The sequence below is a fragment of the Symplocastrum torsivum genome (assembly GCF_059505465.1).
In genome coordinates this window covers 115,344-173,014 of the sequence record NZ_JCACKQ010000115.1, presented here as the reverse complement: position 1 = coordinate 173,014, position 57,671 = coordinate 115,344, and the positions used below count along the sequence as shown (strand labels likewise).

53 protein-coding genes, 1 pseudogene and 1 riboswitch (2 of these 55 cut by a window edge) are annotated in these 57,671 nt (G+C 46.3%); of the genes and pseudogenes, 32 read left to right on the top strand and 22 right to left on the bottom strand.

Annotated elements, in window-relative coordinates; all coding sequences use genetic code 11:
• A protein-coding gene (locus tag AC5JL3_RS28345; protein WP_496077634.1) for a YdcF family protein crosses the window boundary here: on the top strand, positions 1 to 645 show its 3' portion. It extends 147 nt beyond the left edge of the window; the window shows 645 of its 792 coding nt (coding positions 148-792); its start codon lies beyond the left edge, outside the window; it ends in the stop codon at positions 643 to 645.
• A 166-nt stretch (positions 646 to 811) separates the two neighbouring features.
• Here the strand turns inward: AC5JL3_RS28345 and AC5JL3_RS28340 are convergent, their stop codons facing one another.
• The 3 genes from AC5JL3_RS28340 to AC5JL3_RS28330 all read right to left on the bottom strand — a co-directional run bounded on the left by AC5JL3_RS28340 (position 812) and on the right by AC5JL3_RS28330 (position 5,719).
• On the bottom strand, positions 812 to 2,821 hold the full coding sequence (locus tag AC5JL3_RS28340; RefSeq protein WP_496077633.1) for a hybrid sensor histidine kinase/response regulator: 2,010 nt from the start codon (positions 2,819 to 2,821) through the stop codon (positions 812 to 814).
• A 31-nt stretch (positions 2,822 to 2,852) separates the two neighbouring features.
• On the bottom strand, positions 2,853 to 3,179 hold the full coding sequence (locus AC5JL3_RS28335) for a DUF1206 domain-containing protein (protein ID WP_496077632.1): 327 nt from the start codon (positions 3,177 to 3,179) through the stop codon (positions 2,853 to 2,855).
• A 113-nt stretch (positions 3,180 to 3,292) separates the two neighbouring features.
• A complete protein-coding gene (locus AC5JL3_RS28330) occupies positions 3,293 to 5,719 on the bottom strand; it encodes a single-stranded-DNA-specific exonuclease RecJ (RefSeq protein ID WP_496077631.1) in 2,427 nt (808 codons plus the stop codon).
• 179 nt (positions 5,720 to 5,898) lie between these two features.
• Here AC5JL3_RS28330 and AC5JL3_RS28325 point away from each other — a divergent pair, with 179 nt between their 5' ends.
• Complete coding sequence (locus AC5JL3_RS28325; RefSeq protein WP_496077630.1) at positions 5,899 to 6,648, top strand: Uma2 family endonuclease; 750 nt, start codon at positions 5,899 to 5,901, stop codon at positions 6,646 to 6,648.
• Positions 6,649 to 7,046: 398 nt separating this feature from the next.
• Here the strand turns inward: AC5JL3_RS28325 and AC5JL3_RS28320 are convergent, their stop codons facing one another.
• Positions 7,047 to 7,436 (bottom strand): hypothetical protein, encoded by a 390-nt coding sequence (locus tag AC5JL3_RS28320; RefSeq protein ID WP_496077629.1) that lies wholly within the window; start codon positions 7,434 to 7,436, stop codon positions 7,047 to 7,049.
• Positions 7,437 to 7,809: 373 nt separating this feature from the next.
• Positions 7,810 to 10,764, bottom strand: a complete 2,955-nt coding sequence (locus AC5JL3_RS28315; RefSeq protein WP_496077628.1) for a PAS domain S-box protein — start codon at positions 10,762 to 10,764, stop codon at positions 7,810 to 7,812.
• A 969-nt stretch (positions 10,765 to 11,733) separates the two neighbouring features.
• On the opposite strand from AC5JL3_RS28315, the gene AC5JL3_RS28310 reads away from it, so the two are divergent.
• Positions 11,734 to 12,144, top strand: a complete 411-nt coding sequence (locus AC5JL3_RS28310) for a response regulator transcription factor (RefSeq protein WP_496077627.1) — start codon at positions 11,734 to 11,736, stop codon at positions 12,142 to 12,144.
• Between the two features lie 408 nt (positions 12,145 to 12,552).
• Positions 12,553 to 13,731 carry an AbrB family transcriptional regulator gene (locus AC5JL3_RS28305; protein ID WP_496077626.1) on the top strand — a complete coding sequence of 393 codons (1,179 nt, stop codon included), beginning with the start codon at positions 12,553 to 12,555 and terminating at the stop codon, positions 13,729 to 13,731.
• 52 nt (positions 13,732 to 13,783) lie between these two features.
• On the opposite strand, the gene AC5JL3_RS28300 is transcribed toward AC5JL3_RS28305, so the two are convergent.
• The 3 genes from AC5JL3_RS28300 to AC5JL3_RS28290 all read right to left on the bottom strand — a co-directional run bounded on the left by AC5JL3_RS28300 (position 13,784) and on the right by AC5JL3_RS28290 (position 16,903).
• The gene (locus AC5JL3_RS28300) at positions 13,784 to 14,470 is read right to left on the bottom strand and encodes a retron system putative HNH endonuclease (RefSeq protein WP_496077625.1); all 687 of its coding nucleotides are present in this window, start codon (positions 14,468 to 14,470) and stop codon (positions 13,784 to 13,786) included.
• Positions 14,467 to 15,786, bottom strand: a complete 1,320-nt coding sequence (locus AC5JL3_RS28295) for an AAA family ATPase (protein ID WP_496077624.1) — start codon at positions 15,784 to 15,786, stop codon at positions 14,467 to 14,469. The genes AC5JL3_RS28300 and AC5JL3_RS28295 overlap by 4 nt, the downstream gene beginning before the upstream one ends.
• A 160-nt stretch (positions 15,787 to 15,946) precedes the next feature.
• Positions 15,947 to 16,903 carry a metallophosphoesterase gene (locus AC5JL3_RS28290; protein ID WP_496077623.1) on the bottom strand — a complete coding sequence of 319 codons (957 nt, stop codon included), beginning with the start codon at positions 16,901 to 16,903 and terminating at the stop codon, positions 15,947 to 15,949.
• Positions 16,904 to 17,048: 145 nt separating this feature from the next.
• Here AC5JL3_RS28290 and AC5JL3_RS28285 point away from each other — a divergent pair, with 145 nt between their 5' ends.
• The 3 genes and pseudogenes from AC5JL3_RS28285 to AC5JL3_RS28275 all read left to right on the top strand — a co-directional run bounded on the left by AC5JL3_RS28285 (position 17,049) and on the right by AC5JL3_RS28275 (position 21,182).
• Positions 17,049 to 18,131, top strand: a complete 1,083-nt coding sequence (locus AC5JL3_RS28285) for a hypothetical protein (RefSeq protein ID WP_496077622.1) — start codon at positions 17,049 to 17,051, stop codon at positions 18,129 to 18,131.
• 948 nt (positions 18,132 to 19,079) lie between these two features.
• Positions 19,080 to 19,715, top strand: a pseudogene (locus AC5JL3_RS28280) (adenylate/guanylate cyclase domain-containing protein); the annotation flags it as partial.
• Between the two features lie 66 nt (positions 19,716 to 19,781).
• Positions 19,782 to 21,182 (top strand): MATE family efflux transporter, encoded by a 1,401-nt coding sequence (locus AC5JL3_RS28275; RefSeq protein ID WP_496077621.1) that lies wholly within the window; start codon positions 19,782 to 19,784, stop codon positions 21,180 to 21,182.
• A gap of 36 nt (positions 21,183 to 21,218) precedes the next feature.
• Here AC5JL3_RS28275 and AC5JL3_RS28270 read toward each other — a convergent pair whose 3' ends face one another.
• Together AC5JL3_RS28270 and AC5JL3_RS28265 are read right to left on the bottom strand one after the other, a co-directional pair.
• On the bottom strand, positions 21,219 to 21,536 hold the full coding sequence (locus AC5JL3_RS28270) for a type II toxin-antitoxin system RelE/ParE family toxin (protein WP_496077620.1): 318 nt from the start codon (positions 21,534 to 21,536) through the stop codon (positions 21,219 to 21,221).
• 23 nt (positions 21,537 to 21,559) lie between these two features.
• A complete protein-coding gene (locus AC5JL3_RS28265) occupies positions 21,560 to 21,814 on the bottom strand; it encodes a hypothetical protein (RefSeq protein WP_496077619.1) in 255 nt (84 codons plus the stop codon).
• Positions 21,815 to 21,841: 27 nt separating this feature from the next.
• Here AC5JL3_RS28265 and AC5JL3_RS28260 point away from each other — a divergent pair, with 27 nt between their 5' ends.
• A complete protein-coding gene (locus AC5JL3_RS28260) occupies positions 21,842 to 22,045 on the top strand; it encodes a hypothetical protein (RefSeq protein ID WP_496077618.1) in 204 nt (67 codons plus the stop codon).
• On the opposite strand, the gene lspA is transcribed toward AC5JL3_RS28260, so the two are convergent.
• From lspA to bioB, 3 genes are all read right to left on the bottom strand, one after another.
• Entirely contained in the window at positions 22,032 to 22,511 is a 480-nt protein-coding gene (lspA, locus tag AC5JL3_RS28255; RefSeq protein WP_496077617.1) for a signal peptidase II, read from the bottom strand. The genes AC5JL3_RS28260 and lspA overlap by 14 nt on opposite strands.
• Before the next feature lie 81 nt (positions 22,512 to 22,592).
• Positions 22,593 to 23,174, bottom strand: a complete 582-nt coding sequence (locus AC5JL3_RS28250; protein WP_496077616.1) for a biotin transporter BioY — start codon at positions 23,172 to 23,174, stop codon at positions 22,593 to 22,595.
• Positions 23,175 to 23,372: 198 nt separating this feature from the next.
• Entirely contained in the window at positions 23,373 to 24,461 is a 1,089-nt protein-coding gene (gene bioB / locus AC5JL3_RS28245; protein ID WP_496077682.1) for a biotin synthase BioB, read from the bottom strand.
• Between the two features lie 209 nt (positions 24,462 to 24,670).
• Here bioB and AC5JL3_RS28240 point away from each other — a divergent pair, with 209 nt between their 5' ends.
• The 4 genes from AC5JL3_RS28240 (at position 24,671) to pstB (ending at position 28,906) form a co-directional block, all read left to right on the top strand.
• Entirely contained in the window at positions 24,671 to 25,738 is a 1,068-nt protein-coding gene (locus AC5JL3_RS28240; RefSeq protein ID WP_496077615.1) for a PstS family phosphate ABC transporter substrate-binding protein, read from the top strand.
• A 397-nt stretch (positions 25,739 to 26,135) separates the two neighbouring features.
• The gene (gene pstC / locus AC5JL3_RS28235; RefSeq protein WP_496077614.1) at positions 26,136 to 27,077 is read left to right on the top strand and encodes a phosphate ABC transporter permease subunit PstC; all 942 of its coding nucleotides are present in this window, start codon (positions 26,136 to 26,138) and stop codon (positions 27,075 to 27,077) included.
• Positions 27,077 to 27,994 (top strand): phosphate ABC transporter permease PstA, encoded by a 918-nt coding sequence (gene pstA, locus AC5JL3_RS28230; protein WP_496077613.1) that lies wholly within the window; start codon positions 27,077 to 27,079, stop codon positions 27,992 to 27,994. Before pstC ends, pstA begins: the two co-directional genes overlap by 1 nt.
• Positions 27,995 to 28,075: 81 nt before the next feature.
• Positions 28,076 to 28,906, top strand: coding sequence for a phosphate ABC transporter ATP-binding protein PstB (gene pstB / locus AC5JL3_RS28225; protein WP_496077612.1), 831 nt, complete (start codon positions 28,076 to 28,078; stop codon positions 28,904 to 28,906).
• Positions 28,907 to 29,015: 109 nt separating this feature from the next.
• Here pstB and AC5JL3_RS28220 read toward each other — a convergent pair whose 3' ends face one another.
• On the bottom strand, positions 29,016 to 30,293 hold the full coding sequence (locus tag AC5JL3_RS28220) for a glycosyltransferase (protein ID WP_496077611.1): 1,278 nt from the start codon (positions 30,291 to 30,293) through the stop codon (positions 29,016 to 29,018).
• Between the two features lie 158 nt (positions 30,294 to 30,451).
• Positions 30,452 to 30,602: riboswitch (cyclic di-AMP (ydaO/yuaA leader) on the bottom strand.
• A gap of 575 nt (positions 30,603 to 31,177) precedes the next feature.
• Here AC5JL3_RS28220 and psb27 point away from each other — a divergent pair.
• Both psb27 and AC5JL3_RS28210 read left to right on the top strand, forming a co-directional pair.
• Positions 31,178 to 31,582 (top strand): photosystem II protein Psb27, encoded by a 405-nt coding sequence (psb27, locus tag AC5JL3_RS28215; RefSeq protein ID WP_192221381.1) that lies wholly within the window; start codon positions 31,178 to 31,180, stop codon positions 31,580 to 31,582.
• Positions 31,583 to 31,811: 229 nt separating this feature from the next.
• Positions 31,812 to 33,305 (top strand): family 10 glycosylhydrolase, encoded by a 1,494-nt coding sequence (locus AC5JL3_RS28210; protein ID WP_496077610.1) that lies wholly within the window; start codon positions 31,812 to 31,814, stop codon positions 33,303 to 33,305.
• 232 nt (positions 33,306 to 33,537) lie between these two features.
• On the opposite strand, the gene leuS is transcribed toward AC5JL3_RS28210, so the two are convergent.
• Positions 33,538 to 36,099 carry a leucine--tRNA ligase gene (leuS, locus tag AC5JL3_RS28205; RefSeq protein WP_496077609.1) on the bottom strand — a complete coding sequence of 854 codons (2,562 nt, stop codon included), beginning with the start codon at positions 36,097 to 36,099 and terminating at the stop codon, positions 33,538 to 33,540.
• 212 nt (positions 36,100 to 36,311) lie between these two features.
• On the opposite strand from leuS, the gene AC5JL3_RS28200 reads away from it, so the two are divergent.
• Complete coding sequence (locus tag AC5JL3_RS28200; RefSeq protein WP_496077608.1) at positions 36,312 to 36,746, top strand: gamma-glutamylcyclotransferase family protein; 435 nt, start codon at positions 36,312 to 36,314, stop codon at positions 36,744 to 36,746.
• Between the two features lie 255 nt (positions 36,747 to 37,001).
• On the opposite strand, the gene AC5JL3_RS28195 is transcribed toward AC5JL3_RS28200, so the two are convergent.
• Positions 37,002 to 37,226, bottom strand: a complete 225-nt coding sequence (locus AC5JL3_RS28195) for a Uma2 family endonuclease (RefSeq protein ID WP_496077607.1) — start codon at positions 37,224 to 37,226, stop codon at positions 37,002 to 37,004.
• A 64-nt stretch (positions 37,227 to 37,290) separates the two neighbouring features.
• Between AC5JL3_RS28195 and AC5JL3_RS28190 the strand changes: the two genes are divergently transcribed.
• The 11 genes from AC5JL3_RS28190 (at position 37,291) to AC5JL3_RS28140 (ending at position 46,357) form a co-directional block, all read left to right on the top strand.
• Positions 37,291 to 38,100 (top strand): class I SAM-dependent methyltransferase, encoded by an 810-nt coding sequence (locus AC5JL3_RS28190; protein ID WP_496077606.1) that lies wholly within the window; start codon positions 37,291 to 37,293, stop codon positions 38,098 to 38,100.
• Between the two features lie 108 nt (positions 38,101 to 38,208).
• Positions 38,209 to 38,463: a hypothetical protein gene (locus AC5JL3_RS28185; RefSeq protein ID WP_496077605.1), complete on the top strand. Its 255-nt coding sequence runs from the start codon at positions 38,209 to 38,211 to the stop codon at positions 38,461 to 38,463.
• Positions 38,464 to 38,506: 43 nt separating this feature from the next.
• On the top strand, positions 38,507 to 38,704 hold the full coding sequence (rpmI, locus tag AC5JL3_RS28180) for a 50S ribosomal protein L35 (RefSeq protein ID WP_192221388.1): 198 nt from the start codon (positions 38,507 to 38,509) through the stop codon (positions 38,702 to 38,704).
• Between the two features lie 116 nt (positions 38,705 to 38,820).
• A complete protein-coding gene (gene rplT / locus AC5JL3_RS28175) occupies positions 38,821 to 39,177 on the top strand; it encodes a 50S ribosomal protein L20 (RefSeq protein ID WP_192221389.1) in 357 nt (118 codons plus the stop codon).
• 167 nt (positions 39,178 to 39,344) lie between these two features.
• Complete coding sequence (locus AC5JL3_RS28170; protein WP_496077604.1) at positions 39,345 to 40,076, top strand: transporter substrate-binding domain-containing protein; 732 nt, start codon at positions 39,345 to 39,347, stop codon at positions 40,074 to 40,076.
• A 33-nt stretch (positions 40,077 to 40,109) separates the two neighbouring features.
• Complete coding sequence (locus AC5JL3_RS28165) at positions 40,110 to 40,637, top strand: tetratricopeptide repeat protein (protein WP_496077603.1); 528 nt, start codon at positions 40,110 to 40,112, stop codon at positions 40,635 to 40,637.
• 371 nt (positions 40,638 to 41,008) lie between these two features.
• Positions 41,009 to 41,863 carry a tetratricopeptide repeat protein gene (locus AC5JL3_RS28160; protein ID WP_496077602.1) on the top strand — a complete coding sequence of 285 codons (855 nt, stop codon included), beginning with the start codon at positions 41,009 to 41,011 and terminating at the stop codon, positions 41,861 to 41,863.
• Positions 41,864 to 42,111: 248 nt separating this feature from the next.
• Positions 42,112 to 42,489: a response regulator transcription factor gene (locus AC5JL3_RS28155; protein ID WP_192221393.1), complete on the top strand. Its 378-nt coding sequence runs from the start codon at positions 42,112 to 42,114 to the stop codon at positions 42,487 to 42,489.
• A 75-nt stretch (positions 42,490 to 42,564) separates the two neighbouring features.
• The gene (locus AC5JL3_RS28150; RefSeq protein ID WP_496077601.1) at positions 42,565 to 43,992 is read left to right on the top strand and encodes a sensor histidine kinase; all 1,428 of its coding nucleotides are present in this window, start codon (positions 42,565 to 42,567) and stop codon (positions 43,990 to 43,992) included.
• Positions 43,993 to 44,175: 183 nt separating this feature from the next.
• The gene (locus AC5JL3_RS28145) at positions 44,176 to 44,487 is read left to right on the top strand and encodes a hypothetical protein (RefSeq protein ID WP_496077600.1); all 312 of its coding nucleotides are present in this window, start codon (positions 44,176 to 44,178) and stop codon (positions 44,485 to 44,487) included.
• A 142-nt stretch (positions 44,488 to 44,629) separates the two neighbouring features.
• Positions 44,630 to 46,357, top strand: coding sequence for a succinate dehydrogenase/fumarate reductase flavoprotein subunit (locus AC5JL3_RS28140; RefSeq protein ID WP_496077599.1), 1,728 nt, complete (start codon positions 44,630 to 44,632; stop codon positions 46,355 to 46,357).
• Between the two features lie 167 nt (positions 46,358 to 46,524).
• On the opposite strand, the gene AC5JL3_RS28135 is transcribed toward AC5JL3_RS28140, so the two are convergent.
• Positions 46,525 to 47,469: a tetratricopeptide repeat protein gene (locus tag AC5JL3_RS28135; RefSeq protein WP_496077598.1), complete on the bottom strand. Its 945-nt coding sequence runs from the start codon at positions 47,467 to 47,469 to the stop codon at positions 46,525 to 46,527.
• Between the two features lie 357 nt (positions 47,470 to 47,826).
• Here AC5JL3_RS28135 and patR point away from each other — a divergent pair, with 357 nt between their 5' ends.
• Positions 47,827 to 48,825 (top strand): heterocyst master regulator PatR, encoded by a 999-nt coding sequence (gene patR / locus AC5JL3_RS28130; RefSeq protein ID WP_496077597.1) that lies wholly within the window; start codon positions 47,827 to 47,829, stop codon positions 48,823 to 48,825.
• Between the two features lie 189 nt (positions 48,826 to 49,014).
• On the opposite strand, the gene AC5JL3_RS28125 is transcribed toward patR, so the two are convergent.
• The 4 genes from AC5JL3_RS28125 to AC5JL3_RS28110 all read right to left on the bottom strand — a co-directional run bounded on the left by AC5JL3_RS28125 (position 49,015) and on the right by AC5JL3_RS28110 (position 54,970).
• Positions 49,015 to 50,214 (bottom strand): homocysteine biosynthesis protein, encoded by a 1,200-nt coding sequence (locus tag AC5JL3_RS28125; RefSeq protein ID WP_496077596.1) that lies wholly within the window; start codon positions 50,212 to 50,214, stop codon positions 49,015 to 49,017.
• Between the two features lie 291 nt (positions 50,215 to 50,505).
• Entirely contained in the window at positions 50,506 to 50,796 is a 291-nt protein-coding gene (locus tag AC5JL3_RS28120) for a hypothetical protein (protein ID WP_496077595.1), read from the bottom strand.
• Positions 50,797 to 51,084: 288 nt separating this feature from the next.
• A complete protein-coding gene (locus tag AC5JL3_RS28115; protein WP_496077594.1) occupies positions 51,085 to 52,233 on the bottom strand; it encodes an AI-2E family transporter in 1,149 nt (382 codons plus the stop codon).
• Positions 52,234 to 52,618: 385 nt separating this feature from the next.
• Positions 52,619 to 54,970, bottom strand: coding sequence for a glycoside hydrolase family 31 protein (locus tag AC5JL3_RS28110; protein WP_496077593.1), 2,352 nt, complete (start codon positions 54,968 to 54,970; stop codon positions 52,619 to 52,621).
• A gap of 9 nt (positions 54,971 to 54,979) precedes the next feature.
• Between AC5JL3_RS28110 and AC5JL3_RS28105 the strand changes: the two genes are divergently transcribed.
• Both AC5JL3_RS28105 and psbA read left to right on the top strand, forming a co-directional pair.
• Complete coding sequence (locus tag AC5JL3_RS28105) at positions 54,980 to 55,141, top strand: hypothetical protein (protein ID WP_496077592.1); 162 nt, start codon at positions 54,980 to 54,982, stop codon at positions 55,139 to 55,141.
• Between the two features lie 158 nt (positions 55,142 to 55,299).
• Positions 55,300 to 56,382 (top strand): photosystem II q(b) protein, encoded by a 1,083-nt coding sequence (gene psbA / locus AC5JL3_RS28100; protein WP_192221405.1) that lies wholly within the window; start codon positions 55,300 to 55,302, stop codon positions 56,380 to 56,382.
• 164 nt (positions 56,383 to 56,546) lie between these two features.
• Here psbA and AC5JL3_RS28095 read toward each other — a convergent pair whose 3' ends face one another.
• Positions 56,547 to 56,732, bottom strand: coding sequence for a hypothetical protein (locus AC5JL3_RS28095; RefSeq protein ID WP_496077591.1), 186 nt, complete (start codon positions 56,730 to 56,732; stop codon positions 56,547 to 56,549).
• Positions 56,733 to 56,753: 21 nt separating this feature from the next.
• Between AC5JL3_RS28095 and AC5JL3_RS28090 the strand changes: the two genes are divergently transcribed.
• The 3 genes from AC5JL3_RS28090 to AC5JL3_RS28080 all read left to right on the top strand — a co-directional run.
• Positions 56,754 to 56,936 (top strand): hypothetical protein, encoded by a 183-nt coding sequence (locus AC5JL3_RS28090; protein WP_496077590.1) that lies wholly within the window; start codon positions 56,754 to 56,756, stop codon positions 56,934 to 56,936.
• A gap of 24 nt (positions 56,937 to 56,960) precedes the next feature.
• Complete coding sequence (locus AC5JL3_RS28085) at positions 56,961 to 57,176, top strand: hypothetical protein (protein ID WP_496077589.1); 216 nt, start codon at positions 56,961 to 56,963, stop codon at positions 57,174 to 57,176.
• Positions 57,177 to 57,313: 137 nt separating this feature from the next.
• Positions 57,314 to 57,671 carry the 5' end (the start) of a DUF3474 domain-containing protein gene (locus AC5JL3_RS28080; RefSeq protein ID WP_496077588.1) on the top strand. It continues 743 nt past the right edge of the window, so the window shows 358 of its 1,101 coding nt (coding positions 1-358); its start codon is at positions 57,314 to 57,316; its stop codon lies beyond the right edge, outside the window.

Genomic DNA, 57,671 nt, shown 5'->3' with positions numbered 1-57,671 from the left:
AAATTGCAATGGCGACTGATTAGCTTAGGGCTATTAGGCTTCGGTGTCCTCCTTTGTGGTTGGCTACTCATTAACACACTAAGATTGCAAGCAGCGGCGACGGGTTCAGTAGACACATTTTTTGTCCTAGGGGGTAGTATTCGTCGGGAGATCTATGCAGCCGAGTTGACTAAACAGCACCCGGAAACCAGAGTTTTAGTGTCTCAAGGCTCGCTAGACCCCTGCATTTTGCTAATTTTTCAACGGGAACAAGCCCCCATCCGCCATGTATGGCTAGAAAAGTGTGCTAATTCTACCTTTGATAACTTCTACTTTAATATCCCTCTTCTAGATCAGTGGGGAGTTCGTAAACTTAAATTAATTACCTCCCCCTCTCACCTACCACGAGCGCAGTGGATGGCACAAATACTCTTGGGCGCTCAGGGGATTTGGGTAGAGCTAGATGTGGTTGAGGAGCAGGGCATTCCTGGAAATCGAGAGCATTGGCTCAAAACAGGGTTGGACGTGACTCGCAGCGTGATTTGGGCTGTGTTGAGTCAGTTTATCCAACCAAAATGCTCGAAGTTAATCCCATTGACAACGGTTGAACTTCAAATTTGGGGCAATACAGGTTTTAAGTGTGAGTATCAAGGTAATCTTGATTGAAAGGAGTTCAGTAGTTCAGGAGTTTTTTCAGATAGAGATTGTGTCCCTCACCTGAAAGGATGCAACTGAAATTCTTTCACTGGGGATTGTGCCTTTGCTCCCCCTTGGTCGCCAAAACTTGGGTTTGTCCAAAATTCTGAACTCCTGAACTTCTGTATTCAATTGCTTATCCGGTTCTTCCGCTAAGGTGGGCGACGACGGCAATCAACTCAGCTGGCTCAACTGGTTTAGGTAGGTGTGTTTGGAAGCCCGCCAGTAGAGCCTGCCTGCGATCTTCTGATCTAGCATACGCTGTCAGCGCTGCTGCTGGAATCCTTCCTCCTGTTTGCGATTCCCTTGCTCTCACCTGGCGGATCAGAGCGTAGCCATCCTCACCAGGCATCCCGATATCACTGACTAGGACATCTGGCGTTGACTGTTCAATGAGCTTGAGCGCCTCTTCTACTGAGGCGGCGGCTGTCACGAATGCTCCGCACTGCTCAAGTAGTGTAGTGATCAACTCGCGTGCATCAACCTCATCATCGACAACGAGTACCTGTAAGCCATTAAGCTGAAGAGCGTCGTTAAGTGGCTCACCAGTTTCATCGGTTGGAGAAATCTGTGACCGATGCCTTGTCTGCTGACGAAGGGCTGTGAGCGGAAGTTTCACTTTGAATATGGCACCTTGCCCTTCTCCGAGACTATCGGCGTGAATTGTTCCCCCGTGTAATTCTACCAAGTGACGGACAATTGCTAAACCTAACCCAAGTCCACCATGCGATCGCGTTGTTGCACTGTCGGCTTGACGGAAGCGCTCGAAGATATAGGGTAAGAATTCTGGGCTAATCCCTTGACCTGTATCACTAACTGTAATCTCGGCATTGGAATTGATGCGTTTGAGTTGGATCGTGACCTGCCCACCTTTGGGAGTAAACTTGATCGCATTCGACAGGAGATTCCAAACAACCTGCTGCAAGCGGTCTGAATCACCCACAACTAGTCCAGTTGAGGTATCAAGCTCACAGGTGAGTTGAATCGCTTTAGCCTCTGCTGCTAAGCGTACTGAATCCATAGCTGCATTGATAACTGAGGTGAGTTCAACAGGTCGAATCTGAAGACGCAGCTTGCCGGAAATGATGCGCGAGATATCTAGCAAATCTTCAATTAATTGGTTTTGCGATCGCGCATTACGCTCAATAATCTCAAGAGCGCGTGCAAAGGTCGCTTCATTCAACTTTCCAGAGCGTAGCATTTGAACCCATCCCAGCATCGCGTTGAGGGGAGTCCGCAGTTCGTGCGAGACAGTTGACAGAAACTCATCCTTAACCCGGTTTGCCTCTTGTGCCTCAGCACGAGCCGCTTGCTCTCGGAGTAATAGCTGCTCACGTTCTTCCTCAGCCTGCTTACGCTGTGTGATGTCTTGAAAAACAACTACTGCACCTGTAATCAGACCATCTACAACTATGGGCGAACCCGTATAGGATACAGGGAAGACAAGACCATCTTTACAGGTAAATACATCTAGCTCATTCCGAATCGTCTTACCTTGTTGCAAAACAGCCAACACTTGACAATCTTCTGCATTGATGTAGGAACCGTCAGCCCGCTGAAAGTGAATGGATTCATGCATGTTTTTACCAAGCATTTCCTCTTGAGTCCAACCCAATATTTGCTGGGCAGCAGGATTTAAGAAGGTAACGCAGCCATCGCTGTCAAGTGCATAGACCCCTTCACCGAGGCTACTTGTAATCGCATTGGTAAATTCCAGTTGGCGGCGAAGCTGTTCTTGGGCTGACTCAGCAGCCCGATAAAGTTGTGAGTTCTGTAGCGCCACAGAAGCCATCTGCCCCAGTTGTAGGATAATCGCCTCATCGCTTTCAGTAAAGTCACCGTCCTTTCTAATGTCTTCAGGCGTAAATATGCACGAGCAAGACTGACCAATCATCTCTGCTTCCTGATAACCTAAAATGCTTTCTACTCCTGCATTCCAAGTGATGATGCGCCCGGAAGTATCCAGAATGAAAATCGCATAGTCCCACACATCCTCCACCAACAAGCGGCAGCGTTCTTCACTTTCTTTGAGTGCAGCTTCTGCCTGCTTATCCTGGAATTGTGAGGCTTCAAGGAAAGCGACTTGTTGACGCAAATTTGCTAACTCAGCTAGCAATTGGTCTTTTGTCTTATCTTCATCCTTCATCTTGTGTGCTTTTCAAGCATAGGTAGTAATTTTACCCAGCTAGGAAATAAACAATTTGACTATGGCATTCGTCCAACCTTAGAAATAATATCCAAATCTCTTTTTTAGCTTCTACTACCCAAAAGCGTATTTTCGATAACATCTTATTAGGCTTTAGAGCGCCCTCTGAGTCAGTCACTTGACCACCAAGTCCTAGTGCTACTTCTGTCGCCAGTAGCCCGACAATGATGTGAACCACTCCTTTGGCGGCATAACCAAATCGTGCGAATCGATCAATCCAAGGATTAGCAACCGCATTGGTGACTGTCTGCTTTGCCTGCTCTTTAACGGCTTGGACAGAGGAATGGGTCTTTGGCATCACAAAAAATTAAGCTAATGTGTACTTTAATTACACTAAGACTTACACAGTAGCTTTACTAGTAGGGTGCGTCGTGACGCACCCTACGCTGATAGCTGACCGCTAACTGCTAATCATTCACGATAATTAGCTCTTGCTTGGGCTTGGATAGTGGATAGGGGAACTTGGTAGAAATATTCACGCAGAAATTGTTCTTCTTCAATGGCGGCTAAGAAGCTTTGAGTAGCTTGTTGAGTAGAAGAGTCAGTAGTTGATGAGTCTATGGGAGTCCAGCTAATGGTAATAGACCAATCAGAATGTTTAACCTGAAAGCCGAGTTCAGAAAGGGCATTGAGTCCCAGATGAAGTGTGCGATCGCTTAAATCAAGCTTGTCTTGCAATTGCGCTAAAGTCGCAGATTGACCTGTGCGACTGAGAAATTTTGCAATTCCCACCAACTGCTGCCAGATTTCGCGAGGTGGCTGTTGACTCGGTGGTGGATAAGCGATCGCTAGTGGTCGATCTGATGCGATCGCTCGTCGGAACCATACTTGCAACTCATCCCAGCTAGTTGGACACTCGCTTATCGTGAGGGGTTGAGAAGGTGTTAGCGAAGCGGGACGAACGTTCTCCCCAGCTTCCTCCATCTCCCCAATGTCCCCTCGCCAATCTAAAATCCAATCGAGTTGAGTAGGGATGTTAAAGTAGGACGATTCAACGTTGGGTTGCAGGGCAATGATACGCACTTCCGGGCGTCTTTTGTAATTGTTATAGTCAAGTTCAACAAGAGCATTGCACTTGCCCTTCGGTACTTCGTCTTTATAGTGTCCCCACCAGATACCGGGAAAGCCGACACTAGCGGAGTCGTCCAAAAGTTCCAACTCAGTCTTGATATACTGCACCTTTCGCCCCTTCATGTCCTGAGAGTTGCGATTCCAAACCGCTTCAAACCAACAGTTTTGAATCAGCAGTTTTGGAACAGGATTTCCCATTCCACAGGGTTCAAGCAGTTTGAGTTCTTGAAATAGTTCTTTCCCCAAATCTGCAACTTTAACTACGAGGTCAGCTTCAATTACAGGTGTCATTAAAGTACCTGACGTACCCAATTGTTGTCGCAGTTGTTGGTTTATTGCTTGGATAAACAAGGGAATATTTTCAACAGGTAAGCTCAACCCAGCCGCAAAAGGATGACCACCAAAGCGATGTAAGAGGTGTTCTTGGGACTTAACCAATTGATAAAGGTCAATGTTATTCACAGAACGTGCTGAACCTCTGGCAATTAAGGGCTGAGGGTTGGGGATTGGGAATTGGGAAGAGACACCAGAGGTTTCTTGCAAGTTTTCTTCTTGTGCAGGGTTCCCACCATCTGAACTCAACAAAATCGTAGGTCGTCCGTATTCCTGGGCAACTTGACCTGCTACTAAACCTAAAACACCAACGGGCCATTGAGAGTCTTCTAGGACAATTACACTGGTTGTTGAAAGGTCGAGTTGGTCAAGCTTGTGTTTTACTTGCTGCGTAACGTCTTTTTGCAAACCCTTACGGCGGATATTGGCTAGTTCTGTTTCAATGGCTAATTGCTCAGTACGTTTTTCATCATCGCTGGTAAGTAATTCAACGCAAAAAGTAGCATCACCCTGAATCCGGCTTACAGCGTTAATTCTAGGGCCAAGACCGAAGGAAATATCTGTAGGGCGATCGCCATTTCGCTGACACAGTTCCAATAGACGCGCTACACCCGGACGACGGCGAGTTTTTGGGAGTTGTTGTAGTTGTTTGATTCCTACTTGTGCCAGATATCGACAATCTCCACTCAACTGCACCAAATCTGCAATTAAACCAATTGCAACTAAATCTAACAAGTTTTCTAAAGGCTGTTGCGGGACTTCGGGTAAGGTTTCATAGAGCGCTTCTACCAACTTGTAGGCAACAGCAACACCAGAAAGATGAAACAGTGGGTGGTCAGAGGAGAAATAGCGAGGATTGATAATTGCCTTAACTGGTGGACGCTCTAATGGCAAGGTGTGGTGGTCGGTGACAACAACATCAATCTCTAATGCTTGGGCATATTCAATTTCACTTATATTGGTGCTGCCCGTGTCGCAGGTGACAATTAACCGACAACCTTGCTTTTGCAAGGTATCAATTCCCTGACAATTAAGCCCGTGAGATTCAGTGAGGCGGTTAGGAATGTAGTAGATTAGTTGCCATTCTTGAGGCAAAAATTGTCCTAGTCCTTCCCAGAGAACGGATGTTGAGGTGATGCCATCCGCATCAAAATCCCCCCAAATCGCCACCATTTCACCCGTTCTACAAGCTTGCTGCAAGCGCTCTACTGCCCAGTGCATTTCTTGCCCAAATTCAAAGGGACTGGCGGGTTGATAAAATTCTGGGTTCAAGAAACCTGGCAGTTGCTCAAGGTCGCGGATTCCCCTCTGCCACAACAATTGCGCGGCATAATGACCATCAGATGTAGGGCTGTGGCGCTTTACCGCATCAACAAAATCCTGGGGGATTTGAGGGGGCGGCGAGATTTGCCATTGATGTTGTGGCTCAGACATTTTGTTTTTCTAGGCTTGATAAGCTCTCTTCGTACTGCGCGATCGCACACTTTTAAAAACTACTCATACTGTGAGTATTCTAAAGATTTTCCTCGCTGAGCCGCTGAGTTTTCCTGCCAATGCTCTGGATGTCTAGCCTAAAATTAAGTTTAAAGCAAGTTCCTCAAACAAAACTTGATATGACTCGCCTTCCTCCCCAATCTGACCCACCTCTTCCACCTCGGCAAACTTTGCCGACAATGTACGACTTGCCTAGCGACAACCCAGAGGAACCTGGCTTGCCTGACGAATTCCATTTCTTACAACCCCTACTGCTGTTTTTGACCTTTGTCCCTCCAAACTGGAACCCAGACATGGTGTTCAGCGCCTGTGACCTCAATCTCTACTACGATTTCAGACATTCAGGTCGGTATAAGCGCCCCGATTGGTTTGGTGTTGTGGGTGTCTCTCGGCTTTATGAAGAACGCGATATGCGTTTGAGCTATGTCGTCTGGCAGGAACAAGTTAGTCCGTTTGTGGTGGTTGAGTTATTGTCTCCAGGAACAGATGACGAAGATTTGGGACAGACGGTTAGCGAACCAGGAAAGCCCCCGACGAAGTGGGAAGTTTATGAGCAGATTCTGCGCGTTCCTTATTATGTTGTCTTTAGTCGTTATACCGAGCAACTTCAGGTATTCCACCTTGTCGATGGACACTATGAACCCGCAGAACTTACTCAGGGACGCTTGCTGATTCCGGAGCTAGAGCTAAGTTTAGGTTTGTGGCGAGGGAGTTTTCAATCTTTCAATCGGCTGTGGTTGCGGTGGATGACGGCTGAGGGAGAGTTGATTCCTCTCCCTGATGAGAAAGCCGCTGCTGCTGAGCAACGTGTTGAACAACTAGCAGCACGACTGCGTGAGTTAGGCGTTGACCCAGACCAAGTGGTTTAAACTGATCAAGCGGAAGTGGCGCGAATGGGTAGGTGTTTTTCCAAGGTAGCTTGATATTTTTGCTAAAACTCCTACTCTACAAGGCTTTCAGAACCCATTAATCCCTTTCAGGGATTGAAACAAAGGAATCACACCCATAGGGCATTCGTTAGTTTCCAGCCCTAATTTACCAGGTGTGATACTGCATCCGGGTCATCTATCCCCTTTTTCGGCAACCCATAAAACTTTGTAGAGACGTTCCGCCGGAACGTCTCTACGACTAGAACTCATTCTCAATTGGCTGATGAGGTAAGCGATCGCACCAACTCAAAGCTCAAATTTGCCAATGTCAAGTCCTGAACCAATCACTTGCCTCAGCTAAAAACTAGCTGTCTAACCGATTAACAATTAGGAATTCCCTACCACACTTCATCAATTGGTGGTGGTTCAATCCCTTGAAAACCGATGCCCCATTCATATCGGGCAAGATCGGGTGGTGGTGGTGGTGACACCACAGGCACAGACTTGTTATCAGTGTCCTCAGGGGCATTCAAAGCATGAATTGGGCTGGTAGAACGGACACTACTAACCCAGCTATTAGAACTTTTTTGGGGAACCGGGCTTGGAATGGTGCTTTCTTTATCCAGCATTTGACCAAGATGGTGTAGCCCTTCACACAATTTGTGTAAGTGAAAGCAACGGTAATTGGCGGCTTGCCAGTCTCCTGCTTCCAGTGCTTCAACATATCCCTTCTGTAAGGCTCTGATTAGCCGAAGCTGAGTTTCGATAATGGGGTAAGTGATTGCCATTTGTTTACTGTTGTTCAAGTTAAGTTGGGATATACCTTTAGTGCATTTCCGTAGTAAGGGCAATTCACCAGGTTTTGCTACTGAAAGAGTATGTAATAACCAATTAGCTCTCAGCGTTTAGTCCCAGGTAGAAGCGACAACTCCTAACGGGTGGGCTGTTTGAGTGCAATTGGGTATGAGGGAAGACTCGCCTCGTTTCCCTGTATAAGACTTTCAGCGGTAAATCTCTTTAACAGAAACTCTTACAACAAGTTTTATTAAAGATGAACGGAGGAATGTCACAGAACGTTGCTCAGGTATAGCTGTTGCAATAAAAGCTCTGTGCCTTCTGCCTTCTGCCTTCTGCCCTCTGCCCTCTGCCTTCTGCCTTCTGCTATAGCTGTGGTGCGATCGGGATTTCAATCCAAAACTCAGCCCCTTGACCGGGTTCAGAGAGACACTTGAGGATACCGCCATGTTTCTCTACGACAATTTGGTAGCTAATCGACAGCCCTAAACCAGTGCCTTTACCTACGGGTTTAGTAGTGAAGAAGGGGTCAAAAAGACTCCCAATGACGTTTTCTGGGATGCCTAGACCGTTGTCGCGAATTCGGATAAGGACTTGATGGCTATCCAAGAGTTCTGTGTGAATCCAGATCGTCGGTGAGAGAGTGGGTGGGCAAGAAGAATCACTTTCGCTCTCGCCTTGGCACAAATTGTTCTCTGCTTGTCTTAATCTCTGTGTCTCTAGGGCATCGATCGCATTGCTGACGATGTTCATAAAGACTTGATTGAGTTGACCTGCGTAGCACTCGACAAGTGGCAGGTTGCCGTACTCTTTAATGATGGTAATACCAGGATTATTGCCACTAGCTTTCAAGCGGCTTTGGAGAATCAACAGTGTATTGTCTATTCCTTCGTGGATATTAACTGGCTTCATTTCTGCCTCATCCAGTCGTGAGAAGTTCCGCAAGGAAATGACAATCTCATGAATGCGGTCAGCCCCTAGCTGCATTGAAGACAGGATTTTCGGCAAGTCATCAATGAGGAATTCTAAATCAATGTCTTCGATATACTCTTGAAGATCTGGAGTCGGTTTTGGGTAATGCTGCTGATAGCGCTCAACTAGGTCAAGTAGGTCTTGGATATAGTGGGTTGCATGGCTCAGGTTACCTGTGATGAAGTTAACGGGGTTGTTGATTTCATGGGCGATTCCCGCAACCATTTGACCGAGGCTGGACATTTTTTCGGTCTGGATGAGTCGCGATTCGGCTTGCTTGAGTTCTTCTAACGCCATTTCCAAGTGCTGTGCCTGGGTTTGAGCGGCTAGAACAGCGGCGCGAGTTTTTGCGAATAGTTCTGCGTGTTCAATCGCGATCGCTAATTGATCGACCACGGCTTGCAGGAGTTCTACTTCATGATCACTCCACAAGCGGGGGCTATCGTAGTGGCTACAGATAATTGCTCCTAGCTGGCCCGTGTGAGTCTTCAGTGGTAGTAACAATCCAGAGGTGATGCCCCAATCGCTAAGGATTGATCGCATTTCAGGATCTAGATTGGATGCCTCAGCCAGATTTTCAATTTTGAGCGTCTCTAGATTGCGGATTGTCTCCGCTAAAGGTGTTAGATAGGGTGATGGACGCTCACCTAATAAACTAGGTAAACCGGGATCGCAGGCTTCGTGAGTCACACTTAAGCAAGGTCGATTTGGCTCTGACCAGCACCACAAAAAGTGACAGCCGTCAACATTAAGCAAACTCCGAATCTCGGTGACGGCAGTACCCAAAATTGTATCGAGGTCAAGCGAGTTACGGATTTGACTGGCTAATCGAAAGAGTAGCGCTTCCCTACGACTGAGTAGTTCTTCCCGTGCCCAAGCATGGTCAATTGCTAGTGCGATCGCATTCGCAACCCATCCCAGAACACCTTGCACAACCTCGGATAAGGGTTGATGAGTCAACAAGCCAATGATGCCGACTAGCCGTGCTTGAATAATCAGAGGGTAACCTGTAAAGAAGATTTTTTGGGTTGAGACTCCAACAGCAGTTTTGGGAAGTCGGGGAATCAGGAATGGAGAATAGGAAATCACCTTTCCCGTGCTAGTACTGACGTGTTTGCTTGTTGAAGACAATTGAGTGCTGACAGGTTGCCGAGTTTGGAGAATTTCACCAATGAGGCTGTGGTCTGGAGGAAGATGATAGGGAAAGGTGTCAGTGGGGATAAGATGACCTGCTGACGCTTGTAAGTTTAGAGATAAAAGGTCTGTCGTTCCAGGGGCGGTTGATGGGTCAACGGTCCAAATCCCAACCCCAATTGCATCGAGATGCTTCACTATTGCCTCAGTGCAACGCTTGAGGCTTTCGGGTAATGTACCACTTTGGCTCAATGCCGCCCCGACATCAGCTTCTAAGGTTGAGTCACGCGATCGCTCTAGTAGGGTTGCTTTCACCCGTTTACTTTCCGTAATATCACGAGCGATCGCATACATGACACCGTCCTCAATCACCGAAGAGGCACTCCAGGCAAGCCATGTATAAGAACCATCTTGACAACGATAGCGATTCTCAAACTGGATAGTTGATGCTTGAGTGCTAAGCTTCTGCAATTGAGCTAGGGTTAGTGCTTTGTCTTCAGGATGAACAAAATCGAGGAATGATTTAGCAAGGAGTTCTTCTGGAGCATAGGAGAGGATTTTTTCAAAGGCTGGGTTAACAGTCTTAAAATAGCCATCAAACCCAACAATACACAACATTTCCGGCGAGAATCTAAAAAAACGCTGAGCCTCACGGAAAGAGTAGTCGCTACCACTCAGATGCGATCGGGACATGTTCGCTTCGGATTGAAGTAATCCTTTGTTAGTGTTAGACCTACTACGGCTAGTGTGCCTATCTTCTGAAGGAAGATCTAAACGAGTATTGGTGCCAAGACAAATGTGTTCTTCCTCGGCTTGCTTATGTTCAGTGATATCCTTGCAAATTGAGACATATTTATAAGGCTTTTCCTGAGTTTGCAAGATTGGCACGATGGTTGTATCCATCCAGTAAACTTTGCCATCCTTAGCTCGGTTTCTAATTTCGCCCTTCCAAACTTTGCCACGGCGAATTGTTCCCCACATCTGTTTGAAAAATTCTGGTGGATGATAACCAGAATTAATCAGGCGATGATCTACTTTTTGCAGTTCTTCTCTAGAATATTTTGAGATTTCGCAGAACTTATCGTTAACGTACTGGATTTTCCCTGTGAAATCGGTAATTGACACTACCGTCGTTTCATCTATCGCTAACTTGATATCTACGAGTTCTTGATGTGACACTTGCCCTGATTTCTCCACTAGAGGTCGCTTGCTCATCTTTCGGTTTAGATTGTTGAGGTTTTTACGATCGCCAAGCGAGTCAAATCGTCAAAGGCAGCTTCAGGAGCCGAGTTGATATTTTGGTACAGGTACATATCATCAAGGCTCACTAGTCCATTGCCAAATAAAAGCGTCTTCGTTAGTTAGCATCCCTCCCTCCTGAAAGACTGTTGTTTACTATTTTTTGTTTTTAAGGGTTTAAATGGGCTACGCCGTCATCCACCTCCGCTGCGGATATTACTGTTCGTACAAGTAGTAATTAGTGGCTTTGAATAACTATAGTATGTTCTGGTGATTCGAGACGATGCCTAGGGTTTCCCAGCCCTTTTGCCAGTTGATGACTAGCATCGCTTCATTCGATCAGTTCCTGTAAAAGCTCTACCCCATTACCTATTATCTGTTCGATTTTCACAATCGCAACCAAATTTTTGAATTGCTCTGTTTCCTTCACAGAATAAACATAATTTTAAGAAGTATAAACTCATCCTCACAAACTTATATTTCTATTACAACATAGCCTGATTGCCTCTTCGATGGGTGAATAAGGCGGCTGATAAAACACTAGATAAGCAAGTAGGCGCAAATAAATAGAACTAGGAGTTTTGGGTGCTGGGACTGGGAAACTTTCCCTAATCCTAATCGTCTGAAGGCTTGAGAGTTAAAGCTTAGTTAATCATGTTTGTAGATTAAAGCATGATGATATGTAGCAAGTGTCTGGGTAGATCAACCCAAAAAAATCAATTTTTTTAGTTAATCTGGGTAGATCAACCCAAAGGCTTAAATTTCTACTCAGTAGTTAGTAAAGATAGTCAAAGAAAAATATCTAAGTAGTAAGACTTGGCTAGAATAAGTCCAGACTAAATCAACAGGCTTTTCTAGATAATTAAAGCTTGGGTTATTTTTGCTTTAAGTATCTTCACGTTATTGGCTTGTTATCAGCTTCAATTTCTTGGAAGATAGGGACATATGTCACTCCAAAGCAACCAACCCACTATTCTTGCGGTGGACGACAGTACTGCAATGCAAGAAATAATAAAACAGGCGATCGCAAACGAGTACAACGTTCTAGTAGCCGATAGTGCTGTTGATGCCTTGTCCTTGATTTACCATCAACCCATTGCAATGTTTTTGTTAGATGTGTCGCTGCCAGGGGTTGATGGCTTAGATCTTTGCCGCACATTGCGTACTTTGCCCAAATTTTGCAATTTACCAATTATTATGATCACAGCAAGAGATAAGGCTTTTGATAAGGTAAAGGGACGCTTAGCGGGGGCAACAGAATACTTGACGAAACCCTTTGATGCTCAAGAGTTACGAGAGTCTTGTAGAAAGCTCCTTAATTCAAAAAACGCAGTAACTGTGAAAGAGAACGATTAAACGAGTGTTGCTGACGTTCAATGACACATCCCCTTAGAAAGCGGGAACAACGCTCAGGGAGTAGCTTTCTTGGTAAACTTTTGTAAGTTGAATCAGGGATTTGCGATTGGGGTTCTACCGAATTTGGCTGCGTTATTTCGTAGCAATGCCTTTATTTCTCAGTATCTTGCGCCTCTTGCTTCTCGTCCTATTTCATAAAAGCTGCCAGGAGAAGATGCTACACATTCGGGGTGAAACTTTCCCTCAGTTCTGAAGGCAGGGGTGAGTTTTTACGGTTGAATTATTTCTACCGAGCTGGTTTAGTTATAAAAATTCATTAATAGCTTATCCAAAAAAGAAAATTGTTAAGATTCGTTAAAAGAGCTAAAATTAAATTTATATTTTGACTCTTTTAAAGCAGATCTTGATATGGCACTAAAAATTAGCCAGATTCATTTGCGTTCGTTTGTTAGACCCTGGCTGACATTCATTCCTAAGTATTCGCTTGTTGGTCTAGAAATGATTCTAGGTTTTTTACTTAGCTTCGTTTTTATGCAGATTGGTGCTGGAGCAGGTTCTGCAATTTTAAGTGGAATTACTGCTGGCGCATTAGTCGCTTATTTCTATCGTATCGTCTACAAAATTCAGATTAAACCGAACACAAATGTTAGAAAAATCGGGCAGGTTCTTGTGGGTCTTACTATCGGGGTTTCGATCGCTCATAGTAATCTAGCAAATATTTTCTTCAAGCTACCGATTTTGACATTCACAAGCATACTTTTGCTATTAAGTAGTATCCTTATTGGCTACATCTATTCACATATTGCTAAGGTAGATTTGTTAAGCGCTATGCTGGCTGTTGTTCCTGGCAATATAGGAATTATGGCAAGCATAGCAGCAGATTATGGAAAAAATGTATCACTCGTTTCATTGGTTCAATTAATTCGTTTTACAGGAATCATCTTAATAATCCCTCTAATCACCAATGTTTCTACACCTCATGACATCAACCTAATTATCTCCTCCCTAAGCAAAGATTTATCTCAATTTAATCTCCAGTATTTATTACTACTAAGTTTAGTTCTGTCCATAACAGCCATTGCGGCTCGTATTGGAAGTAAATTTAAAGTTCCTGCTCCTTATTTATTTTGCTCTATTTTAGTGGGGGTAGCTTGTAACTATTTATTAATCCAGCTTCCTTTTTCCCCTCCCTTTAACTTTAATGTGCCACCTTTGGTAAATTTAATAGGTCAGACATTACTGGGAATTACGATTGGTGAGTACTGGGGAATCAATCCAAATCTTGAAAGGCGTACAATTGCCTTGACATCAATTCCTGTCGCGCTAACGTTTTTAGCGGGATTCATAGCAGCAGGAATCACAATGTTTTTGACACATTGGGACTGGCTAACTTGTTTGCTGATGGCAGTACCTGGAGGTTCTCCAGAAATGATATTGATTGCTTTAGTCTTAAATCACAATGTTGAGACAATAACAGCAGCTCATCTAGTACGACTAATGGCAATCAATCTATATCTTCCCGTATTAATTTGGGCTTTGGAGAAGTATGGCAGGGAGAGTAAGGAGACTAAAACGATTATGACTTGACAACCCAACTGTTAAAGTCGTTATAGCAGTTAGCCGTGAGTACACTAATCATTTAAGTAACAAAATACTGCTTGAGAATATAGGCGATCGCAAAACAGAAGGGTTGATATTTTCCCTGATCATTTAACTGCTCAAAGTCTTGAGAGAACCGTTGTATCTCTTCGTCTGTAAGTCCCTCAATAGCAAGCAAGGCTCCATCAATCGCCGCACTCCGTATCAGTCTTAGCTTTTCAATGTCGAGTCCAAGTTTTTCAATGGTTGTTTTAGCAGCTTCTTGCTTGTCTGGCTCATCTGTCGGTAGGATTTCACCAGAAGCTGAGTACCGAAAGAAACTAGCACAGTTCACATCTAAAGGCGAAACCATCAGTTGCTCATCGTACCACTTATCTTTTTTGTGTCCACAATGTACAGGTACGCGGTGTTCTTCTTCACTTTCTTCTGAGTCTTCACTTTCTCCTTTGCATGAAACCAGCAGATTCCTATAATCCAGTACTTGGTGGGCATAAGTGATGTTGCTCTTGGGCTTGAAATGCTCAAAATGGCTAGTATCTCTGGTGATTTGCATCCCGCAGTAGCAACATACATAACCTTGCTCCCACAGCAGTGCATCATACACATCGTTTTTCACTGTTACGCGGCGGCGGAAGGCTTTCCAGGTGAGTGGATTTCCCCTATTCTTCTGCCGCTCTTTCCAAGCCGTAAAGCTCTCTGGTTCGTCGCCCTTCCGGATATATCTCACCGATTCAGAATCTCCTTTCGCCGGAGCAGTACATCTGCTTTAACTAACTGCGGCTCATCAGAGCCAATTTTGTCAGCGATTTGTTGACGCAATTGACGAGAACCATCAAGATCTCCCTTGTCAATGAGTCGAAATAGCTCTAAAAGCTCATCCTTAATTTTCTCCTTACGAGCTGCAGTATCCATAAGGACTTCAAGGATATAATTGCTGTCTCTGCCGAAGGAACTGTCTGGACGTTTGGCGACAATACCTTCAGGTGTTGCTTCTAAGATGTAGATGCTATCCGGTTTGACATCGCTAATTACTTGGGGTGAATGGGTTGTAACAATAAATTGGCAGTTCTGGAAGGTTCTTCTCAAAGCTGGAATAACTTCACGTTGCCATTTTGGGTGAAGGTGCAGTTCAATTTCGTCAATCAGGACAACACCGCTACCTTCTCGCGGATTTTCTAAACCTGGGTTGGCAATTGCCAAACGTCTCGCCAAATCACCCACCATTGCCAGCAAGCCTTTCTCACCATCAGACAACTGATTAACGATGAGTTCCTCTCCTTGTTTATTTACAGTCATTCGTAAAGGCGATCGCTTGACTCGCAAGTTCGAGAATCCAGGTAACAGTGAATAGATAGCTTGTCTCACTGCTTCTATCTGTCGGTTTCGGTAATTAGGGTTATCTCGCCGTTCCTCGTTCTCTAAATCTTCTATAGCTCTGAACCATTGGAAGAAGCTACCGAAACCAATTTGTACCCCATTCAGTGCTTGTTCATAGGCATCTACCTGTTTAAATGAATACTCCTTCGGCATCCCCAGAGGAACATCAAGAACTGTACGATTGACCGGGTAGTAAATCACTAGAGGTATATTGGCTTCGGAACTTTCTTCCCACTGATGACGCTTGTTGTTTGTAAATGGCTCTAACTCTTCAATATTGAGACTTGTATTTGCCTTATGTACTGTCTGAAGCCCAGTGATAGACCACTTTACTTCCTGAGAGTCGAATGAAATTGTAATCTCATTGTGCGTTTTCTTCTCTCCATTCTTGATATCCTCTTGCTTAAGGAACTGTCCTTCTGCGAGGTCTCTTTGCCGTATAGTGACAAGCTGTCCATTGTGCCTTCTCATGATTGAGCCTCCAGCGTTCGGATCAAACTGAATCCGAGCTATAAGCCAAGACAGAAGAATGGTCAGACAGTTCAGAATACTGGATTTTCCAACCCCATTGATACCAATGAACACTATTGGCTCAGTCTCGTCGAACTCTAGCGTCAGGTCACTAATTCCCCGAAATGAGATCATGCTAAGGCGCTTGACTTTCATAGTTCAAATTAGCTGGCTGCAATGGGATGATGCCTTGAGCAAAGACTTGATTGTTGGTGTTGATACCGCTGATGATAGTGCGATTTTTGAAACATCCCACAAATAAACGCGATCGCACCTTCTCACTTCAAAGACTCTGGATCTACTCCAAGCGATCGCATTAGGCTGATTCTAATCGGATGATGCCTTGGTCAAAGACTTGGTTATCAGTGCCAATACCGCTGATGATAATGCGATCGCGATACACTTCATACGCGGCAAAACTTAGCTGTTCTGCGGAATGTGCCGTCCATTCTGAATTCCCCACAGGTCGAGTCCCTGCACCCGCTCCACAAATCAAATAGGTAGTACCATTAATCACTTTGCTGCGCTCATAGTGATGGTCATGACCGTTGATATATAGCTGCACCCCGTACTTTTTGAAGAGAGGCGTGAGGGTTTGCACAAACGGTTGATTTAGCCCATAGTGACCTGAAGAGTAAATCTGATGGTGTCCAAATACAATTTTCCAAGGAGCATCACTGCGGCTGAGTTCTTCTTCTAACCAAGGTAACTGCGCGTTCCAATCAGCATTGCCATTCGTATCAAGGGCAAAAAATTGCACATCACCGCGACGAAAAGTGTAGTAACGTCCTGGCATATTGAAGCCAGAGTAACTTACTTGAGGGTCACCATTATCGGTACGGATGTCATGATTACCAAGGCAAGCTTGAAACTTAACGCCCTGTTGTAGCAATGCTTGATAGGGTCGCTCAAATACTGCACCAATCTTTTCAATCTCACCGTTGTTGTAGATATTGTCACCCGCCAAAATTACCAAATCGTAGGGATTTAGCTGCTGATGACGGGACATCGCCGTCGCTACGGCATATTGTCCTGTTGCACCTGTGCCTGTGTCTGCCACAGAAACAAAGCGTAGTAGAGGCTTCTCTCCTGTTGGGTTGCTTGGGGTGTCAGCTAACGTTGATGCTGCGGGTTCCGAGGCGAGATTAGTTGTATCAGTCGATTTGGAATTAGAACTTTGCGCTGTCTGACTACGGAATAGTTTGGCAAAAATTGCTAAACCCAAGCCACTGAGGGTACTTAAAATTAGAAATTGACGACGTTTCATGCTCATAGATGTCGAGTTGATAATCAGTAATCTTCAGCTTTTAGACTGAAGGCAAGCCTGACAGAAGTGATAGATTTGTGCTTGTAGTGGCAGCTTCCAGTAAGAATCTATCGTATTGAAGCAGATTGGTGCTGCCTGGGAGGGAGATTCAATGTCAGAAGACCAACAGAAGCAGCCGGAATCTATGAATTATGAACCTCAAACACCATCGAAACCCGATAAAGCGAACCCAGCAAAATTGGGGAAGCAAAAGCAACCGTTTTTGAAGGCTCAAAGTATCAAAGTTCTGCGAGGAACCATTGACCGACTAGAAGAGATTGTGGAGCAACTGGAGGCAGAACCCGTTAGTCAGCTTCCCCAAACGGCGGCACCGCCGACATCGACACTACCCTCTGCACCCGTCTTAGATACAACGACAGTAACAGCAGAACCAGACTCCATCAGTAGTGTTGTGGAACCTGTTACTCCTGCACAAGTCGCAGACACCCCGACAGAAGTGCTAAACCCAGCAACGGAACCCGTTGTTTCTACACCAGCATTGGATATCCCGACAGCAGTACCAAAACCAGTATCCCAGAAGCCTACTGATAAGCAGATGCCCCAACCCCCTAAGCCGAAACTGACCGATCGCATTCTTCCTAGTTTTGGGCGTGTTCAAGCTGTTTGGGATGGTATATTAGTCAAAGTCCGCTCTCTACTACCAGCCGCTTGGAATGAAAAGCTGTCAGATTGGGGACTAACAGGTGTGATCGCATCTATCGTAGTCGTTCTTCTCATAACAACGGCAGCACTTCTCCCCAAGACACCTGCACAGGTAGCAAAAGCACCTCCTAATAGTATCGACGCACCATCAGAATTGAAAGCACCTGAGCCGCCGCAACCTCTGGAAGTTGAACCCCCACCTCCACCTGAACTCACCCCAGAGCAAAGCTTGATTGCTGGCATTCAAAATCAAGTTGCTGAAGTCACCCAGCAGTACGGCAATGGCTTGATTCAGTCCATCGAAGCGAATTTCCAAGGAAGCTGTCTGGTTGTTAAAGTCAGTGATGGCTGGTACGAACTCAAGGACTCTCAGCAGAATAAGTTAGCAGATGACATCCTCAGCCGCTCTAACGAACTGGATTTTAGCAAACTAGAAATCACTGACCTTAATAGCACACTACTTGCCCGAAGTCCAGTTGTCGGCTCGAATATGGTAATTTTGAAGCGACGGGCATTGGCAGCAAATCTGTAAGCTGATGTGCATAGAAAGCGGCGGGCTTTGCGCCGCTTTGTTGTTGATTGTTTGTTATTTGTTATTTGTATCTTTTACAAACAACCAACAACCAAAAACTAACAACAAAATGAACCAAACAGCTTTTGGATCGTACCCAAAGTGGCTTTCAACATAGATAACGGCAGTTCCTACGTCTAAAGTAGTACTAGATGACGTTAGAACTAGGGATAGTTATTGGCGAAATCACACGCTGTGCAGGGAAAGCCGCTAATGATGCAAGCACGGTTAGGGATGAAAGAACTGGCAGTGCCAGTTAGACAGGGGCTAGCCTTCTTAAAGGTGAGTTTGTCAGCCACTTGGTCAGCAGACTATGAGGTTTGGCGCAATAGTTTCTTGAGGAATCGCTTACGTCTTACCCTGTGGATTGCTCTCGGTGTTGCCTTCACAGTTGTCATCTTTATTCTATGGATGTCTTCCTTAGATAAGGCGATCGCATGGTCAAAGATAATAAGCTATGCCGTTTTAGGCTTATGTCTACTTGGCTGCTTGGCACTGCTTAAAACTCCATTTGCATATCGCTACCCAGGACTGCTCTTTTTGGGATTCTCTTGGTCAGTAATTTTGGTGCCCCAAATTGGAGCGGCAGTTGCAGGAAATGCGGCAGCAAATCCCTATATCTGGACATTCGCATTTCTGGCGCAAGCCACGCTCATCCCGGTACGCTGGCGTCTCCACTTGGTTTCACAGTTGAGTGCGCCCTTGTGCTATCTTGCCGTGAATAGTGCCTTTGGTTTGAGTATAAATCGACAAAGTTACTCTGACTGGCAGTTGAATCTCTACCTGTTCTGGTTCTGCTGTATCTGCAATATTTCTGTATTCTTGTATGAACGGCTACAACGCTCTGAGTTTCACGCCCGTCGAGAAATCGAAATGGCTTACCAGAAACTGGAAGCTGAACGGGCAAGGACGGAGCGACTACTAATCAATATCTTGCCTGAATCGATCGCTCAACGACTTAAGCATGACCAACATACAATTGCTGACCAGTTCCCTGATGCAACAGTCTTGTTTGCTGATGTTGTCGGTTTTACGCAGATATCGTCCAGAATCTCAGCAGCGGAAGTAGTCGTGTTGCTCAATCGGCTTTTTTCAATGTTTGACGAGATTGCTGAAAAGCATGAAGCAGAAAAGATTAAGACGATTGGAGATGCTTACATGGTTGTTGCAGGCTTACCAATACCGAAGAGTGACCATGCACAGGCGATCGCAAATCTTGCTCTTGATATGCAACAGGCAGTTGCTCGTTTCAATGTAGAACAAAACCAATCCTTTAGCATCCGTATTGGCATCAACACAGGTCCTGTTGTCGCTGGAGTCATTGGTCTAAAACGCTTTATCTACGACTTGTGGGGGGATACGGTAAACGTTGCCAGTCGCATGGAATCCCACGGACTCGCTGGCAGTATTCAGGTTTCCGAAGCGACTTATGAGTGCTTAAAGGAGCAGTATCTTTTCGAGAAACGAGGAGTTATTGAGGTTAAAGGCAAAGGAAATATGACAGCGTATCTCCTAACAGGACGACGGAGTTTATCAGTGGTGTAAAGACTCTAGAACCTCCTGGTGACGTAATGAGTACAATCTTGAGAGGGCTATCACCAGGAGATGCCAATGAACTTCCGTGCAGTTCGCGTAACTTACGCACTGTCAAAATCCAGGGTCATCGCTGAAATTAAAGAGTGCTTGCTTCTAGCCGTTCCCCTAGCCGGAGCGCAGCTATCTCAAGCGGCAACTACGTTTGTGGATACAGTGATGATGGGCGCTCTGGGAAGCCAGATTATTGCCGCAGGAGCATTGGGAGCTGCTACATTTTTTTTACTGCTCAATATTGGTTCTGCAATTGTCTCAGCCGTGAGTCCACTTGCCGCAGAAGCTTATGGAGGTGGACGAGTTGAGCAGGTTGGGCGAGTAGTGCGACAAGGCTTGTGGTTATCGGTTATCTTGGCAGTTCCGGTGACGCTGTTAATCTGGCATAGTGGAACTCTACTGGGCTTAATGGGGCAAGAACCTGAAAACATCGCATTAGCAGAGGGCTATCTCAGAGCGATCGCATGGGGCTATTTTCCTGGATTGGGCTTTGCCGTGTTGAGAAGTTTTGTCTCAGCGCTCTCCCGAACCCGCCCTGTCATCGTGACGATGATTTGCGGTACTTTATTCAACGTTGCAGGCAACTATGTACTGGCATTCGGTAAGTTTGGACTTCCTGCATTGGGACTAGCAGGACTCGGTTGGGCAAGTGCGTTGTCTATTTGGGGAATGTTTGTAGCTTTGGCAATCTATATCCTCAGTCAACCTCAGCTTCGGGTCTACGGCGCCTTTGCTAATCTGCATCAGTTTGACGGCAAAATCTTTTGGGAACTGGTACGAGTAGGTGTACCAATTGGTGTACTGGCAGCAGTAGAGGGCGGATTTTTCGCCTTCGTAACGTTGCTGATGGGGCAGTTGGGAACCGTAACATTAGCCGCTCACCAAATTGCATTGCAGTCGGCAGTTGTTACCTTTACAATTTCGCTCGGTATCTCAATGGCAGCCACGGTGCGGGTTGGGCAGCTCATCGGACAAGAAAATCCCAAAGGGGCACGACTGGCGGGATTTGTGAGCATTGGCATGGCTGCTGTGTTTATGGGCATCATGGGCATCGTGTTTTGGATCGTGCCTGGAACGATTGTGTCGCTTTACATTGATACTGCCGATCCAGCAAATGCAGCTGTCGTCAGCTTGGCGAAGACACTCTTGGGAGTGGCGGCAATGTTCCAACTCGTTGATGGCGTTCAGGTAACGGCGGCTGGTGCATTGCGAGGACTGAAGGACACCAAAATTCCTCTACTGATCGGTATTCTGGCGTATTGGGCAGTTGGCTTGACCTGTGGATACACGTTGGGTTTTGTGTTGGGATTGGGTAGTGTTGGCTTGTGGTGGGGATTTGCGATCGGTCTTGCTGTGGCAGCAGGTGTTCTAACGTGGCGATTTAGCAAAGCTCAAGCATGGCATCAGATATCCTCTCAATCTTAGTCAACGCTTGAAGCAGCCATCTAATGAGGTAAAGTATTAGGTTTCCTCTGATTCTTGACTCTCACCAAGAGTTTGTTGTGCAGCGTGTCGGATATGGAGAATGCGAACTGTGGATACATCCTCACCTTCCACAATAGTGAAAAGGATGCGGTATGAATTGCGCCCTCGACCGTAGAGGAGTTGTCGAATTTCTCTACTAAAATACTCGTTCTCTCTTGCTAGAGGACAACGTTTCGGCATTGCCGATAGAGACTCAATTGCTTGCAGCAATCCTTCATACCAACGCCTCGCTTTGTCAAGAGATATAACTTGAGATATTTTTAAGAAGGTACTGTCTGCTTCAGCCTCTGCCACACTGGAAATTTCAATGTGGTATTTTATGAATCGGCTGGCAGATTGTACTTACGACGTTGTTCTTCAGCAAACTCATCAAAAGAACGGAACCGTCTTGCCTCAAAATCATCCAATCCACGCTGAATACCCTCAATAGCTTCTTCAGAGTCTTGCGCCTCCCACTCCAAAAAGCTAGCTAGCAGTTCAGCCGCAACAAGACTAACATCTTGCCCCTGTCGCGCAGCTTTTTCACGGAGTCGCGCCTCTACTTCTGGACTGAGAGAAATAACAATCGTCATAGACTCGGTTTCTCTAGCATCAAGCTTTTGCGTGTCATTCTAGCAGACCCTCAAAAGGCGTATTGGGGAATCGGTTTGCCCTGTGGTTACACGTTGGGTCGGGTGTTGGGATTCGGCAACATTGGGTTGTGGTGGAGATTTGCGATCGCTCTTGCTGTGGCAGCAGGTGTTCTAATGAATGGCTTCCAGTTCAATGTTGGGACGAATTGTGAATTGCTTAAGATCGCCTAGAGTTAGATGCTGAGGGATTTTGCCTAAAAGTTGCAATCAGCAAGCAGATAATACCGATATTGATAAAAACATCTGCAAAATTAAAGACAGGAAAACGAATCAGACGAAAATCTAGAAAATCGACAACATAACCAGCAACAAATCGGTCAATGCCGTTGCCTAATGCACCTCCCAAAATGAAGCCATAGCCTAATTGCTCAACAATATCCAGTGATGGACCAAATAAAGCGAGTGCCATCAAACCCAAGCTTACAATTAAAGACAACCAACGTAACCAACCGCTTCCTTGGCTAAATAGACTAAACGCCGCACCAGTGTTTGTTACATAGGTTAAGTGAAATACACCCGACCACAAGGGTAAAGTCTCAGTAAGCTCAAAATTTTGTACGACCAAGTATTTGGTTAGCTGATCCAAAATCAGACTGGTAACAGCAGCAACCCAGAAGAAGCGGTTTTTTAGGCGCATGGAAATTGGTTAATGGTCAGTGGTTATTCGTTATTTGTTATTCATTAGTGGCAAAGTTAACTGACAACAGACAATGAACTCTTAATAAAACATGAGTTGCCGTAGGGCAAAGGCTAAAACTGTAACAGCACAGACCACCACTAACTGCCCTGGTAGGGGATAAATTGAGTATTTCATGATTGCCTGTAGTAAAGGCATACCTCCAATTGTTGCCCAGTTGATGATGTGGAAAATAATCAAGTAGCCCAAACCATAGAAATGGATAGTTAGGAGACCACAAATGCAGCTAAAGGCTAATGATTCAACACGCGGCGGCATCCGAAAGGCGAAAAAACCACAAACCCAGGCACCTGCAATAAAGCCCAGTAAGTAACCAAAACTTGGCTCTTTGAGATAACTGATACCACCGCCTTGGGTAAAGACTGGAAGGTTTAAACCTATTACAACGTAAGCAATCTGAGACAGGGCACCAGCAGTTCTGCCACCTAAACAAGCCGCGAGTAGCACTGCCCCGATTTGAAAGGTGACACCGAGGGAGGTTGTGTGGATACCTTGCGCTGACCAATTCCACGGTGGATTAGTGACAAATGCTTCCACAAAAGTGCCACCAATGGTTAGCAGTAAGCCAATCAATGCCCATAGAAGTTCATTGGGAGCAGACACAGTCAGCTAGGGCCTAGAAGCCAAAACGGTAAAAAGTAAAAGGCAATCATAGATTAAGAAAGAGAGAAAGAAGAGAAACGGCGGATACAGCACAAAAGACTATTGAACATAAGTCTGGCTTGTATCGGAAAGATCTAATTTTATACTCTCTCTTGCATCTCTCTCCCTCTGCTTGAACGAATGCCAACTTCTTATTACCTAAGAAGACGGGTACTCTCCGGGAATTGGTGCCTCACCACCTGTTAGTCCCAAGGATTCGAGCATGGCATGGTCTTGCTCTGGTGGTTGCCCCATTGTGGTGAGGTAGTGCCCGATCAGCATGGCATTTATCCCGGATTTCAGCCCTAAGGCTTGCAGTTCACCCATAATCGCTTCTCGCCCTCCGGCATAGCGGAGGATTTGCTGTGGTAGGATGAGCCGGAAAATTGCGATCGCCTTTAATGCTTCATAAACATCTAGTTTGGGGCGTTCTCCCAACGGTGTGTCAGAGCGAGGATTTAGCAGGTTGAGTGGCACTGATTCCACTTCTAGTTCTCGTAGCGCCAGGGCTAACTCAACCCGATCTTCCCAAGTTTCCCCCATCCCGATGATGCCACCTGTACAAGCTTGGATACCAGCGGTTTTCAAGTTCTTGATCGTCGCCACGCGATCGCGCCAGCTATGGGTTGAAACGATTTCTGGGAAAAAGTTCTCCGATGCCTCTAAATTATGGTTGTAGCGCGTCACACCAGCTTCTTTAAGCGCTTGCGCCTGTTCTGGTGTTACTTCTCCCAGCGCACAGCAGGGCTTGATGCCAGTTTCGGTAATGATTTTTCGTACTGTATCCAGAATTTGTTCAAACTCTGGAGATTTAGGGCTATTGTACTTCGGTCCACGCCCCTGACTAACCAAACAAAAGCGTTTCGCCCCGGCTGACTCAGCCGCTTTCGCTTGAGCGAGAATTTCTTCCTTGGGCTTCAGACCATAGATGGGGGAATCTTTCCCAGGATGGTGTGCTGATTGGGCGCAGAAGCCACAGTTTTCTGAGCAGTTGCCTGACTTAATGTTGACGATACTGCACAAATCGACTGTATTTCCACAGCAAGCTAAGCGTACTTGGTCAGCGGCTTCGCACAGCCGCAAAATGTTTTCTTGCCCTTCGATCTGAGTTAGAGCGATCGCTTCTTCTCGATTGATGCGATCGCCTTTGATAATTCGCTCGGTTAAATTTTGCAGCCACTTGTTCAGCGATACTTGAGAGTTTTCAAGTTTCTCTTGTGTACTTGACAAATGACTAACGTTAGACAAAGGTGCTTGAACCACACTTGCCCCTTTGATAATGGGATTGAAACGCAGTGATCATACCACTTTTACAGAGCTACTATAGTTTAGTAGGTCACCTAAATCATAGAAATACGCAATACAAGCCCTATTTTAGGCTTATCCTTAACCTTGCCTTTACGCTCACGCGATAAGCTGCGAGGAGTGACCCCTATAATGAAAATTCGGAAAGTTCCATGTTGTCCAAAAAGACTCATTTAGTATCCCTGGCATCCGTAGCCACTTTAATGGTAGGGATCGCTTCTTGCGGTGGTAATCAGTCCTCTGCTCCTTCTGGCGATGCAGGCGGCAGTAGTCCAGCCGCTGGTACTGCCGCTGGCTCTAACTTGTCTGGTCAAGTACAGGCAGATGGCTCTAGCACAGTGCTTCCTATCATGGAAGCCGTGGCGGAAGAGTTCCAAAAAGCTAATTCTGGGGTTCAGGTTACAGTAGGTTCCTCTGGTACTGGCGGTGGTTTCAAGAAATTTTGCGCCGGTGAAATCGATATCTCTAATGCTTCTCGTCCCATTAAGGAAGAAGAGATTGAACTCTGCCAGAAAGCCAATATTGAGTACATTGAAGTACCAGTTGCCTATGATGGTCTCTCGGTTGTCGCTAACCCCCAAAACAACTTTGCTCAGTGCCTTAAAGTTGATGAACTCAAAAAAATGTGGGAACCGGCATCTCAGGGTAAGGTTTCTAACTGGAGCCAGGTTCGCTCAGGTTTTCCCAATCAGCCTCTAGCACTTTACGGCCCAGGTACTGACTCTGGTACCTTCGACTACTTCACTGATGCCGTTAATGGCGAAGAGGGTGCAAGCCGAGGCGACTATACCGCGAGTGAAGATGACAATACTTTAGTTCAGGGTGTTTCTCAAGACCAGGGTGGGCTTGGCTACTTCGGCTACGCCTACTATGAGCAGAACAAAGATAAGATTAAACTAGTGGAGATTGATAGTGGAAACGGCTGCGTTGCGCCCAGCCCACAGACAATCGCTGATGGTACTTATGCACCACTATCACGACCTCTGTTTATCTATGTCAAGAAAGAAGCGGCAGCACGTCCAGAAGTTAAGGCTTTAGTTGATTTTGCGCTTGCAACAGACAATAAAGAGCTAATCTCAGAAGTAGGATACGTTCCTTTACCCGATGATACTGTAGCTTTAGTTAAATCACGTTTCGAGCAAGGTAAAGTAGGTTCAGCGTTTGGGGGTAAGGAAGCAGTAGGCGTTACGATCAAAGAACTGCTAGAGAAAGAGAAATAGAGCCTGCTCTTAAGCTGAGACAAGAAAGTGGGGAAAGAAAAAGAGATAAAACTCATACTCTATCCCGCCGGGGTACTTTACACTTAGAGGCAACCTCCAGAGTAGGAAGTACCCCTAACTCACCGGAAATAGCTTGAGATTCTGGTGTTTAATACCAATTGGTTTTAACAATGACACTATAACCAGGATTCATGGACAATTGAGCACTCAACTATAGGGCTAAGGTGAGAGCAATCTGCGGTTCACTATCGCTTGTGAGGGAAAAGAACGAGCTTTCACCTTTCTTCTAAGCTTAAAGTAATAAGACTAATGAACCTTGAATAAAAAGCTATTGACCCAATTGTGACAAGATTTTGACTAAATGGTATTACCCTTTTTTATGAGGTTCCCTTTATAAATGCCTACGAATTCGCAATCCTTCGAGTCGCCTGATTCTGGGATGTTCCGCCCAAACAGGAAGACGGCTAAGCTCGTTGAGCAAGTTGTAAAGAGTATTTTTGCTATTTTTGCGTTCTTATCTGTTGTAACCACGATCGGTATTATCCTAGAGCTGATTTATGAAACAGTGGAATTCTTCCGGGAAGTGCCGCTGTGGCGTTTTTTGACGGATACGGCGTGGACACCCCGTTTTACAGACAAACAGTATGGAATTCTTGTCCTGATTAGCGGTACGTTTCGCACCTCGCTGATTGCAGCTCTTGTAGCGTTGCCCCTTGGTCTTTTAGCAGCAATTTATCTGAGTGAGTATGCCTCTCCTAAGCTGCGTCGCTGGTTAAAACCGGCTCTCGAAATTCTAGCAGGCGTGCCGACTGTTGTATTTGGCTACTTTGCACTGTTGACTGTGACCCCTTTTTTACGGTTATTCATTCCTGGATTGCAAGGATTTAATGCCTTGAGTGCTGGCTTGGTTGTCGGGATATCAATTCTCCCGGTTGTTGCTTCCCTGAGTGAGGATGCGATTTATGCCGTGCCGCGAAGTCTAAGGGAAGGTAGCTATGCGTTGGGGATGACCAAGCGTGAGACTATTACAGGTGTTGTGTTACCTGCTGCACTATCGGGAATTGTCGCTTCATTTGTTTTAGCAATTTCCCGCGCAGTTGGGGAAACGATGATTGTTACCGTTGCGGCTGGACAGAACCCGCAATTGGGACTTAACCCGTTCGTCGCTGTTCAAACTATGACTGCCTACATTGTGGCAACGAGTAAGGGAGATATTCCAACAGGTTCGCTTGAATACAGAACACTGTTTGCTGTCGGGATGACCTTGTTCTTGATTACCTTAGTTCTGAACATCTTTACCTTTTGGTTTGTCCGTCGCTTCCAGGAGAAATACGATTAATGGCACAAGACGCACAACCTGTATCGCAAGCTGTTTCCTCAGAAGATGCAAGGTTCAAGTTAAACCTACCTAAGCGCTATAACTTTGATCGATTATTTGCGATCACTGCACTTGTTGCCACCCTAGTTGGCTTGATAGTGTTACTACTCTTACTCATTGATGTTCTAATCGATGGTCTTCCTCGCTTAGATTGGCAGTTTCTTACTAGTTTTTCCTCTCGCCGTGCTGCGAGAGCTGGAATTCTGGCACCCTTGGCAGGTAGTATTTGGCTGTTGTTCTTAGTTGCTTTGATTTCCTTCCCCCTAGGAGTTGGCGCTGGAATTTTTCTAGAGGAATACGCAACGGATAATATTTGGACTCGGATTATCGAAATCAACATCGCTAACTTAGCCGCTGTTCCTTCAATTATTTACGGGTTACTGGGTTTAGGCGTTTTTGTACGCTTAATGGAACCGATTACTGGAGGACGTAGTATCTTAGCCGGGGCTTTAACCTTGAGCTTGTTGATTTTGCCAATCATCATTGTGGCAACTCGCGAAGCATTGCGGGCAATTCCAGGAAGTCTACGTCAAGCGGGTTATGCTCTAGGAGCAACGCGCTGGCAAGTGATTCGGGAGCATACCTTTCCCCAGGCTCTACCCGGTATCTTGACAGGTACAATCCTTGCACTTTCACGCGCGATTGGAGAAACAGCACCGCTAATTGTTGTTGGTGCTTTAGCCTATATTTCGTTCACCCCAAATGGATTGCAAAGCCAATTTACAGCTCTACCGATTCAGATTTTTGACTGGGTTTCCCGTCCTCAAACGGATTTCCATAATAATGCAGCGGCAGCAATTATCGTTTTGATGATTTTGCTATTGCTAATGAATTCCACAGCAATCTATCTGAGAAATAAGTTTCAGGTCAACAGATAGTTAGGTATCAAATATTAGACTTTTTCTCACATCGATACCTTGCTCCTAACACTGCTTTTCTTTCTATACTTTCTTGATTCTATGCAGCCTAAATCAGTTACCAATTCTTATAGTTCATCGACAGCTACAGATGAAGCTGTTTTACGAGCGGTAAATGCCTCTGTTTACTATGGCTCATTTTTGGCAGTTCAGGATGTCTCTCTTGATATTTTCAAAAACAAAATTACAGCTTTTATTGGTCCTTCAGGTTGTGGTAAGAGTACACTACTCAGATGCTTTAACCGCTTGAATGACTTAATTTCTGGAGCACGGGTGGAAGGGAGAATTACGTTCCAAGGCGAAAATCTCTACGACAAAAAGTTTGACAACCGCATTGAGGACGTGCGTCGCCGCATTGGTATGGTCTTTCAAAAACCGAACCCGTTTCCCAAGTCAATTTATGAAAACATTGCCTTTGGTGCCCGTATCAATGGCTATCAAGGCAATATGGATGAATTGGTTGAGCGAAGCCTTTCTCAAGCCGCTCTCTGGGAGGAAGTGAAAGATAAGCTCAAACAGAGTGGTTTGTCGCTGTCTGGAGGTCAACAACAGCGTTTATGTATTGCACGCGCTCTAGCAATTCAACCTGAGGTGCTACTGATGGATGAACCTTGTTCTGCTCTCGATCCCATCTCCACACTTAAAGTCGAAGACTTGATGCACCAGCTTAAGGAGAAGTACACGATTGTGATCGTGACTCACAATATGCAGCAAGCTACACGAGTAGCTGATATGACTGCCTTTTTCAATGCCAAAGCAACTGATAAAGGTGGGAAACAGGGCTACTTAGTTGAGTTTGACCAAACAGAAGTTATCTTCCAAACACCAAAGGAAGAAGCAACACGGGATTATGTAAGCGGACGCTTCGGTTAAGCTACTGATAAAGCAGCTTCGCTATCAGCGTTCACTCGTCAGCTTTGGGGGCAACCACGAAGGATTGCCCCTACATTTTTAGGCGATTAGTATGCAGCGCTAAAAGTTCTTAGGCGGCTACTTGAGAGGTTTTGGCAGAAACAGGCGCATTTTGAGAAATTAGTTTCTCATACAGGCATCCAAGCCAGGATGCCACACTATCCCAACTCATGGCAATTTCTACCCGTTGCCGACCTGTTTCCCCAAGTTGCTCTCCCCAAGCCGGGTTTTCGAGGATACGGTCAATTGCTTCGGCAAATGCGGCATCATCTTTGGGCGGTACAAGTAAACCTGTGACTTCTGGCACGACGGTAAACTGCAAGCCTCCAACCTTACTGGCAACGACGGGTGTCCGACAAGCCATTGCTTCAATTGCCACTAGACCAAAGGGTTCATAATGACTAGGTACGACACAAACATTTGCGGCGGCGTAGTAAATCGGTAAGTCGGATTCGGTAAGTCGTCCAGGGAAGGTAGTAATTGCTTCTATACCCAGTTCTTTAACAATACTCTGGATGCGATCGCGTTCAATGCCATCGCTCTCTCCCGAACGAGCACCACCCCCAATGATCAATCTCAAATCACTAGTTCCACGCAACTTAGAGGATGCGATCGCTCTTACTAGTGTCTCAATTCCCTTACGCCGATCAAACCGTCCAACATACAAGGCGACTTTCGCGTCTTCAGGAATCCCCAACTCACCCCGTGCCGTCAGCCGATCAACTGAACCTAAACGCTCAATATCAGTGCCACAGGGAACCATTTCAATTGTTCCTTGGGTAGAAACGAGCTTACGCATGTGTTCCCCTTCTTGGGGACTCGTTGCAACCACGGAATCCACAGTTTCTAAACAGGTTTTTTCTACCGCTAAGCGCGTTGATGCGATCGCAGGTAAGTCACTAACTGACCGATACTTCACCGCTCCTAAAGAGTGGTAAGTATGTACCTGTACCAAAGATTGGTGCTTTTTTAATTCCATCCCAACCCAAGAAGATAACCAATAGTTGGTATGAACTAAGGGATATTGAATACCTTCTTGTTTCTGGAATGCTAGAAATTGCTGAACAAACTCTGGCAGGTAGTTAAAGACAGTATCTCGACCAATAAACTTTTGTGGGCCTGCTGTTAAGCGGATTGTCCGACAGTTCGGTGCATGTTGAACGATAGCGGATTGATCAGGACTGATTCGACGGGCGAACATGTCCACAGACCATCCTTGCTGAGCGAGTGCTAATCCAACTTGGCGCACATAAACGTTTTGCCCTCCAGCCTCTTCTTGACCAATTTCCGCTGCTGGATCGCCACTAACAGAAATTAAGGCAACACGATTCTTTTGATTCACGAACATAGTAGATTTTCACCTCATGGGTAGCTTCCCTGCCTCAGACCCAGGAGTTGACACGAAAATTTCGGCTCCTCAGAGTCTACAGGCAGGTGCAACGAAGCGGACAGTTACCAGCCAAGGACACTGACGAGAACACACAATAAATCTAAAGTGTTGTACTTTCAGTCTCCTCTCCATGCCTACGGAGTTAGCTGACGGGCTAGGACTGAGAGATGTCCTTCTCCTTATTTCCCCCGTTCTCAGAACGAAGTGAAATTGGAAGATTTGCCCCAGGAAATGGTTCCCCCGTTCCAGATTCTGCTTGCGAAATGAACCTTTATTGAAGCAGAAAATAAATTAGGCTGACTTATTACTATGTATGATTATATTAGTATTTTTTAAATAAATCAATATCTCACAAAATTTCTTTTTCTGAAGATTTGCTACTTTATATGGCGATATTCGCCTGAGCTAAGGAACATGGATTAAACAATTTACCAACGGCAAAGCCTGTATAGGCATGGGACGGTCATACTTCTACCCAAAGAATTGAGGTTTATAAATCCATGTTCCCTAACAGTCAAATCAGGTTGTCTCATGCGCTGATTATCAAATTGATTTGAAGGGAAGCTGGGCGAACCTCAAGGATAAATCGGGGAAATTCAATAATAGTGTTCTGATGCAACATGAAAACACTAATAGCTCTCTGTTCTCCTCAATGCTGTATCAGATTTTGCTTTTCTTCAGACCTTGTTAAAAAGGTAGAAAGCTCAATAAACGTAACTTTTCCTTTGCACTTACTCCCCATTCCCCACTTCCTCCTCCCTCTTTCCACTGATCCCTGAGTGCGCCAATCCAAGATAGGATCAGTTCTAATTTTGAAATTTCATTTGTCGTTAATCATGCATATGAAGCGCTACTTGTCACGTCTTCTTGCCCTTGTCTTGGTTGCTGTCATCGGTCTGATGGGATGTTCCTCAAACAGCAGTACCACGGGATTGACTGGGGATTACCGTCAGGATACATTTGCCTTGTTGCAGAGTTTGAGAACAGCGATTGAATTACCGGAAGATGCACCAGAGAAGGCAGCAGCGCAAGCAGAAGCGCGGGGGAAAATTAATGACTTTGCCTCTCGCTATCGTCGAGATAGCTCTGTCGCAACACTTAGTTCCTTTACCACGATGCGAACGGCATTAAATTCTCTGGCAGGTCATTACAGCTCTTATCCCAACCGTCCTCTCCCGAAAAAATTGAAGACACGCTTGGAGCAGGAATTTCAACAAGTCGAGAATGCTCTGAAGCGAGGGTCATAAGGAAGCGACACAAATGTGATCGCGATAACTTAAGCTTAAAACACCAATGGGGTAAGGGTTTGAGCAGTCAAACCCTTCTTTTTTGTGAAAAAATCCTCTTAAGATTGTCCGGAATCGTGAGCCAGAGCCACGAAAGGAAAATTAGCTGAAAAATGTTATATTTGCCGATCTGTTAGCAGTCTGCTAAGACTGAGGACGCCCACGTTCAATTCTTTTGTGGTTTGTAGGAATGTCAAATGGTTTTCTGAAAGGGACGCGATACAGACAGCGTCTCTATCGTGCCGCAGTTGCCACACTCGTGACCACTAGTAGTCTAGTCAGTCAGTCTTGGTGGTTGACGCAAACAGCTCAAGCTCAAACACAGGCATATTGCCAGTTCTCCAACGCGGCGATCGCTGAAAAAGAAAACTTACGAGTCAGCGCCCTAAAAGGCAATGCAGATTCCGATAAACGCTACAAAGCTCTTTTAAAACAACACGCTGACTACTTGCGGCAATGCCGTGATCGCACTTGGCCGAATACCCAAGCCATTTGGTTGCGCTTGTACCCTTGTGATGTTCGTGCAGGATCGATCGATGAGATTCTAGATCGCATTGTTAACCGAGGCTACAACCAAGTCTACGTTGAGGTGTTTTTTGACGGTCAGACACTCTTACCCGTATCAGAGAATCCAACACCTTGGCCCTCAGTTATACGAACACCTGGAAGCGAGAACGTTGATTTATTAGCTCAGGCGATTCAAAAAGGGCATGAGCGGGGGTTACGGGTGTATGCCTGGATGTATACGATGAATTTTGGCTACTCCTACGCCCAGCGTTATGATCGACAAGGCATACTCGCTCGCAACGGTCGAGGCGAAACCAGCTTATCCTTCGTCAAGGATGGCTCCCAAGCCTTCATTGACCCTTACAGCCAGCAAGCCAAGACTGACTACTACCAGCTCGTTCAAGCGATAGCAAAGCGACGCCCTGACGGCATTTTATTTGATTACATTCGCTATCCCCGTGGTTCAGGCAGCGATTCCGTTGTTACCAAAGTCCAAGATTTATGGATTTATGGAGAGGCGGCACAAAAAGCACTGTACGATCGCGCCCTCAACAACAAGGGACGAGAACTCATCGCCCGCTATATCCGTCAAGGTTCGATTAGCGATGGCGACATTGCGGCTGTAAATCAACTCTACCCAGGTGAGGGGCCTGCCCTCTGGCAAGGTCGTACCCCCTCACCGACAGAGACAGTTGCCACGCTCAAATGGCAACTGTGGCAACTCAGTGTTGCTCACGCTGCCCAAGGTGTCATTGACTTTCTCTCTTTAGCCACCCTTCCCGCTCAACGCAGTGGAATCAAAGCAGGAGCCGTATTTTTCCCGGATGGGAATCAAGGTGTCGGTCGAGGTGGATATGACTCCCGACTCCAACCTTGGGATCGATTCCCCGGTTCAATTGAGTGGCATCCAATGTCTTATGGTGTCTGTGGTAATAGTAATACTAGCTGTATCGAATCGTTGGTCAAGCGAGTTGCGGATCGAGCGCCTGGTAATACTCAAGTCATACCTGCACTGGCAGGCACTTGGGGACGACCTGTGAGTAATCGCCCATCCTTAGAAGCCCAGATGCAAGCAATCCGCCGTGTCGCTCCGCAAATCAATAGCGTGAGCCATTTTGCTTATTCCTGGCAAGACCCTCAGTCTGATCGCGATCGCAAATTCTGTCAGATTCAGTAGTTACTAGCTATAGCAGATGGCAGAAGGCTTGACTTCTGCCAAAAGCTGGTGCTTTTTGGCGACATGACAGTCAGCAAGGGTTTAAGCCTCTCCACCAAAATCTTTGATTTGGTGGATTGCATTGGTAACAGGTCTCGTTGCTCTCACCATATTGCATCCATAAAAGCCGTCTGCCTTCTTCACGCTTGCTAAGTTGCTCTAGAGACAAGGGGGAGCAATACTCCCCCAAGGTCTAAGCCACCACAAAATTCACCAGCTTGCCAGGGACAACAATTACCTTTTTAATCTCCTTGCCCTCCAAATAGCGCTGGGCAACTTCCGAGTCACGAGCGTACTGTTCCAATGCTGCACGGTCAGATTGAGCAGGTACAGTTAGAGTGCCACGAGTCTTGCCCATGATTTGAATCACCAAGGTAATTTCATCAGCAACCAAAGCCGCTGAATCAACTTCAGGCCAAGTTTGGGTATGAACTGACGAACTATGACCCGTTATCCGCCACAACTCCTCAGCAATATGAGGCGCGAAAGGGGCTAAAAGCAATATTAGGGCTTCAATCCCTTCTGCATATACGGCTGAATCTTTGCAGCCTGCATCAGTTAGAGCATTACTGAGTTTCATCAACTCCGAGACACCCGTATTAAATTGGTACTCATCCGCTAAATCTTCAGTAACTGATTTAATTGCGGTGTGGATTGCCCGTCGCAAGTCTTTTTCAGGTTTGCTTAAATCACCATCCCCAGAGGAAGGCTTTGCACCCTGATGCGTGGCAAAATCTGTTACCAATCGCCAGACACGGTTGAGGAAGCGAAACTGTCCTTCTACATCCGTTTCTTCCCATTCCAAGTCTTTTTCTGGGGGTGCCTTGAAGAGGATAAACATCCGTGCGGTATCAGCCCCGTACTTATTAATCACGTCTTGCGGCGCGACCCCGTTGTACTTGGACTTCGACATCGTTTTGTAGGAGACTTCCAGCTTTTCCCCCGTTTCCGGGTCTTTGGGGTCACTGGGATCTACTTGGTCAGAAGGAATCCATTTACCCGTTGTCGGATTCATGTAGGTTAAGCCCTGAACCATACCCTGAGTTAGGAGGCGTTGGAAGGGTTCGTCAAAGTTGAGCAATTTGCGATCGCGCAATACCTTAGTAAAGAAGCGCGAGTAAAGTAGATGCAAAATCGCGTGTTCAATCCCACCCACATACTGATCAACTGGCATCCAGTCATTCGTTTTGGCAGGGTCAAAAACTTGTGACTCGTTCCTTGCATCGGGATAGCGCAAGAAATACCACGAGGAATCTATAAACGTATCCATCGTGTCCGTTTCCCGCTTCGCTGCTGTGCCACAACTCGGACAGGACACATTTACCCAATTCTCCAACTGTGCCAAAGGAGAAGCACCCTTACCCGTAAACTCAATATCCTCTGGCAATCTCACAGGTAAGTCGGATTCTGGAACCGGAACAATTCCACACTTAGGGCAGTGAATTACAGGAATCGGCGCACCCCAGTACCGTTGTCGGGAGATTAACCAATCTCGCAGGCGATACTGTATCCGGGCCTTGCCATAACCTTGTTTTTGGGCGAAATCAATAATTGCCTGTTTCCCTTCAACAGACGCTGTGCCATCAAACTCACCTGAATTCGCCATAAATCCAGGATTGGTGTAGGCTTCCTCCAGTGGCTTGGCTTCATCGCCTTGTTCTGGAACAATAACAACTGTGATCGGGAGCTGATATTGCTTGGCAAATTGGAAATCTCTGGTATCGTGAGCCGGAACACCCATCACTGCCCCCGTACCGTACTCATACAGCACATAGTCAGCAATCCAGATGGGGATTTCTTCTCCTGTAAAGGGATTAATCGCTTTACCACCAGTAGGAATACCACGCTTGGGCTTATCCTCTGCTGTGCGTTCCAACTCGCTTTCTTCCCCAACTTCTTGAATAAACGCTTCAACCGCTGCTTTCTGGTCGGTTGTAGTCACTTTGGGCGTTAGAGGGTGTTCTGGTGCGAGGACAACGTAGCTAACGCCGTAAACCGTATCTGGACGAGTTGTAAATACACCGATTTTTTCATCCAAGCCAATAATGGGAAATTCCAAATAAGCCCCGACTGATTTCCCAATCCAGTTGGCTTGCATCAGCTTTACCCGTTCGGGCCAGCCTGTCAATTTATCTAAGTCATTGAGCAACTGTTCGGCATAGTCGGTAATCTTGAGGAACCACTGCCGCAACAACTTGCGCTCAACTTTTGCACCGGAACGCCAGGAACGACCTTCACTATCAACTTGCTCGTTTGCCAATACCGTCTGATCAACAGGGTCCCAGTTAACCGCTGCTTCTTTTTGGTAAGCTAGTCCCGCTTGGAAAAATTGCAAGAAAATCCACTGCGTCCACTTGTAATAGTCCGGGGAACAAGTAGCAACTTCGCAGTTCCAGTCGTAGGAAAGTCCTAAACGTTTTAACTCAGACTGCATCTGAGTAATGTTTTGATACGTCCACTTGGCGGGATGAACGCCACGCTGTATCGCGGCATTTTCCGCTGGCAACCCAAAGGCATCCCAACCCATTGGATGTAGTACCCGATAGCCTTGCATCCGGCGAACCCTAGCAATAACATCTGTAATCGTGTAGTTACGGACATGACCCATGTGCAGGTTGCCCGATGGATAGGGGAACATAGACAGGGCATAAAATTTCGGCTTATCTTTCTCTGTGGGGGTCTGGTCTAAGCCTTGCTCTGCCCACGTCTCTTGCCACTTTTCCTCAATTTCTGCTGGGTTATAACGGGACTCCACAGTATCGCTCCTACTGGATTCGCTCTCTTCCTTTTGCTTGTTGTATTCTGACACATCCCTGATGGGGATTTGTGCCTGTATGACTATTGAATAATACTGACTACTTGTTAAAGAAATTTCTCTTGAAGTCGGTTTATTTTTTCTTTGAGTGTTTTTATCTTGTTATTCATGACTTGCGAATCGTTTCAATACTACAAATACAATACATTCTCTTGAGTGAGCCAACTTTGAGTAACTTAAAAGTTTTTGTCTACGGCACGTTGAAGCCTGGGGAGTACAACTATCAACGCTACTGCGAGGGTAAGGTAGTAGAGGAGAAAAGAGCGATCGCATTTGGTCAACTGTTCGACCTCCCCTTGGGTTACCCGGCAATGACACCGGGCGAAAGTCCAGTTCAGGGTTTCGTACTGACCTTTTCTAATCCAGCTTTTTTAGATGTCTTAGATGAATTAGAAGATTACAACCCGCATCGGACACCAGAAGAGAATGAATACATCCGGCAGCAAATCGAAACTTACAACCTATCTGGACAATCGCTAGGGCTTGCTTGGGTTTATTTAATGACAGTTGAACAGGTGCAGCGTTTTGGAGGTGTCCTGATGCCCTCTGGGTCGTGGAGTGGCTACGTTGACACGCTCACCCCGTAAGTGTTGATAGATTCTACTTTACTAAACTGTCGTGTCAGAAACGTTGCACAAACACTGACTTGCCTTTTCTCGTAGTTGCTCCCTTACCCACTTACGCCAAGCACGGATAAAGGTAGTATCATCCTGAGTTTCTGCTTGCTGCAAAAATTGATTGATAATTTCGACAGAAACAAAAGGAAACGTTTGGCTATCGTTGCAGAGATTGTAAGTTCCTGCTTGTCGCTGGTGAATTTGTACCGTCCGCCCCAGATAACGCTAAACTTCAGGAACGCCTAGCTGCCTGTAAATTTCCAATCTTCTACTAGAGGGACTGGTAATATCAACCTCAATCACTAAGTCAGGTGCAGGATCGTGAGTAAGGTCTACTGTCCTTCCTTGGATGCGGTCAACGTTTTGGATATAGTAGCAAGAATCTGGTTCTGCTCCATGCTGCAAATCTTCTCGATTCAGTGTTGTTGAACCAAATGCTTTTATCGGCAAGTCTTAGTGCGCTAGCGCTCACGCAACGCACCCTACAAGCTTTGAAAACCAGCAGGAACCAATTGTGCTGACAAAAATTTTTCTTTTTCTTCTAGAGTTATCTCCTGTTGTTAAACGCACTTTATGGCGTTGGTGGTATCAGTTCCTTGCTAACTACTACCAACAACCTGATTGGAGATTTATGAATTATGGATTTGTACCTCTGGAACCGAATGTAAGTGAATTAAAGTTGGCAGAGGAAGATGAAAATGATCGTTATTTCATCCAACTCTATCATTATGTTGCAACTGCTGTAGATTTGAAAGGAAAACAGGTTTTAGAAGTTGGCTCAGGCAGAGGTGGTGGAGCTGCTTATGTGGCACGATCCTTAAAACCAGATAGGATGACAGGGATTGATTTTTCGGATAATAATATTCAACTATCTCGCAAAAATTACCAACTACCAAACTTGTTTTTTCAACAAGGGAATGCTGAATTTTTGCCATTTGATGATGAGGTTTTTGATATAGTGTTGAACGTCGAATCCTCACATTGCTACGGCTCAATGGAAGACTTTGTTAAAGAAGTGAACAGGGTGCTAAAGCCTGGAGGTATTTTTTCCTGGGCTGACTTCCGTTCCGTTGATGAGGTAGTAGCTCTCCAGCAGATTTTTGAACACTCCGGACTTAAGCAAATTAAAGTTAATGAGATTACTCCGAATGTTTTACGAGCGTTAGAGTTAATGGATGAAAGCAGGCAGAACTTTATTCAAACTAACTCACCTCCTTTCCTCAAAGGCGCTTTACAAGAATTTGCGGCTGTGAAAGATAGCAAAGTGTATGAGAGTTTCCAAACAAGTGAAATACTTTATTTGAGCTATGTGTTTGAGAAATAGAGTTAAGGAAATATTACAAGCGGTTTTGCCACTTCCTCCCCTCCTCACAAGAAGTAAGCTTCCGTGCGACTCTTCTGTATGGTCTATTCGACACGAACACGAAAGCGAATGAATCCAAAATTATTACCAACAGAATTAGAAATATTACCGAGAGTTACAAGGATAGCCCCACGCGGATTGACTGGATCTAGGCAGGCAGAATCGGTTGGCAGGGGGGCAAGTGGTGAGAAAAAGCTGCCAGCATCAGTATCCAACCCGTTGGTTTGTGCAGTATCAGATCGGGAAGGCTTCTATGCGAAGACAGGTCTGTTCAAAGCTAGAGCGCGATTTGATACTAAATCGCCGTTTGCCTTGCTGTCCTAGATAGTAGTACGATAATAGATTGTGTCCTTATTAAAATTAGTCGATGCCTAAACTAAAAACTCGCAAAGCTGCCGCAAAGCGTTTTAGAGCGACAGGCAGTGGCAAAATTAGACGCCGCAAAGCGTTCAAAAACCACATGCTAGAACACAAAAGCTCCCAACGGAGGCGCCGTCTGTCTCAGTTGTCGTTGGTAGATGAACGCGATGCAGGAAATGTACGTTTGATGCTGCCCTATTTGTAAAGATTAGGAATGAGGCGCTAGCTAAAGAGCAACCTGCTTTCTCGCTAGCCTCCAAACCTCAAAGAAACACTAGTCTTAACCACTAAAAACCAACAACTAACACCTAATAACTAGCCATGACACGGGTAAAACGCGGGAACGTCGCTCGTAAACGACGCAAAAAAATTCTCAAACTGGCGAAAGGCTTCCGGGGTTCACACTCCACTCTCTTCCGTACAGCCAATCAACAAGTAATGAAGGCGTTACGCAACGCCTACCGCGATCGCAAGAAGCGCAAGCGGGATTTTCGACGCCTTTGGATTACTCGCATCAACGCAGCAGCCCGTCAGCATGGTGTTAGCTATAGCCAACTGATGGGTTTGATGAAAAAAGCCAATATCCAGATCAATCGCAAGATGCTTGCTCAACTAGCTGTACTCGATCCAGCTAGCTTTGGCAAAGTGGTGGAACTAGCTTCCCAGCCTAGAGGCTAAGGAGTTGGGAAAAGAGAGTAGAGGCGTTACCTGTAGCGTCTCTACATGAGCTTCATTGCTTCATTAAACCTCTACACTAGTTCGCAAACTTGGATTTCCGTTCAAGGTACACCATGGGGTTTAGCCGTAGGTTCTTTAGCTTTAGTTTAGTAGCGGGATTCGTAGCCTTGTCTTTAGTTGCCCTAGCGCCAGTGCAAAGTGCTGAACTAGATGAGATTGAAGAACGAGGTAAGTTGATTGTTGCTGTCAAAGATAATCTCCGTCCGCTAGGTTTTCGTGATGCTGCGGGTAATCTGCAAGGGTTAGAGATCGACTTGGCGAAGCATCTAGCGGAAGAACTCTTAGGGAATCCTGAGGCTGTTGTTTTGCAGCCGGTGAAGAATGTTGATCGGCTCGATGCGGTACTAGAGGGAAAAGTTGACTTAGCGATCGCAAGAGTAACCGCAACGGATTCTCGTTCCCGCTTAGTGAACCTCAGTAGACCTTATTATCTGGATGGCACTGGTTTAGTAACCAAAGATCGCTCGATTGCCAAATTGAGTAATGTGGCGACAGGTACGATTGCGGTACTCAATGGCTCTAGCACAATTGCTGTTGTAGATTATGCCTTACCAGCGTCGAAGCTGGTGGGGGTTGATTCCTACCAAGAGGCGCGATCGCTTCTAGAAAGTGGTGAGGCGATCGCGTTTGCGGCTGACAACAGTGTCCTCACAGGTTGGGTGCAAGAATATCCTGAGTATCGGCTGTTGCCTGTGCGACTTTCCGGGGAAGCCTTGTGTGTCGTGATGCCGAAGGGATTACAGTACAATCCTTTAAGGCAACGGGTGAATGGAGCGATCGCTCGTTGGCAAGCATCAGGGTGGCTAGCACAACGGATTGCCGCTTGGGGGCTACCATAAGATCATATTGAAGCCTTATAGTTTCACGTAATCATGGAAAATTCACTTCCTATTATTTATCTGTCTGTCTTGCTAGTGATACTTGCCAGTGCTGGTTGGGCGGTAGTCCGTCAAGTCCTTAAAACTCGTAAAGTCGAGACAGCACTCTCTCGACTGGAAGGAAAGCTCAAGAAAGAGCGAGGAACAGTTCAAGAGTATTACGAGTTGGGCAGCATTTATACGGATAAGAAACTCTTCGCCCAAGCCATTGTTGTACTCCAAAAAGCGCTAAAGGGTGTGGACAATGAGGAAGAAAACCTTTCTCCTGTCCACAATGCCCTTGGCTTTGCCTACTTTTCACAAGAACAGTACGATATTGCGATTCGCGAGTACAAGGAAGCGATAAAGCTAAATCCAGGCTATATTACGGCACTCAACAACCTGGGTCATGTTTACGAGCGCAAGAAGCTAACAGCGCAGGCTTTGCAAACCTACGAAGAGGCGTTGAAATATGAACCCGATAATCTGATCGCAAAAACCCGCGCTGAATCGCTACGAAAACGGCTTGTGACTTCTGCCTGAAGCGGAAACAACCACTTAGTTTGGATAAAGAACACTTTAGAGACACTCCTTCCTGAGGGGGTGTCTCTTGTCATAATCCAATCAAACTCAGCATCTAGTTACGCGAAAACTCAAAGGCGAATGGATAAGGTTAGCTGATTTAGTACCTATTAGACATATTCACTTAACACATAGACGACTCTTTAGGTAGACGAGCCGGAAAAGTTACAGAATTAACTTTTTAAATAGAAGCTTCAAGAATATGTCATTAGCGCTCTAACTGATGTAGCTTCTTCAAGTTCAAATCTTTTTAAACTAGCAAGATCTGTTCAATTTTTACCAGACTGCTTGAAACCTCAAAGTGCTTTTAGCATAATACTCAGGATATAGCCATGAAGGCAAAAAATCAGAAAAATTCAGTTACAAAACTTGTTAGCTTGATAGGCGTTGCTAGTGCTAGTGTTTTTCTCGCTTTGCCAGCCTTAGCACTCGCCAATTCCAACTCTAGTAGCTTTGATAGCTCTCTCAATAAACGCGATCGCCGAATTGAATCTACTGGGAGAAGCGGACAATTATTAGCTCAGGGTACATCAGGAACTGGTGGAACAGGCGCTGGTGGTACGGGCACTGGTGGAACAGGTTCTGGTGGCACGGGTGCTGGACAAACTGGCACTGGCGGCACTGGCGGCACGGGTGCCGGACAAACTGGCACGGGTAGAACCGGGGCTGGTCAAACCGGCACGGGTGGAACGGGCACTGGTCAAGGCAGTACTGGCGGAACCGGGGCTGGTCAAGGTGGCACAGGCACAGGTACAGGTGGCACAGGTACAGGTGGTACAGGCACTGGTGGCACAGGTGTTGGTCAAGGCGGTACAGGTACGGGTGGCACAGGCGCGGGTCAAGGCGGTACAGGCGCTGGTGGCACAGGTGCTGGTCAAGGCAGTACAGGTACGGGTGGTACAGGCGCTGGTACTGGTCAAACTGGCACTGAGCAAAGGGGTTCTGGGCAAACAGGTACTGGTCAAACTGGCGCTGGGCAAGCTAATGGTCAGCAAGATGCATTTACTCAATACATGAACGCTGGGTACACGGCAACCCAGCTAAGAGACTACCAAACTGCTTTGGCTTACTTTCAAAGGGCGCTTCAGCTACGTCCTAACAACCCTTATGCCACACGAGCGGTTAGCAATGTACAAGGTTATCTTCGCCGTGGCACCACTACACCAACTAATCAGGGCAACCAATAGTTAAGAATTCTGGTTTTCATTAGCTTTGCTGGGGTTGTAATTACAATCCCAGCATTTCTATGGAACAAAAACACTCAGGTATTTACAGATAAAGGAGTGATATCCAGATCTGAGTTCAAGCAGTTGTTTCGTAGAAGAACTTACCGTAGTAGAAAGCAATTTCTTTCTGCTTAGTATTTTATGGTGAAAATGTCTAAAATTTGGATTCCGCTCTCTTAGGTATACTTTACCTAGGAGGGTAAAGTTATATGACACAAGTTTTACTAGTTGATGATGAAGAGGCATTGCGAGCTAGCCTGAGCTATGCCTTAGTTAAAGAAGGTTACCAAGTAACAACGGCAGCGGATGGTCGAGCGGCTCTCAAACTATTTCATAAAGAGGTGCCAGACATCATCATTTTGGACTTAATGCTACCAGAGATAGATGGCATGGAAATCTGCTGGCGCATCAGAGCATTTTCTAAAGTACCAATCATCATGCTGACAGCTAAAGACCAGGACATTGATAAAGTTTGGGGCTTAGAAGCAGGTGCAGATGACTATATCACCAAACCCTTTAACACCCGTGAACTCCTAGCACGCATAAAAGCTGTTTTACGGAGCCGTGCGTCTGGTCAAAACTCTTAATAAGTTCTCATTGTCAAAGAGTACAACAAGCAGGTTGAAAATTTCCAACCTCTGACCTTTAACCTTTAACTTCTAATGGATTGGTTACCAATTCGTATTCGCTGGAATTCAATTTACCAAAAACTGTTAGTCACTTATGTGGCGCTCACGGTCTTAGGAACCTCTATCCTGGCAGGCTACATTATCCTGTCTTTCTACGGCTATTTCATGAGTATGAGGCAGGCTGATTTAGATGCCTGGTCTACTGCCCTCAGTGAGAGCATAGCTGACGAGTTGGAGGAAAATAATTTCAAGCGAGTAGAAGTGATAGTGCAACGTTATGGGGCGCGTCAATCCGTTACTCTGCGCCTCTTTACGCCAGAGGGTCGCCTACTGGTCACGTCTTCTCCCCAGCTAGATCGACAGGTAGCTGATTGGAAGACTGTTCCTGGAATGAAGGAGGCGCTTCAAAATAAGCCAGCGCAAGGGGTAGCGAAAGGTATCCTGTCAAACGATGACCGATTATACACAGCACGACCTATATCCCGTAACGGTCGCCGACTGGGTATCCTACGAATGTCGATAACGCTAGAACAGTTCCAGCGTCAGTTTCGCATAGTTATTTTCACACTTCTAGGAGCGCTCGTGGTGACGGTTGTGCTCTGTGCCTTCATTAGCGAACGTCTTGCCCGCAATATGGCAAATCCAATTAAGGCGATGCGTAATTTTGCGATTGACGTGGGCGGTGGTCATTTAGGAGACAAGTTGAACATCCATCGAAGGGATGAACTTGGTCAATTAGCGACTGAGTTGAACCGAATGAGTAAACGGTTAGCTTCTCTTGATCAAGAGCGACGTGCCTTTCTGGCTAATGTATCTCACGAGCTACGCACTCCAGTCAGCAACGTCTATGTTACTTTGGACGCACTTGCTAGTGGTGCTGATGAGGAACCAGAGTTACGCAGTCGCTTTATCCAGACAGCGCAAGATGAGACAATGCGTCTCTCCCGACTGATTAAGGATTTACTGGATTTAGGACGATTAGAAGCGGGTGTCACCACACTGGAACAACAGCCTATTCGAGTGCGAGATCTAATGAATCGGGCTGTACGAGCGATCGAGTCCCGGATGCACTCCAAGAATATGACAATCGTCGCAGACGTTCCTGATCTTGAGATAGAGGGTGATCCAGAAAGGCTCTTACAAGCGTTTCTAAATATCCTGGACAATGCTCTCAAGCACTCGGTACAAGATTCTACAGTCTTTATCTCAGGACAGGTAGAAGGGAACCAAATTACTTTGAAAATCCAAGACCAAGGATTAGGAATCAGCGATCGCGATCTTCCTCATATTTTTGAACAGTTCTATACAGGAGACCGTTCGCGTCAAGGCAGTGGAACAGGTTTAGGGCTTGCAATCGCCCGACGCATTGTAGAAGCACATGGCGGAAAGATAACCGCTAGTAGCACTGGCAAAGGGGCAACGTTCACTATTAGTCTTCTACTTAATGCACCCTCTTGTTAACTTGTTCACCACGGTCAGGATAAGAAAGTCGGTCATTAGTTACACTCCAAAAAAACTCCCTGCTCATATAAAGCGAAATTCGTAAACTTATGTTTCAAGCCGCTTAAAAATATATTGAGAAATGACCCAAATCTGAATACGACGCTTATCCTTAAAATTTAAAGAAATGTGTCGAGGGAAATCATGGATAAATTTAGCAGATACCGCTTTAGCTGCACCCTAAGCTTTGGTGACATATATGGACAAATCATCGTTTGGTTAATCGTCATTTTCTTCAGCCTCGCTTCTGCACTAGCTCTTTGGAGTGCTGATCGCCAAATCTATGCCTTAGCGACTGTTGGGTTAATTTTGGTGCTGTCTCTGCCTTTTTTGGTCTTTGCCTTCGTAACCACACTACTAAACCATATTGAGCTTTCTCCGATGCAAGAAGGCGAGACGAGTGAGACAACTCAAGGAATTCAGCCTGTCCAGAAACCAGCCCAAGTAGCCAGTTAAAGAGTCATTTTTAAGTAGGGCCGGTGTCCCGTGCTTATCCCTACTCCGACAAAGAATTAAGAAGTTCCCCCCCCTAAAGGCGGGGAATTTTTATTAGTGCCAGGATAAATACAGCAAAGAATTCTAGAGATCCAACTAAAGAATGCGAGAACACGATGTCGTTATTGTTGGTGGCGGATTAGCCGGATGTCGCGCTGCCTTAGAGATTAAACGCACTGACCCGACGCTGGATGTAGCCCTCATTGCCAAAACTCACCCCATTCGTTCCCACTCTGTCGCTGCCCAAGGCGGGATGGCGGCAACGCTGAAAAATGTGGACGCTGACGATACTTGGGAAGCCCATGCTTTTGATACGGTTAAAGGTTCTGATTACCTGGCAGACCAAGATGCTGTTGAAATTCTCACCCGTGAAGCCCCAGATGTTGTTATTGACCTAGAACACATGGGAGTGTTGTTCTCCCGTTTGCCTGATGGTCGGATTGCTCAACGGGCGTTTGGAGGGCATTCTCATCGACGTACCTGCTACGCAGCAGATAAAACCGGACACGCCATCTTACACGAATTAGTGAACAACCTCCGGCGTAACGGTGTCCGTATCTACGAAGAGTGGTACGTGATGCAGCTGATTTTGGAAGATGCCCAGGCAAAAGGTGTTGTGATGTTCAACATCCTAGACACCAATCTGGAAGTGCTACGGGCAAAGGCAGTAATGTTTGCCACTGGTGGCTATGGACGAGCATTTAATACAACCTCGAATGACTATGCCTCGACGGGTGACGGTTTAGCCATGTCAGCCGTTGCAGGTGTACCACTAGAGGATATGGAGTTTGTGCAGTTTCACCCAACAGGTTTGTATCCAGTGGGTGTATTGATTTCCGAAGCGGTGCGAGGTGAGGGGGCGTATCTCATCAATTCAGAAGGCGATCGCTTTATGGCGACTTACGCGCCTAGTAAGATGGAACTTGCTCCTCGTGATATCACCTCAAGAGCGATTACCCGTGAAATCCGTGCGGGTCGTGGTATTCATCTGGATGGCAGTGCTGGTGGTCCGTTTGTCTATCTCGACTTGCGCCACATGGGACAAGAAAAGATTATGAGTCGGGTTCCCTTCTGCTGGGAGGAAGCGCATCGATTACTCGGTATTGATGCTGTCCATCAGCCGATGCCAGTCCGACCAACTATCCATTATTCGATGGGAGGAATCCCTGTCAACACGGATGGACGAGTGCGTAGTGGTGCTGATGGGTTAGTTGAAGGCTTCTTTGCGGCTGGTGAAGCTTCTTGTGTCTCAGTGCATGGCGCAAACCGTCTAGGGAGTAATTCTCTGTTGGAATGTGTTGTTTATGGGAAAAGAACAGGTGCTGCGATCGCACAATATATCCAAAACCGTAAACTGCCAGATATTAATGAGCAATCCTACCTTAATGCGGCTTACTCACAAATTACTGCCCTGTTTAATCAATCTGGAACCATCCGAATAGGACAACTGCGTCAAGCTTTCCAAGACTGCATGACTGACTACTGTGGTGTCTTCCGCAGTGATGAGTTAATGCGCGAGGGCTTAAACCAGCTGCAACAGTTGCAACAGCAGTACCAGCAGATTTACTTGGACGACAAGGGCAACTGCTGGAACACAGAAATAACTGAAGCTTTGGAACTTCGTAATTTAATGCTTGTTGGAGAAATCATCCTCACGTCTGCCCTAAATCGTCAGGAAAGCCGTGGGGCGCATTGCCGCGAAGACTATCCTGAGCGAGACGATACCAATTTCCTCAAGCACACTCTCGCTTACTACTCACCAGCAGGCATTGACCTGCAATATAAACCTGTGAGTATCACTTTGTTTGAGCCAAAAGAGCGGAAGTATTAATTGGGAATTGGGGATTGGGGAAAACTCACATTCCGCTCTTCAAGAGATTCTATGAAGTGGGCTTACGCCGGAACATTTGCTGTGTTATGCAGTGCTACGCGCCTACCTGCCAACGCGAATACGAACATGAAAGTCCCATTCCCCATTCCCCATTCCCCATTCCCTAATTAGGGACTAGCACTAGGTAATGGTTCTGGAAAATCTGGTGTAGCGTTAGCTGGTGAGTTAGTAGGGGCTGGTGTTGTCCCTGTAGGCGGAGAACTGTTAGGGGCTGGTGTTGTCCCTGTAGGCGGTGAACTAGTGGGGGCTGGCGTATCGCCTGATAGCTGCTTAACTTGGTCTTTGTACTGAGGTGGTGCTAGGGAAACAGCGGTTGTGAATAGAGGTTTTGCTTCTGCGATTTTCCCTTGTTGTTTCAGAACTAATGCTTTAGCTAGGACAGGGCGAAAATCTTGTTGATTGGCTTTGATGGATTCATCATAGACAGCGATCGCTTGTGTGTAACGCTGCTCAGCCGCATAGATTTGACCTAACAATAGCTGTACTGAGATAACATCCACACTTCCTGGCTGAATCTCATTAACTTGTGTTGCAGTTTTGAGAGTATCCTGCAATAGCCCGATTGCCGCTTCTGGACGATCTTGCTGGATTAACAGACTTACGAGTCCTTGAAGTGCGTTCAAGTTACCAGGCTTTGAAGCAAGAATTGTGCGGTAGGTTTGAGCTGCACCTTCGCGATCGCCTGTTTGCTGCTTGGCTTGAGCCAGCAAGACGGCATAATCAGTTTGGTCAGGATTCAGCTTGGCTAGCTGTTCCAAGGGAGCGATCGCGCCTTGGACATCCCCTTGCTGTAGTCGCACCTCCAAAAGCCCTTTTAATGCTGTAACATTTTGTGGCTCTCGTTGTACAACCAGTTCGTAACCTTTGGCTTGAGCTTCCAGTTCTGCTTTCTTGTCTGCTGAAATGCTTGGTGTAGCTGCTGGTGTAGTTCTCGCTGAGGGTTCACTCCCCTCAAAGATACTGCCCAGTAAAGGAACCATCGAAAAACCGACAAATGCCAGCACAGCTAGCACCAGCACCACATTGATCCAGGGATTGCGCTTTTGAGACACAAAAATTCTTTGAACTCTATATGACATTATTAACTGACACGAGAGATTTTCCAGTTGTCTAAACTGGAAGCGTGCCAGAATATTGGCAGAAATGAGCCTAGCTATAATCGAGTGCGGGCATCTCCGATTAAAGATTCCATAAACTTTGCGGATATACCAGTCATCTCACTGCATTCTGTACAATGAGCAGACTGATAGCAAGCTCTCTCACCTTCCGGCTTTTTGTGAGCTTTTTTTTAAGAGCATTGTTTCTTAGAGTTGCCCCAAATAGCTGGATTGTTTTCAAAACCATGCTGATGATATCAGCGAAACTCCCACAAGGGAATGTGTCTCCGCCGCTAGGAGGTTAGAGGTTATATGAGTCATCTCGTGAATCGGTCTTCCGACTCACCTAAGTCGTCTGGTGATCATCCACCAGAAACGAACAGTGTGCAAAACCAGCACCAATCAACGCCAGCCGACGATTCGCCAAACACGCCCACTGAATCAGCCCAAACGGCTGATTCAACTGAGACAACGTTACCAGACGTTCAGCGACAGCAACCGATTCCTCCGCCGAGTGAAGCGATGCAGTACCGAGCGATTGGTCTAATACGAGGGCAATATATGCCTTCGGTAGACCAATTAACGCGGGGCACGCTCTTGGCGGCGGATGGAACATTGATTGATGCAGTGTTACTAGGTCGAGTGATGAGCTTGGTGAAGAATCACTTGAGCTTAGATCAACCCCACCTTTGGGTTGTTTATCCCCGTTCAAGGCAAGAAGACGGTAACTTACATGTCCAAATTGTTGGGGTTTGGGAACCCGAAAAACTGAATCAGCCAGCATCAACTGCACCCTCCTCGACTGAGGAAGTGTCGGAGAGTTCTGAGACACAGAAGGTTACAGACGAGCCAAAATCTGACTCCTCATCGGTTCTTAATGATGGCTACTTTTCCATTCGCGGTGAGGTAATTTACCAGTCGCGGGAACAAGAACAAGTAATCGTCAAGATTAAGCAGTCTCCTCGCAAAGAGTCAGAGAAAATTAAGTTTTTTAAATTGAAGCTTAAGGGTTCTCTAGGAGACCGGGCTGTTGGTCACTTCTGGGATTTGCATATCCAGCTACAGGCTAATACTCTGCTGATTCAGGAGGCAAACGACATTGGTTTAATGCCTGTGAAGAAGCGAACCGGAAGGAAACCCCCTTACGGAAGGCGACCTGAAGGAAGAAAGAGTACCTCTAATCAACGCCCTGTTCGCAAAGGAGAGCGTCCAGCAGCAACAACACCACCCAAGCGTCGAGAATCGGTTCCCAAACCAATCAAGCGCAGCGAACAGCGAGGTGGCGGAGGCACTTCCGGGAGTCCTTCTTGATTTAAGCTATCAGCTTTCAGCTATCAGCCCTCAACAGCGAGGCTGAGGCTAATACAAGCCCAATAATATTCCGTAACGCTCCTGCCAGTGGGAGGAGCGAAGAATGATGGCGGCGTTTAGTTGGCTACCCAATCACTTTTTGGTGACTTGGCTTCTAGCTGATAGCTAACTGCTGATAGCTGACCACTTCTACTCCAGAGCAATTTGAGAACCCCAACGATCTTGAGGTAAGAAAGAGCGATCCATCGGAATTGCCGCAACGGGTTCAGTAAGAGTAAACTCGCCGCTTTCAATCCATTGCTTCAATTCCAAAGCAACTTGCCGCGAGAGGAAGATGCTGGCAAGGGGAGCAACCCGTACTGCTTTGCCATCAATGACGATGCGACCTGTTTTAAGTTGGGCGTAGCTTACTAACCCAAAGGTAGGACGGACACGACGAGGAATGGAAAAGTCCACTACGGGAGCAACGATATCCTTATCTTGGACAGCACAAGCATTAACAACCTCTTCTGTTAAAACAGGCAGGGGTACGCCAACGCCAAGCATTAGGGATGGACCATAGTTTTTGAAATAGCATCCCCGTACCCACTTAGGGTTCATCAGCTTAGCGTCACCAATCAAAGCGAGAGTTGCAGCAGGCCCAATTGGTGTGCGATTCGGAAGACGTTTTTGTAAAGGGAAATGCTGAGTGCCTTCCCATGCAATGTAGCCGATGCCACCACCCAGGAAAATCTGAGTTCCAATCCCAATGAGTTTTAGATCTGGGTCATTCAGGAGGGGAGAAATGGCACCAGGGTTGGAATAGACGGCATTTGAAAGTCGGGGTTGAAGGGGACCAAGGTAGGTATATAAAGGGCGATCGCCTCCATTTACACCCACAATAAAGTTTTGGTATAGATTCCGGGGATTAAATAAATAAAACTGATTAATTGTTTCGCGTGTAATGGTTGTCTCAAAAGATGCTCTAGGGTAGCAGTCTGTGACCTGCCCAATCGCTCGTAACTGTATCGGTTTACCCGCAATCAGGTCTTCAATGACATGACCGCCGCCGCGTTCTCTCGACTCTTCAACGTCTGGAAGTTCGCTCGTACCTGTATAGTCTACGACTTGAGTTGCCCCTAAATATAAATCCACTGCCCCAAAGCCAGCATAAGCCGGGACACCATCTATCCAGCACTTACGAATCTTCATAGGTGGGTCTGTATGACCCAAGTTGATAATCGCTCCCGACGACTCCATTGGTTCAAATGTGCCAGTGGTAATTACATCCACTTCTTTTGCCGCCTGAGTAACACCAACCTCTGCTACCCGTGCTTTCAGTTCTTCTACCGTCCAAACCACAGCACGTTGGCGACGAATTTTGTCATTAATTTCAGCAAGGGTTCGCATGATATGAGTTATCGGCGTATGTGCAACAGGGGCACAGGATTCGGGAACTAAGCTCTCGTTGCCTTTAAGTAACAGGGCAAATTTGTCAGTTTAGATCAAGTGGAGAGGAACGTCCTTCATGTCTCTGGGGACTGGCGGCAGGTCAAGAATTTTTCCAAATCAAGCGGGCACAAGCCCATTTTGATTCATCCCAATCCCTAATCCCTAATCGCCACTCCCCAGCCCCGATTGACCCAACCGTCAAGAGCAAAATGCAATTTGAATGCACATCAGCCTAGTTATGACTACATCCTAAGTTTGGCTATCCAAATGCTGCGCCCTTACAAGAGTGGATTGATGAAATCGGTTATTTAACTCAAAATTCCGGTGGAATTGAAGTTGTCCTTGCTGGATAGTCCAGTCCGATTGCTCTGGTGTCACATCAAACGTGATTTCGTAGGAAGCGTTTGGATTGTTCGCCCTGAGGATTTGTAGATGGGCTTCAGCGTCATTGCGGCGGCGAAAGCGAATGATGAGCTGTGAGTGCATATTAGGGAAGTTGCGAATTATACACCATGGAAGCAGCTTATTTTTGTAATTCATGAGACTTTCCTTGTTAGTAGATGCAATCTGCTTAAGCAGCAGGATTTATGCTACCGCGCTTCTTGGTGCGTAGTTATTTTTTTAAGAAAAGCGATCGCGATGAAGAGAAAAGGCAGGGGAAGCCAGGGAAGCCGGAAAGGCAGGGGGAGAGTTTTAGGGGTAGGTTATTTGTCTAGGGACGATGACAAGGACTAAGTAAAGTTCCTTAATCCCCAATCCTTAATCACACTCAACCAACACTGTTAATTTCCACTAACTTACTTATCAGTAGATTTGCTGACTTATCCCCTATTTCCTCTCTAAATCATTAGCACTTGGCTTATCGTGAATGGCTATATTCTCTTGGGCTGCCTGATCAGACTCATGTGCCTCAGGTGAATCATTAACAATGACTAATTCAGTCTGTTTTTTTTTGTGACCCTGCCATTGATCAAGAATATCTTTAATGACTACTTCCTTAAGCCAAACCTGAGCAACAACAGTTAAAGGCAGAGCTAGGAGTAAGCCTAAGAAACCGAAAAAAGTCGCAAAAAATACTTGAGCAAGTAACGTTACAGCAGGTAATAGTGACACCTGTTGTGCCATTACATAAGGCGTGAGCAAGTTCGACTCAACTTGTTGAATCAACACGTAGAGAATCAACACCGCGAGCGCTTTCCAAGGTGTCTCAAGTAAAGCGATCGCAATTGGCGGTATAACACTTAACGCCGGTCCAATATTAGGAATAAAAGTCAAAATACCTGCTAACGCGGCTTGTGCTAAGGCTAACGGTACTCTCAGTATCAGCAAGCCAACAAAACTCAACGAGGCAATGACAAACATATTGAAGAGAATACCAATCAGCCACCCCCGCAAAGCCACCTCACATTGATCTAATATATTTTCGACTCTATGCCGATAAAAAGAGGGAAAAAGTCGTATAAAACTTTTACGATAAGGGGTAGGGTCAGCTAATAGCATCAACGTCAAAATTAGCACCAGCAAAAACTGACCAAGGAAGCCCAAAGAACTAGAGAAAAATGTGAAGCCACCACCCAACAATCGATTAGCTAAAGGCTGTAACTGTTGAATCAGTTGGTCAACATTCGGAATATACTCCATCAACTGAGGAGAAATCCGACTTTGGAGTATCTCAAACCAACTGCTGAATCGTTGTATCCCTTTGGGAACTAACTCACTTAGCTCTTGAAACTGAGAAGCAAAGGGCGGCACAATTACCAAGAAAAAGCCGACAAAGACTGCAATCAAGAGAAAAATCGCAAGCAGGACAGCAAAAGCCCGCTTCATCCCCGACTGATGGAATCGTTTCACCAAAATATTTAAGGCATTGGCAAGCACGACGGCGGCAAATATAAGTAACACTACCTGCCGAATTTCCCACAAGATGTACACGGAGACGATAAAGGCAAGTAAGCCAATCCATCTGCCTAGACTCACAAACAACCTCCCACCTGCTGTGGCTTGACAAAGCCGTAATTCTAGTTCGATGCAGCTAGATTAGCTGATCTTGAATGCAACGCCAAAAACTTTTGGTACTGCGAGTATCCAACCTAAGTTAGCAACCTGTGAAGAAACGTTCATCAGTCCCAGGTTATGAGGCATTGAGTGGAGTGGAGAGGAAGAGTAACAAATACGCTAGCTCAAAGACAGACTAGTCTTCCCCCAATACTGTTCGGTTAACCTCTCCCCCAACCCCTCTTCTCTTAGGAGAGGAGAGCAGGACTCCCCCCCTTCCCTAGCAGGGAAGGAGGGTTGGGGGGTTAGGTCGGCTTTATCCGAACAGCATTGAGTCTTCCCCTTCCTTGCCTTTCCAATCACTGCGTCAGTCTAAATTTGTTGAGAACGTTAGCTGGCGTGCTGTGCCATCATCGACGAAGCGTTGTTCACCAACACCGACGAGGTCTACAACCGTTTCACGCGCAGTCGGTGTCCACTCACCTTCTCGCGCTCCAATTTCGACGATTGTTTGTTGCTCTTCTGAATGAATGCGGTAGGTTGTTGTGCAGCAAGCACCTGTTTTGTACTCAAAGGTGTGACCGTCATCTTCATAAAGCGTCCACTCGCCAGTACCTCTCCACACCCGAATTGTTAATGGGTCTAAGGGACGCTCATCTACATATTGCATCACGGGTGCCATCGGAATAATCGAGCCAGCCCGAACATACAAGGGCATCTGCTCAAGCGGTGCGTGGGCAAGTATCTGTGTGGGACCTTCAAAAGCTTCATGACTCCACCAGTCGTACCAACGTCCTTCTGGTAAGTACACGGCACGGTGTTCAACGCCGGGACGGTAGATAGGTGCTGCCATGAGTGAAGCCCCTAGCATCACCTGGTCAGAGAGAGTGTAGGTTTGTGGGTCATTGGGGAAGTGATAGAGGAGAGGGCGTAGAACTGGTGCCCCAGTTGTTGCGGATTCCCAGAAGAGAGTGTAGAGGTAGGGTAGCAAGCGATAACGGAGTTCGATGTACTCGCGGCAAATTTTCTCAGCCTTGTCGCCAAATACCCAAGGTTCATGCTGTGCGGTACTCAGTGCCGAGTGTCCCCGCATTAAGGGGTAAAGCATTCCCACTTGCATCCAACGGGCAAATAGTTCAGCCGTCGCATTCCCGGCAAATCCACCGATATCAGCACCAACAAAGGCAACACCCGATAAACCCAAGTTACAGAGCATCGGTATCGACATTTCCAGGTGTTCCCAGAGCGCTTGATTGTCCCCAGTCCATACGGCTGACCAACGTTGAATGCCCGCATAGCCGGAGCGCGTCAGCACAAAAGAACGTTCTTTAGGGCGTAACTGCTCAAGCCCTTGATAAGATGCTTGTGCCATTGTCAATCCATACAAGTTGTGAGTTTCAGCATGGGTTGCACCTTCTTCAGCAGGTCCCTGTGGAGAGTCGGGAGGGAACCAAATCTTATTACCGGGGTCACCAAAGGGACGATCATCAAGTGCAGGCTCGTTCATGTCGTTCCAAATTCCTGCTACGCCGATACTCGTGAGGCTTTTTTGCAAACTTCCCCACCAATCCCGTACCTCAGGACGCAAGAAATCGGGAAAGACAGCTTTATCCGGCCAGACATAGCCATGAAATAACTGACCATTTGTTTTGCGTACAAAATAGTCCTTTTCTAGCCCTTCATCAAAAACTCGATAATCGGCTTCTGGCTCATACTTAACGCCTGGGTCAATAATCGTTACTGTCTTGAAACCCTTCTGACTCAGGTCATGGAGTAATTGCGGCGCATCAGCGAAACGCTTAGAACTCCAAGTAAAGACGCGATACCCGTCCATGTAGTCGATATCGAGATGGATGACATCACAGGGAATTCTGCGATCGCGAAATTCACGGGCAAGTTCGCGAACGATATCCTGAGACTCGTAGCTCCAACGACATTGGTGATAACCTAGTGCCCACCGAGGTGGCAACGGCATTCGACCTGTGAGTTGAGTGTAAGTGTTGAGAATCTTTGCAGGTTCAGAACCATAAATAATGTAGTAATCCAATTCACTGCCCTGTGTTTCCATTCGCCAAACACCAGGCTGCTGGGCCCCAATATCAAACTGACTCCAAAAGGTAGTGTTGAAGAACAACCCGTACCCAACTCCCGGACGCAACGCCATGAAGAAGGGAATCGCTTGATACATGTTGTCTGTAAGTACGTCGTAATCGAGTGCATCAAACGTCCAGTTGGTTTGAACTTTAGACAACTTGTCGAGTAACCCCGTGCGTTCCCCAAAGCCATAGAAGTGTTCCTCCGCTTCAATCCGTTTCCAAGCCGCAACTGCACCAGCCCGCCAACTCATTACTGGGTCAGCATCTTGGGCAAAGGGCTGTCCGGCTGAGTCAAAGCACTGGATACGGCAAGGGTTACGCTGGACAACAATCCGTAGTTGCTCCGTTTCAATTTCTATAGCCTCTGCGGTTTCTCGTACCTCAAAGGTTACAGGCGACCATTGTTCATCCGCCCGTGTTACTGCCCAAGATCGACGGGGTAGAAAGGTGCCACTAGGTGACATTCGTACCCTAACTAAGTTCGGGGCAAGCACACTAATAGTTAGGCTGGGTTCACCACACTGAAAGCGCACCTGGCGATCATCTTGTTGTATTGCCTGTATCGCTCCGATGGTTGACCAAGACGGTTTGGTTGTGTGCAGTTGTCCGAAGTATTGCGGCATAGTCCCTGATTGAACGACAAGTTTATAGAAGTCGAGCTATGGACGCTACCGCATCTGGCTGCCCGATTTCCTACTGAATACTTTGGCTTTACGCCTTCCCAAATCGAGGGTTACACGGCAACTGACAACAAGCTACTACCTCTAGGTACAGATAGGCTGACCGAATCCTGAAAAGCGGATAATCGGTTGAAGTTGGGTCATCACTACTGGTCAATCTAAAAAATTTGTCTCAAACTATTTACAAAATTTAATAAAAAGCTTAATCTAATTACAGACAGACAAAAAACGTCTGCCTAACCTAAAAAACAAATCAAGCAATAATAAACCAAATGACAACCACATTACAGCGCGAAAGAAGCGCCTCCGTGTGGGAACGGTTCTGCAACTGGGTAACCAGCACCGACAACCGCCTCTATGTAGGCTGGTTCGGCGTGTTGATGATTCCTACCCTCTTAGCCGCCACCACCTGCTTCATCATCGCCTTCATCGCTGCTCCCCCAGTAGACATCGATGGTATCCGCGAGCCTGTTGCTGGTTCCTTACTCTACGGAAACAACATCATCTCTGGTGCAGTAGTTCCTTCTTCTAACGCCATCGGCTTACACTTCTACCCAATCTGGGAAGCCGCTAGCTTAGATGAGTGGCTCTACAACGGTGGTCCATACCAGCTCGTAATCTTCCACTTCCTCATCGGCGTATTCTGCTACATGGGACGTGAGTGGGAACTCTCCTACCGTTTAGGGATGCGTCCTTGGATTGCCGTAGCCTACAGTGCGCCTGTAGCAGCAGCAACCGCCGTATTCCTCATCTACCCAATCGGACAAGGTTCCTTCTCTGATGGAATGCCCTTGGGAATCAGTGGAACATTCAACTTCATGTTCGTGTTCCAGGCTGAGCACAACATCTTGATGCACCCCTTCCACCAACTTGGTGTAGCTGGTGTGTTCGGTGGTTCACTCTTCAGTGCAATGCACGGTTCACTCGTGACTTCTTCACTGGTACGTGAAACAACCGAAACCGAATCACAGAACTACGGTTACAAGTTTGGACAAGAAGAAGAGACCTACAACATCGTTGCGGCTCACGGCTACTTCGGTCGTCTCATCTTCCAATACGCTTCATTCAACAACAGCCGCAGCTTGCACTTCTTCCTCGCGGCTTGGCCTGTCATCGGTATCTGGTTCACCGCGTTGGGTATCAGCACGATGGCGTTCAACCTGAACGGTTTCAACTTCAACCAGTCGGTCATTGACTCACAGGGTCGTGTGATTGGCACCTGGGCTGATGTGTTGAACCGCGCCAACCTGGGTATGGAAGTGATGCACGAGCGCAATGCTCACAACTTCCCTCTCGACTTGGCGGCTGGTGAAGCAACTCCGGTTGCTCTGACAGCTCCAGTTATCAATGGCTAATTCTTAGCATCTAGCTTATTAAGAAGCGCCTCCTTAGGGAGGCGTTTTTTGTTGCAACCAAATTAGGGCTGACAATCTGGTTTCAAATCCGAGTCAAACATAATCGCAAACTTCGCGTTAGGGATTAAGCGACGAAGAATCTGCAAATGACCATCGGCATCAGATTATGTACGACAACGAGCAACGACTTTTCGCTGCATATTAGGAAGCAGACGAACGACTAACCACCGATTCAAACAATCTCTGTAAGGCATAATTAACGTATCTCCATTGAGTTTGGAGCCAGAGCCAGCGCAGATCTTTTGGTTGGGATGGGCGCTGGCTTCTGACATATGGTTTAATAAAACCATATTGATTATTATTCAACCATAATGAGCCAAAAAGGGTCAAGTAAAAACAAAGAAGTTGTCCGGCGGCTGAATGTGCCTTTGGCAGAAGATGAGAGTGAGAAGTTGAAAAAGCTCGCCGAAGCAGAGGATCGCTCTGAGGGGAAAACAGCCCAGAGGTTAATTCGAGAGGGATTGGAGAGGGCAGAAGCGGAAGGAAAAATTTAATTGAAGCTTGCGACAAAGAATTGATTGGGGACAGAGGCAGTAGCGATCGCAAAACCTTCACTCTTCAGTTCTGCTGTTCAAAAGCAAGTCTATTGTTTTGGGTTAGGCGATCGCACAAGCAAGCCTCTGCTTTTGGGTGGGGATGTCATCACAGAGAGTGCGATCGCTCTTGCTCACCTTCAGATTAGTTTTCAGATTGCAATAGGCAATGCATTTTTCGCATGGCTGCGGTACTTATGAGGATTTACAACAAAAAGTATCTAACAATACAGATAAATAATTTTATTTATGAATTAAGAGCTGCTTTGATTGCACATTTACTTTTGGAGGATAGAATGATCCCCAGTGCTTACAACTAAAGTCGAAAGAAAAACTGCGTGCAATCAAATCTCATTGAGTTAAACATTCCTTCTGAAAAGGAATCATTGAATAATGGACGCTCAGAGCTTCCCTTCACCCTACAAGAACTAAAATCAGCTATTCCGGCTTATTGCTTCGAGCCATCACCCTGGAAATCACTGTCTTACTTTTTTCTCGATATCTCGATTATTGGTTCCCTCTATGGGGTAGCCTTTTTTTTTGATTCTTGGTGGTTCTTGCCTGTGTTCTGGCTAATGCAGGGAACAATGTTTTGGGCACTATTTGTCGTTGGACACGACTGCGGACATGGTTCTTTTTCCAAGAAGAAATGGCTAAATAATCTGATTGGGCATCTGGCTCACACACCCATTCTTG

Excerpts from the sequence above, each read along its gene's own strand:
- AC5JL3_RS28320 (WP_496077629.1), bottom strand. The coding sequence starts at position 7,436 with ATGGCAATCACTTACCCCATTATCGAAACTCAGCTTCGGCTAATCAGA.
- AC5JL3_RS28295 (WP_496077624.1), bottom strand. The coding sequence starts at position 15,786 with ATGAAAGTCAAGCGCCTTAGCATGATCTCATTTCGGGGAATTAGTGAC.
- pstB (WP_496077612.1), top strand. The coding sequence starts at position 28,076 with ATGCAGCCTAAATCAGTTACCAATTCTTATAGTTCATCGACAGCTACA.
- AC5JL3_RS28340 (WP_496077633.1), bottom strand. The coding sequence starts at position 2,821 with ATGAAGGATGAAGATAAGACAAAAGACCAATTGCTAGCTGAGTTAGCA.
- AC5JL3_RS28165 (WP_496077603.1), top strand. The coding sequence starts at position 40,110 with ATGGAAAATTCACTTCCTATTATTTATCTGTCTGTCTTGCTAGTGATA.
- AC5JL3_RS28290 (WP_496077623.1), bottom strand. The coding sequence starts at position 16,903 with ATGAGCATGAAACGTCGTCAATTTCTAATTTTAAGTACCCTCAGTGGC.
- AC5JL3_RS28145 (WP_496077600.1), top strand. The coding sequence starts at position 44,176 with ATGGATAAATTTAGCAGATACCGCTTTAGCTGCACCCTAAGCTTTGGT.
- AC5JL3_RS28110 (WP_496077593.1), bottom strand. The coding sequence starts at position 54,970 with ATGCCGCAATACTTCGGACAACTGCACACAACCAAACCGTCTTGGTCA.
- psb27 (WP_192221381.1), top strand. The coding sequence starts at position 31,178 with ATGAAGCGCTACTTGTCACGTCTTCTTGCCCTTGTCTTGGTTGCTGTC.
- AC5JL3_RS28275 (WP_496077621.1), top strand. The coding sequence starts at position 19,782 with ATGAACTTCCGTGCAGTTCGCGTAACTTACGCACTGTCAAAATCCAGG.
- AC5JL3_RS28220 (WP_496077611.1), bottom strand. The coding sequence starts at position 30,293 with ATGTTCGTGAATCAAAAGAATCGTGTTGCCTTAATTTCTGTTAGTGGC.
- AC5JL3_RS28155 (WP_192221393.1), top strand. The coding sequence starts at position 42,112 with ATGACACAAGTTTTACTAGTTGATGATGAAGAGGCATTGCGAGCTAGC.
- AC5JL3_RS28090 (WP_496077590.1), top strand. The coding sequence starts at position 56,754 with ATGAGCCAAAAAGGGTCAAGTAAAAACAAAGAAGTTGTCCGGCGGCTG.
- AC5JL3_RS28185 (WP_496077605.1), top strand. The coding sequence starts at position 38,209 with ATGAATCCAAAATTATTACCAACAGAATTAGAAATATTACCGAGAGTT.
- AC5JL3_RS28325 (WP_496077630.1), top strand. The coding sequence starts at position 5,899 with ATGACTCGCCTTCCTCCCCAATCTGACCCACCTCTTCCACCTCGGCAA.
- AC5JL3_RS28095 (WP_496077591.1), bottom strand. The coding sequence starts at position 56,732 with ATGGTTTTATTAAACCATATGTCAGAAGCCAGCGCCCATCCCAACCAA.
- AC5JL3_RS28310 (WP_496077627.1), top strand. The coding sequence starts at position 11,734 with ATGTCACTCCAAAGCAACCAACCCACTATTCTTGCGGTGGACGACAGT.
- psbA (WP_192221405.1), top strand. The coding sequence starts at position 55,300 with ATGACAACCACATTACAGCGCGAAAGAAGCGCCTCCGTGTGGGAACGG.
- pstA (WP_496077613.1), top strand. The coding sequence starts at position 27,077 with ATGGCACAAGACGCACAACCTGTATCGCAAGCTGTTTCCTCAGAAGAT.
- AC5JL3_RS28305 (WP_496077626.1), top strand. The coding sequence starts at position 12,553 with ATGGCACTAAAAATTAGCCAGATTCATTTGCGTTCGTTTGTTAGACCC.
- AC5JL3_RS28265 (WP_496077619.1), bottom strand. The coding sequence starts at position 21,814 with ATGACGATTGTTATTTCTCTCAGTCCAGAAGTAGAGGCGCGACTCCGT.
- AC5JL3_RS28240 (WP_496077615.1), top strand. The coding sequence starts at position 24,671 with ATGTTGTCCAAAAAGACTCATTTAGTATCCCTGGCATCCGTAGCCACT.
- pstC (WP_496077614.1), top strand. The coding sequence starts at position 26,136 with ATGCCTACGAATTCGCAATCCTTCGAGTCGCCTGATTCTGGGATGTTC.
- AC5JL3_RS28160 (WP_496077602.1), top strand. The coding sequence starts at position 41,009 with ATGAAGGCAAAAAATCAGAAAAATTCAGTTACAAAACTTGTTAGCTTG.
- AC5JL3_RS28150 (WP_496077601.1), top strand. The coding sequence starts at position 42,565 with ATGGATTGGTTACCAATTCGTATTCGCTGGAATTCAATTTACCAAAAA.
- rplT (WP_192221389.1), top strand. The coding sequence starts at position 38,821 with ATGACACGGGTAAAACGCGGGAACGTCGCTCGTAAACGACGCAAAAAA.
- patR (WP_496077597.1), top strand. The coding sequence starts at position 47,827 with ATGAGTCATCTCGTGAATCGGTCTTCCGACTCACCTAAGTCGTCTGGT.
- AC5JL3_RS28315 (WP_496077628.1), bottom strand. The coding sequence starts at position 10,764 with ATGAGCAAGCGACCTCTAGTGGAGAAATCAGGGCAAGTGTCACATCAA.
- AC5JL3_RS28285 (WP_496077622.1), top strand. The coding sequence starts at position 17,049 with ATGTCAGAAGACCAACAGAAGCAGCCGGAATCTATGAATTATGAACCT.
- AC5JL3_RS28120 (WP_496077595.1), bottom strand. The coding sequence starts at position 50,796 with ATGAATTACAAAAATAAGCTGCTTCCATGGTGTATAATTCGCAACTTC.
- AC5JL3_RS28335 (WP_496077632.1), bottom strand. The coding sequence starts at position 3,179 with ATGCCAAAGACCCATTCCTCTGTCCAAGCCGTTAAAGAGCAGGCAAAG.
- AC5JL3_RS28125 (WP_496077596.1), bottom strand. The coding sequence starts at position 50,214 with ATGCGAACCCTTGCTGAAATTAATGACAAAATTCGTCGCCAACGTGCT.
- lspA (WP_496077617.1), bottom strand. The coding sequence starts at position 22,511 with ATGCGCCTAAAAAACCGCTTCTTCTGGGTTGCTGCTGTTACCAGTCTG.
- AC5JL3_RS28210 (WP_496077610.1), top strand. The coding sequence starts at position 31,812 with ATGTCAAATGGTTTTCTGAAAGGGACGCGATACAGACAGCGTCTCTAT.
- rpmI (WP_192221388.1), top strand. The coding sequence starts at position 38,507 with ATGCCTAAACTAAAAACTCGCAAAGCTGCCGCAAAGCGTTTTAGAGCG.
- AC5JL3_RS28330 (WP_496077631.1), bottom strand. The coding sequence starts at position 5,719 with ATGTCTGAGCCACAACATCAATGGCAAATCTCGCCGCCCCCTCAAATC.
- AC5JL3_RS28140 (WP_496077599.1), top strand. The coding sequence starts at position 44,630 with ATGCGAGAACACGATGTCGTTATTGTTGGTGGCGGATTAGCCGGATGT.